The following is a 57,671-nucleotide window of genomic DNA, read 5'->3' on the forward strand; positions in this document are numbered from 1 at the left end:
CATCCGCAGACGACAGGGTGATATCACCCTCCTTGTCCACGAGACCGGCATGCAGTTCAGCATCATTGTCAGCATTGACTTCACTGGCGTTCAGACGAACATCGCGTCCTGCCAGGACCACGGCATCATGCCCGGCGTTCAACTGGCTACCGACTTGAGTAACAGCAGTCTGTAAATGGCTGCTGCCACTTTTCGACAAGCCGAATGTACCGGTCTTGGTTTTCTTGGTGTAAGAGCCGGATTCTTCTGTAGCGGAAAGCACAGCCACATCGTTGGTCGCACCGACGACGAGATCTTTGCCGGCGTTCAATTGACTACCGATGATGGTGACATTGCGCCCGCCATCCAGACTCACGGCGCCGTCTTCGTCCTTGGACGAGTTGACGGTCAAGTCACGTCCAGCCTCGATCACGGAAGCGACGTTCTCGCTCTCATAACTTTCTGTCGTGGTGGTTTTGCTGCGCCCGAAAGAGCCCTTTTTCTTCTTGTAGTAATAAGAAGAACTTTCATCTTTGGCCGAGGCAACGGTGATGTCCTGAACCGCATCGAGGCTGACATCTTCCGTAGCCTTGATCCGACTGGCGATGATGCCCAGATCGTTACCCGCGTTCAGCGCGATATCGCGACCGGCGTTCAATATCGACGACTGTTGCGTGATGCTGTGGGTTTCGTTCGCGCGCTTCTTGCTGCGCGAGACGTAGTCACTCTCGTCGGCGGCCGAAGTAATGACAATGTCATGGCCTGAATCGACGCTGAGATCGCGCTTGGCATCCAGCCGACTGGCGACCACTGCCACGTCACGATCAGCGCTGATCGCCAGGTCCCGCCCGGACGTCACTTCAGCGCCGTGCTGGGTAATGGTCTGATTGAGGTAACTGCCGCCCCGTGCATCGGTGCTGCGGTTTTGCACCGAAGTGATGTTCACATCGCGATCTGCATCGAGCGTCATGTCCCGGCCGCTTTGCAGAACCCCGCCGATGTTGTTGATGTCTTTGCCGGACTTGACCGTAAGATCATTGGCCGCTTCGATTCGCGCAGCGTTATCCAGATAGTCACGGTGGTACACACTGCCACCGCGGCTGACATCGACACTGGTCACATCACGCTGGTTGATCACGCTGCCGTTGGTGGCTGTGAGGCTGACGTCCTTGCCGGAAATGATGCCGCCGGATTTGTTGATGATGTCGTTGCCGGCCTTGAGGGTCAGGCGTTCGCCGGCTTCGATCAGGCCGGTGTTGGTGAGGTTGTTACCGGCTTCGGCCGACAGGTTGTTGGAGGCTCGCAGCGTACCGGCGTTATCGAGGTTGCCGCCGGCGATAAGAGTGACGTCGCTGCCCTGAATCAACGCCCCGTTAGGCGCCAAGCGGTTGTTGGCCTGCGCCAGATACAGCACCGGCACCAGCACTTTCTCACCGTTGACTTCGTGCTCTTCGAGCCAGACGATGTCGTGAGTCAATGCCGCCACTTGCTGCGCGGTCAAGGTAACGCCCATCGACAGGTTGAGTTGGTCCTTGCTGGCGATGGCGTTGTTCATCAGGTACTTGAACATCCCTTCGTCAGAGGTCTGGCCGTCGATGAAGCGCTGGCCGGTGCGGGCCACCACGGCCTGCTGCACCATGCGTTGTTCAAACAGTCCGTCGCCCAGGCGCTTGGCGCTGTTGTCCGGGTCGTAACCGAGTTTGCCCAGCAGATAGTCCGAACTCATGAACTGCTTGAGGTCGGTCAGCGCCGGGTTGGTTTCGATCAGATATTTGTGCGGGTTGGAGCGCACGCTGGTGTCGGGTAGGGCCTGCACGCGTGGAACGTCGAAGGAAACGTTGCCACGAGCGGGCATCAGCACACCTACCGGCCCGTCACCGGCAGCGGCATTGACGTTGATGACAGCCGTCTTGTCATTGAGATTCAGCGAAGGACGGCTGGCCAATGCCAGCTCACGGTTCTTCACCGAGACTGGATCGTTTTTATCGAACTGGAGGTCTGTTGCATGCCTGACCGGCATGCCGCCCGCATGTGTCGAGGGTGCGGCCGTGATGGAGCCAATCGTCCAGTCCTTGCCGGCTACGATCGCTTGCTCGCTGCCGTCCTTGCGGCTGAGGCGGAATAGACCGTTGTCGCCGGTCGGCAGGGTGAAGCCCGGCAAGGCCAGTGGGTTGACCTGTTGTTGGGCGAGGTCTGGAGGAAGCTGGGCGTTGATGCGGATGACCGTCGGGGTGACTTGACCCGCCAGTTGCGTGGAGCCTAGGCGAGACGCTCCGCCGGCAGCGGCGTTACCGTTGCGAACGACGCCGTTGTCCAGTTTGTTTGTCGCGTTGATATAGACCGTGCCGCCAGCCTGAACGACTGCGTTGGCATTGGCCGTCGGGCTGCTTTCGGTAATCTTCGTGTCGAAGGGGACCGCGTTTTTGATAATGTCCGGGGCTTCAGCACGCACGCCCGAGTCATAGCTTGGCGCAGCGTAACTGTATTTCCCGTCGTGTTCGATAGCGATCGAGCCGAACAGAAGGTATCTGATCGCCTCACCACCACTTTGACGCCCTCCTATTCGGGTGAGCGATTCGACGTTATTCATGTCCCAGGTGTGAATATTGGGAACCATCCTGATCTTCCCGTTCACAACACCTGTTTGCCCCGAATCATAATCCGGATCGTTCGCGGCGTTGTAATTCAGGACGTCCTGCCAGAAGCTCCAGCTCCTGCTGGCCTTGGGTGCATCAATCCAACGCGTGACGGTGTAATCCCCGACAGTGGCCCCTTGGTTGGTGAAGTTCTGGACGTTGAATGTCAGATCGTGGCCAGCGCTGACGACCGACGCGTCATTGATGAATTCGCGACCGTTCCCTGTCAGGTTGCGCCCGGCGGTCAATGTGCCCGATGCCGAATCCTTGACGATGGTGGAATGGTATTTTTCTTCCCAGACCAGGTGGCTGGGCAGGCGACTCTCGAAATTGATGCCACTGAACGAGGTACACGTCGTGCATCGGACACCAATTGTTCCCGAGACGAGTCCGCCACCTGCGGCGACCTCGAACACATCCTTGCGATTCTCGATGTGATCCGCCGCCAGACTCAGATCACCCACGCTTTCAATGGTCGCTGAAACGTTGTTGATCGACGAACTCCAGCCGTTGCTGTCATCTCGGGCAATGCTGATGTTGCCGATGCCATAGATGTCGGCGTAGCGGTTGGTCAGCGTGCCGACGCGCAAGGCCATGTCGCCGCCGCTGAAAATCAGCCCGTTCTGGTTAAGCAGTGAATCGGTGTTGACGCGCAGATAGCCGGCGCTGCCCAGCGTCCCGTTGTTGGTCAGCGATGCGGCATTGACGGTCAGGCTGTCTGCCGACGTCAGTCGGCCCAGGTTGGTCAGGTTGCCGCGACTGGTGATCGTGGCGGTCGTCGCACCGGTGATGCTGGCCGCGCTGCTCAGTTCGATTCCGGACGCGGTGAGGCCAAGATTGCCTACACTGCTGAGCCGACCGTTGCCGCCATAAGTGCCGCTCAACTGGATATCGAAATTGCCACTACTGGCAATCAATCCGTCATTGTTCCAATTGCCGCCACGTCCAATCAACTGATTGGAAGCAAGCAACTGGCCGCTCGCAGTCTGCACAAAATTGCCGACATTGACCGTCAACCGCCCAGCCTGAATCACGCTGCTGTTGGTCCAGCTGTCCGCGTTCAGCGTCAGGCCGCCGAGGGTCACCAGCGAGCCGCCGGCGTTCATGACGTTGGCGGTCGAGATGCCGAATTCGCCGACGCCGACATGGGTGATCGAGCCGCCGGCATTGAGCAGGCTCGGCGTGGCGAGATTGAAGTCGTTGTTGGCGGTTTCCACCAGACCGTTGCGGTTATCGAACTGGCTGCCGATCTGGAAATCGGTTTTTCCGCCAGCGCCCAGCGCGCGCAGTTTGCCGCCCTGGTTGTCGAGGTTGGCGGCGCGAATCGTCAGTGTGCCGGCACTTTCAATCAGGCCGTTGCGGTTAGTCAGACTGCCGTCGACACCCAGCTCGATGCTGCTGCCGCTGATCTGGCCGTTATTGTTGCTCATCAGGCCGGCGATGGTTTTCACCACGCCTTTGGCATAGATTCCGCCGCCGCTGTTGTCGAGGGTGTTGCCGCCGGCATTGAGCAGGATGTTGCCGGTGTTGGCGGCGATCCGTCCGCCGTCGCTGTAAATGCCGCCGAGTGCTTGCAGGTCGAGGCGACTGCCTTCGATCTTGCCGCCCTGGCCGTTGCGCAACACGCCGTTCAGGCGGGTTTGCAGTAGACCGTTGAGGCTTGAGAGCACACCGCCACGGCTGTCGAGGCTGGCGGCGGTGAGGTTGAGATTGCCGTTCTGGGCAATGATTTTGCCGCCCTGGTTGTCGATCGCACCGTTACCGGTGTTCACGGTCAGCGCGGTCATGCTTTGCACCGCGCCCTTGGCGTTGTTCAGCGCGGCGGCAGTGAGGGTCACGCCGGCGTCGCGGCTCGACAGCAGGCCGTCGGCGTCGTTGCGCAACGTGCCGCCAACGGTGAGGTCCAGTTGGTTGTTGGCCGAGACGGTGCCGCGTTGGCTGTTGTTCAGATCGCCGCTGGTGAGCAGGCTCAGCAGGGTCTGACTGATCAACTGGCCGCCCTGGTTATCGATGCTGGTGGCGCGTTTGATCAACAGCGCTCCCGTGCTGCCGAGTGCGCCGTTGACGTTGGTCAGGGCGCCGAGCAAATCGAGGGTGACACTGTCGTCACCGACCAGACTGCCGCTGGTGTTGTTCAGTGGCCCGCCGGTGAAGGTCAGGGCTTTTTTCGCCATGACGTTGCCGGAGGTGTTGTTCAGGCTGGCTGCGCGGATATCAAGGGCGTCGCCACTTTTGATCAGACCACCCGAAGCGTTGCTGATCGCGCCGCCGGTCATGGTCAGGGTTTGTTTGCCGTCACTGCTGACCGTGCCGGCGCTGTTGTCCAGACTGGCGGCCGTGATGGTCACTTCGCCGAGGCCACCGATCCCACCCTTGCTGTGGTTGAGCAGCGCGCCGCTGAGGTCGATGTTGACGTTGCCGAGCTGGCTGGAGATCGCGCCTTCCAGGCTGTTGTCGAGGGTGCCGCCGGTGAGGCTCACCTTTTTCCAGCCGGAGAGCAGACCGTTCTGGTTGTTCAGGTCGGCCGCTTTTACGGTCAGTTGATCGTTGCTGATCAGGTTGCCGCCACGGTTATCGAGGCGGTTGCCGGTGAGGCTGAAGCTGTTGACGCTGGAGAATTCGCCCTGCTGGTTATTCAGGTCATGCAGGGTGGCGATGCTCAGCACGCCTTTGCTGTTGATCACGCCGTTCTGGTTATTCAGGTCGCGCAGATGGGCAATGCTCAACCCGCCTTTGCTGCTGATCACACCGTCCTGGTTGTTCAGATCCTGCGCGGTGGTGCCCAGATCCATCGTCAGGCCTGAGACGCCGACCAGCGTGCCGCCCTGATTGTTCAGGCCGGTGCTGTTGAGGGTCAGTTGTTGCGCGGCCTTGATGCTGCCCTTGTTCTGGTTGGTCAGCAGGCCAGCGACCTTGACCTCGATATCGCTGTCGCTGAGCAAAACACCTTCGCCGCTGTTATCCAGACTCGCCGCGCGAACCTGCAGCGCCGCCGCCGCGATCTTGCCTTTGATCGAGGTCAGCGCGTTGTCGATCTGCAGGGTGAGTTTCTGATTGCTCAGCAGTTGGCCGCCGCTGTTATCCAATGACTTGGCGATCAGTTCAAAAGCCTGCTCGCTGGAAATCTCGCCGCCACGGTTGTTCACGTCAGCCAGATTCTTCAACGACAACTGACCCGGCGCACTGATGACGCCGCCCTGGTTGTTCAACGCGCCGCCGTTCAGATCGACACTGACATCAGCATTGCTGCTGAACAGCTTGCCGCCCTGCTGATCAAGACCTTTAACAGTGGCGATCACGGTGTTGCCCGCGCCAAGGCTGCCGGCGGTGTTGGTCACCTGGCCGGCCGTGATGTGCAATTGATCGGCAGAGTAAATGCTGGCCTGGCTGTTGTTGAGGTCGCCGGTGCTGATGTTCAGTTTGGTCTTGCTGCTGATCGCACCGTTTTGCTGGTTGTCGAGTGTGCTGCTGTTGAGCGTGAGATCGCTGTTGGTCAGCAGTTTGCCGCCCTGGTTGCTGACGGCGCCGCGCGTGTCGATGGTCAGCGCGTTGGCGCTGGAGACCGTGCCGCCATTGTTATTGAGACTTTGCGCGGTGATCGCCAAAGCGCCTTCGTTGACGAGGCTGCCCTGTGCGTTGTTCAGATCCGCAGAGAGGTTGATTGCGATATCTTTCTGGCTGGTCAGACGTCCGCTGTTTTCCAGGGTCTTGCCCGTCAGGGTCAAGCCGCTGTCACCGGACAGCAGCCCCTTGTTGCGGTTGATGACGTCATTAACCGTCAGCGCCAGATTGCCGCCGGCGAGCATGTAACCGCTGTCGCTGTTGTCGAGCCAGGCGCCGATCAGGCTCACATCAGCCTTGCTCGACAGTTCGCCGCTGCGGTTGTCGATACGGTCGACGCTGAGCTTCAGCGCTTTTGTTGAACCGATCAGGCCTTCCTGACGGTTATCCAGACTGGCGGCCGTGATCGTCATGCCCTCGTCGGCGATGACCACACCGTTCTGGTTATCGAACATGCCAGTCACGCTGAAATCAACATCGCCGCGCACACGAATGTCGCCGCTGTTGTTGTTCAGACTGTCGCTGCGACTGTCGAGGCTGGCAGAGGCAATCACACCTTTAACGTTGCTCAGCGCGCGCTCGACGACCAGGGTGAGCTTTTCATTGCTCAGCAACTTGCCGCCGTCGTTATTCAGGCTTTGCGCGTTAACACTCCAGGCCTTGGCGGCCGAGATTTCACCGGCACTGTTGTCGACGTCCTTGAGGTTTTTCAGCAGCAACTGGCCCGGCGTATGAATATTGCCGCGCTGGTTGTTGAGCAGGCCGTTGTTCATGTCCAGGGTCAGGTCGCTGTTGCTGAACAGCTCGCCGCCGTCCTGTTCCAGCAAGGTCAGCGAAGCCTGAAGTTTCTGCTGGCTACCGATGCTGCCCCCGGAGTTGTCCAGGTGCCCGGCGGTCAACAACAGCGAGCCATCGGTGGCGATGCTGCCGCTCTGACGGTTTTTCAACTCGCCGGTGGTCAGCGTCGAATCGGCCTTGGCGCTGATGATGCCACTGGCGCTGTTATCCAGGCTGCCACTTTTGAAGGTCAGACCCTTCTGCGAGACGATCAGGCCGCCCTGGCTCAGTACCGCGCCGGTAGCGGTCAGCGCCATTGCTTCAAGGCTCGACAGTTTGCCCAGGCGATTGTCGAGGCTGCCGGCGGTGAGGATCATTTGCCCTTCACTGCTGATCAGGCCTTGCTGGTTATCCATCGCGCCGTCGAAGGTCAGCCCCAGACTGTTCTGACTGACGATCCGCCCAGCGACGTTATTCAACCCGGTGCCGCTCAGGGTGCTCGCGCCCTTGCTGAATATCAGGCCGTTGCTGGCGTTGATGATCTGCGCGACTTTCGCCTCCAGCGTGGTGTCGGACAACACTTTGCCGCCCTCGCTGTTGTCCAGGCGCGACCCGTTGATGTGCAGGTCCTGCTGGCTGGAGAGCGAGCCGCCGCGGTTGTCGATCTGGTCGACGTTGACCGTCAGGGTCTTGAGCGATCCGACGAGACCGTCCTGATGGTTCTGCAGTGCCTTGCCAGTCAGCAACAGATTGCCTTCGGCGACCAATTCACCGCCTTGCTGGTTCAGGCTTTCGATGTTGGCGTCGACATCGCCCTTGCCGGAAATCCGTCCGCCATCGTTGGTGACATTGTTGGCCTTGAGGCTCAGCAAGCCGGTCGAGGTGAGCAGACCGCCATTGCGGTTGTCCAGCGTGTTGCCTTCGAACGTCAGTGTGGCCTTGCTTTCAACGCGGCCCTTGTCGCCGTTATCCAGTTCACTGATCAGCAGTTTCGCCGCCTGATCAGCGCGAATCGTGCCGCCGCGGTTGTCCGTATTGGCGCTGGTAACCGTCAGGGTGTTGAGGCTGGAAATCTTGCCGGCGCGGTTATCCAGGCGCGTGGCCTGCACGTCCATCGCTGCGTTGGCCTGGATCAGGCCTTTATTCTGGTTGTCCAGGCGATCGCTGATGCGCGTGGTCAGCGTGCCTTCACTGGTCAACTGGCCTTGCTGGCTATTGTCGAATTGCTGTGCGCGCAGGGTCAGCGCTTGTCTGGCGCCGATCCGGCCGCCGTTGCTGTTGTTGATCGCGCCGAGGGCGGTGATGTCGAGCAACTGCCCGGCGCTCATCACGCCGGCGACGTTATCCAGCGAAGTAACCGTCAGCACTGCATCGGTCTGGCCGCTGAGTTCGCCATTGCGGTTAATCAATTGACCGATGTTGCCAGTCAGTCTGGTCTGGCTGTTGATCACGCCTTTGTTGTTCAGCACTTGAGCGGCGTTCAGGTTCATCGTGCCGCCGCTCAGTACGCGTCCGCTATTGCGGTTGTCCAGGGTGCCCGCCGTGATCGCCGTGGTTTGTCCGCTGAGGGTGCCGCCCTGGTTGCTCAGGGTTTGCGCAGTGCTGACTGTCAGATTGCGGCTGGCGATCAGGCTTTTGCCGCTGTTGTCGAGGCTTTGCGCACTCAGGCTCAGATCACCGTTGGCGTTGCGGCTGCCGTCGGCATTGACCCCGGCCTCGATGACGCCGGCGTTGGTCAGCTGACCGCCGGCACTGAGGTTGATACTGTCGCCGGCAGCCAAGGTCTGGCGGTTGGTCAGATTGCCCTGGGTCTGCACGTTCAGCGCAGTGCGCGCGTACACCGGGCCTTGTGCATCGAGACTGGCCGCCTTGACGTTGACCGCGCCGGTCGCCGAGGTATCGGCCAGGCTCAATTGACCATTGGCATCAAGCTGAATATCGCCACCGCTGGCGATCAGTTTGCCGTCGAGCTTCACGCCGACCCCGGCCTCGGTGCCAACCAGTTTGATCGCCCCGGCGTACATCCCGCCGAGTGCCGAGGAGTCAATCGCCAGTTGCGGTTTGGTGCTACCATCATCGGCGCGGGCCGTGGCGCTGAGATGTTCAGCGTTGACGTCGTTACGCCCGGCGACGATGGTCAGGTTTTTCGCCTGGATCTCGGCGTTGATCTTCGCGGTGCGGGTGATGATTTCGAAGCGGTCGATATTGGTTGCGTTAAGCCCGGCGCCTTCGATGGCGACCGAGCCTTGATCGACCTGAAAGCGATCGAGGCGACCGTTGTCCAGCACCGGTTTGCCGGTGGTCAACGTGACCCGTGGCGCATTGATGAAACCGCAGCCGTTGCAGGTGATGCCGTAGGGGTTGGCCACGATCACTCGCGCCGACTGCCCCGCCACTTCGGTGTAACCGCGCAACTGGCTCGGGTTGCCGCTGATGACTTCGTTGAGAATCGCCTGCGCCGAACCGCTGTTTTTCAGGTTCGGGTTGCCGATGATGTGCCCGGCCAACTGGGTGTTCGAAGTTTGCGTCGAGCCGTTGTTGAGGATGACGCCCTGCGCGCCGACGTTGTAATCGTGGAACTGGTTGTGCGACAGCCCGCTGCCGTTAGGCGTGGCGATATTGATGATCGGCACGCCATTGCCGGCCCGATCCAGCGTGGTGTTCGGGTTGGCCACCACAATGCCGTCGGCCTGCGCCCACATCGGTTGCCAGAACATGACGTTGGCCAGCAAAAACGCCAGACCACGCTTGGGCATACCGCAGAATTGATCACGGCTTTTTACGGCGGCAGATGGCAAGCGAGCGAGAAAGGCGAACTGACGAACGTCCATGTGAAAATCTCAATGCAACAAGCAGGATGGGCGATTTGAAGGCAGGCGCGATGGTCCCGACGGGCGCGCGAATGGCGCCCGGCAGAGCAAAATCGGGTAGGGAGAAAGTTGCGCAAGGCGATCAAGCGTTGCCCGGTCGATCACGGCAAAAGCCATGAAAGCCTGTTCGTTCCCTCGTAGCGGCACACTGATATCAAAATAGTGGCGAGATATTAGATGGCCACTATTTTGGCGTCAATTATTCGATGCGATAAATTGAGTTGCCGATAAACGATCATGGCCAAATTGCGCGTCAATCCCAACGTCGTCCTGAGCCACGACCAGCCCTCCTGACGCAATAATCTGTAAACTCTCCCTCTTTTTGCCGCCTTCTCATACACGCGGCCATCACCTGTTTATGTAGCGGAGTCCACCTTGCGTCTGTTTCACACCTCCGACTGGCACCTTGGGCAAAACCTGCACGGCCAGGAGCGCGATTTCGAGCATGCGTGCTTTCTCGAATGGCTGCTGCGCCAACTGCAACTGGCGCAGCCGGATGTGCTGCTGATTGCCGGTGACATCTTTGACACGGTCAATCCGCCGGTCAAAGCTCAGGAACGCCTCTATGACTTCATCGTCAGCGCCCACGAGCAGCAGCCGTTGCTGACCATCGTGATGATTGCCGGCAACCACGATTCCGGCTCGCGCATCGAACTGCCCGCGCCGTTGATGCGCCGCTTGCGCACCCATGCGCTGGGGCGGGTGTTGTGGCTGGATGACGGCCAGCTCGACGCCGAACGGCTGTTGCTGCCGCTGCCGAATGCCCAAGGCGAGATCGCCGCGTGGTGCCTGACGCTGCCGTTCCTGCGTCCAGCCGAAGTGACCGGTGCGCATCTGGGCGACAACTATCTGCGCGGTATCGGTCAGGTGCATGAATGGCTGATCGAAGCGGCGAATGCCAAGCGCCAGCCGGGTCAGGCGCTGGTCGCCATCAGTCACGCGCACATGGCTGGCGGTTCGGTCTCGGAAGACTCCGAGCGCAGCCTGATCATCGGTAACGCCGAAGCGCTGCCCGCCAGCCTGTTCGGGCCGAGCATCAGCTACGTCGCCCTCGGCCATTTGCACAAGCCGCAGAAGGTCAACGGTGAAGAACGCATTCGCTACAGCGGCTCGCCGATTCCGCTGTCGTTTTCGGAAATCGGTTATCAGCACCAGATTCTCGACATCACCCTCAATGGCGAAACCCTGGTCAGCGTCGAGCCGAAACTGATCCCGCGCTCGGTCAACCTGCAACGCATCGGCCCGGCGCCGCTGGCGGAGATCCTGCTGCAACTGGCCGATCTGCCGAACATCGATCTGCTCGCCGAAACCCAGCGCCAGCCATGGCTGGAAGTGCGCGTAACCCTCGATGAGCCGCAGCCGGATCTGCGCCATCAGGTGGAAAACGCCCTGCAAGGCAAAGCCGTGCGTCTGGTGCGGATCGCCGCCGAGTACGCCGGCAACCGTGGCTCCGAGGGTAGCGACGACGGCAGCGCGCTGGTCGAACTGGATCAACTCACCCCGCAGGAACTGTTCAGTCGCGCCTGGCTCGACAACTATGGCAACGAGGTCGATGAGCAGACGCTGAAGGACTTCGCCGAACTGCTGCAGGACGTACAACTGGAGGGCGAGCAGCCATGAAGATTCTCGCCATTCGCTTGAAGAACCTCGCCTCGCTGGCCGGGCCGTTCGAAATCGACTTCACCGCCGAACCACTGGCCAGTGCTGGCCTGTTCGCGATCACCGGGCCGACCGGCGCCGGTAAAAGTACCTTGCTCGATGCCCTGTGCCTGGCGCTGTTCGGCGCCGTGCCGCGGCTGAACAACACTGGCCGTGACGCCAAGGTTCCGGATGCGGACGGCGAAATCGCCACTGGCGACCCGCGCACCTTGCTGCGTCGTGGTACCGGTGAATGTTACGCGGAGGTGGATTTCGTCGGCGTCGATGGCCGCCGTTACCGTGCACGCTGGGAAGCCAACCGTGCCCGCGAGAAGGCCGGCGGCAAGTTGCAGGCCAGCCGGCAGAGCCTGCGCGACATCGATCAGGATCAACTGCTCGCCAGCCAGAAAGGCGAATACAAGACCCAACTCGAAGCCGCGCTGGGCCTGAACTTCGAACAGTTCACCCGCGCCGTGCTGCTGGCCCAGAGTGAGTTCAGCGCGTTCCTCAAGGCCGACGACAACGACCGCAGCGAACTGCTGGAAAAACTCACCGACACCGCGCTCTACACCCGCCTCGGCCGCCGCGCGTTCGACAAGACCAAAGAGGCCCGCGAAGCGCACAAGCTGCTGCAGGATCAGGCCACTGGCGTCACTCCACTGGCCCCCGAAGCCCGCGCCGAACTGGATGAGCGTTTCAACGCTGCCCAGCAACAGCTGAAGTTGCAGCAAGCGCAGCTCAAGCAACTGGAACAACAGCACAGCTGGCTCAAGGATTTGCGCCAGTTGCAGGACGCGCAGCAAGCGGCTGCCGAACAACTGTCCAGTGCGCAGCAACAGTGGGAAAGCCTGGCCGGCGAGCGCCTGAGGCTGACGCGCCTGGAACAACTCGCCCCGCAACGGCACCAATTCGCGCGCAAGACTGAACTCGATGCGCAGCTGACGCCGCTGGCCGCACAAATTGCCGCGCACACCGAGCAACACGGCAAACTCAATGAGCGTCAGACGCAACTGGAGCAGGCACTCGATGCCGCAAAAATCGCCCTGACCGAAGCGCAGCAACAGCACAGCGAAAGCGCCCCGCTGCTGCGTCAGGCATTCGAGGAGCAAAGCACCCTCGCCCGTCTCGCCAAGGACACCGCACTCAGCGCCGAGGCCCGCCAGTCCGCCGAGCAAGCCTGCACCGAAGGCCAGAGCGCGATTCAGGCCTTGCAGGCGAAACAGGCCGAAGTCGCTGAACGCCTGCAGAAAATCGCCGCCGAGCTGGAGCAGAGTGCGGATCTGGCGCCGCTCAGCGACGCATGGAATGCCTATCGCGATCGCCTGCAACAGCTGATGCTGATCGGCAATCGCCTGAACCAGGGCCAGGCCGAACTGGCGACCCTCGAACAGAACGCCGCGCACAGCGCCGACGCGTTGGCTACGCAGAAACAGCAACTGGAAGTGCTGTTCAAAGAGGCCGGCGCCGAGCCGGATGCCGTCGCCGAGCAGATCGGCATCCTCGGCACTCTGTTGCAAGACAACCGCAAACAGCTGCGCGCCATCGAAGACCTGACACGGCTCTGGGCCAGTCAGCAGGAGCTGGAAAAACGCGGCGCCGAGCTGCAACAGCGCCTGCTCGATGCACAGCAGGAACGCGAGCGCCTGACCCAGGACGGAGTGAAAACCAAGGCCGAGCTGACCGTCGCCGAACAAACCCTTAACGTCACCCGAGAACTGCTCGAGCGCCAGCGTCTGGCCCGCAGCGCCAGTGTCGAAGAACTGCGCGCGCAGTTGCAGGACGATCAGCCGTGCCCGGTCTGTGGCAGCAACGAGCATCCGTATCATCAGCCGGAAGCGCTGCTGCAAAGCCTCGGCCGGCACGATGAATCCGAGCAGGCCAACGCGCAGCAAGCGGTGGATCAGCTCAAGGAAAAACTCACCGAGCTGCGCGCCGACGTCGGGGGCGTGATCGCCCGGCAGAAAGAGCTGTTGCAACAGCAGGAGCAATTGACCGCCCAGCTCCAGGCACTGGCGCCGAGTCTGCAGGCGCATCCGCTGGCGCCTCAGTTGCTGAACCAGGACGCCGACAAGCGTGACGCCTGGCTGACCCGGCAGAACGATCAACTGAATCAGAGCATCACTCAGGACGAACAACGCCAGAGCGCCCTGCTCACCCTGCAACAGGACGCGGCGCGCCTGACCCAGCAACTGCGTAATGCCGAAACCGCGCATCAGCAAGCGGCGCAACACTTGAGCAACCAACAACGCGAACTGAGCAGCGACCGTCAGCGTCTCGACGAGGAACTGACCGCGTTCGCCAGCTTGTTGCCGGCCGACACCCTCGAGGCCTTGCGCATCGAGCCGGCGGCAACCTTCATGCAGCTGGATCGGCAGATTGCCGAACGTCTGGCGCAGGTTGATCAGCAGAAGGAAGAGTTGGCCGAACAGCAACAACGCCAGCAGACGCTGGACAAGGAACAGGATCGCCAGCTCAGCCGCGTCCAGCAGCTGCAAAGCGCCGAGCAGCAATTCAGCGCACTGGCCGAGCAGCAGCAGGCCAGTCAGGCGAAACTGGCGCAACTGTTGGGCGACCACAGCAGCGCCGAGCACTGGCAGCAGCAACTGGAACAGGCTGTGGATCAGGCGCGCAACGCCGAAACCAGCACCGCTGCGGAACTGCAGAGCGTACGTACGCAGTTGGTGCAGATCAGTGCCGAACTCAAGGCTCAGCAGGAACGCTTACAGGCGCTGCAAAGCGAAGACAGCGAACTGACGCAGAAGATTGCCGACTGGCGCGCACGCCATCCTGAACTGGATGACGGCGGTCTCGAAGACCTGCTGCGCGTCGATGACACGCAGCTCAGCGAACTGCGCCAACGCTTGCAGCACAACGAAAAAGCCATCGAACAGGCCAAGGTGCTGCTGCAGGAACGGGATCAGCGCTTGGCCGATCATCAGGCGCAGCACAACGGCAATCTCGATGCCGAGCAACTCGCCAGCGCCCTCGCCGAGCTGCAGAACCAGTTCAACCTCAGCGAGCAACAGTGCGCCGAACTGCGCGCCGAGCAAGCTGAAGATCAGCGCCGGCAAAACGCCAACCAAGCGCTGGCGCAGCAGATCGCCGTCGCCTATGCCGAATACCAGCGCTGGGCGCGCCTGAATGCGTTGATCGGCTCGGCCACCGGCGACACGTTCCGCAAGATCGCCCAGGCCTACAACCTCGACCTGCTGGTGCATCACGCCAACGTGCAGTTGCGCCAACTGGTCAAACGCTATCGTTTGAAACGCGGTGGCAGCATGCTCGGCCTGCTGGTGATGGATACCGAGATGGGCGACGAATTGCGCTCGGTGCATTCGCTGTCCGGCGGCGAGACTTTCCTGGTGTCGCTGGCCCTTGCACTGGGGCTGGCATCGATGGCCTCGAGCACGCTGAAAATCGAATCGTTGTTTATCGACGAAGGCTTCGGCAGCCTCGACCCGGAATCGCTGCAACTGGCGATGGACGCCCTCGACGGTTTGCAGGCGCAGGGGCGCAAGGTCGCAGTGATTTCCCACGTGCAGGAAATGCACGAACGGATTCCGGTGCAGATTCAGGTGCAACGCCAGGGCAACGGCTTGAGTACGCTGGAGGTGAAATGAACACGCTGTATTCATTCCGCCGCTGCCCGTACGCAATGCGCGCGCGGATGGCCCTGCGATATTCCGAGGTGCCGGTGGAGATCGTCGAAGTCAGCCTCAAGGCCAAACCGGCCGCGATGCTGGCGATCTCGCCCAAGGGCACGGTGCCGGTGCTGGATGCCAATGGGCAGGTGATTGATGAGAGCCTGGAGATCATGCGCTGGGCGTTGGCACAGCATGATCCGGATGACTGGCTGCTCGGCGGTGATTCACGGATTGCCGAGTTGATCGAGGCTAACGATCAGGGGTTCAAGGTGCATTTGAACCGCTATAAATACGCCGAGCGTTATCCCGAGCAGCCGATGGAAGTTTATCGGGCTGAGGGGGCGTTGTTTCTGCAGAGGCTGGATGAGTTGCTTGAAGGTCGGGATTACTTGCTGAGCGATCACTTGAGTCTGGCGGACGTGGCGTTGCTGCCGTTCGTTCGGCAGTTTGCGCATGTGGATCGCGAGTGGTTTGCGCAGACGCCTTATGTGCGGTTGCAAGCGTGGTTGCAGCGCTTGCTCGACTCCGACCTCTTCACCTCGATCATGAAGAAATAACCACCCTCTTCCTGCTTGCCGAAAACCTGTGGCGAGGGGATTCATCCCCGATGGGCGGCGAAGCTGCCCTGAAATCAGACACCTCGGTGTATGAGAATAATCCGGTTTGCCGGGTTTGGGGCCGCTTCGCGCCCCATCGGGGATGAATCCCCTCGCCACAATGGTTCGATCAGTCTAAGCAAGAGCGTTGCACATGCCGAGTGCCATGCAATCCACTTCAAACGGTCCGAGAAAGTCGACCTCAGCCTTGATCGGCGGATTGCCGGCCATCAACCCCAGTGAACTGGCCCGTTCGATGTTGTGCGCAATGCTGTGGTTGGCCTCTATGGCCCGCGCCAGCGCACCCACCGAACCCTGACCGAAGCCGAGTAATGCCGCGCCATTGGTCATCAGTGCCAGGCTGGCAATGACCCAGAGTCTGTAGCCTTTCATGCGCCGCCCACTCCTGCGAGTTCAGCGCGATCAACCAGCACGTCTGCGCGGTGTTCGAACTGGATGCCGGGGTGTGCGACTTCGATCGGTGCGTCGAAGCTGTGTTGGGTTTGCGCGGCGATGCTGACAAACAGCACCAGGGCCAGGTAAAGACCGATGGCCAGGTAGGCGCCGCGCTTGGCTGAGGTGATGATTGAACTGGCCATGATGTGCTCCGTGGGCATGTTTCAGTGCCGTCAGGATCAATCAAAAAAGCCGCGGTAACCACTCAGGGTTTGCCATAGTAAACATCAGCTTGGTTGATTATTTAGCCTTTCTATTTACGTGCTTGAAGGGGTCTATCAAGCCGCCCAACGCATAAACGTGTAGGAGCTGCCGAAGGCTGCGATCTTTTGACGTTGAAGATCAAAAGATCGCAGCCTTCGGCAGCTCCTACAGGGAGTTGTTCGAAGCGGGCATTTCAGTGTTGGGCTTTGTGATCCAGTGCGGCGTAGAAGTTGGCGCTCTGTTGCAGGTATTTCTGGGTGTAGCTCTGGGTGTGGGATTTTTTGCCGGCGATTTCGGCGTTGGCACTGGCTGGCAATGCAACGGTGGCAGAGATGGCGGAAGCGGCGATGACAGAGAAAAGATTGAAGTTCATGGCGGTAACCCTCGTGTTCGGTTGGCTTGCTTTGCCCGATTGGGCCGTGAAGCAAACTTAACGCTCGAGGGTTGATCGCTTGAAATGCTTTGTAGCATTACCGGATATCAGCGCGATTAATACAACGAGACAGGCCCCGAATACCGGGGCCTGTGGCTTATTGTCGCACTAGAAACTTCAGATCGCTGGGGGCGTCCATCGGCAGTTTTTGCACGGTTTTGCCGAGCAGACCGGTCTTGGCATCGCGCTCGACGACAACAATTTCGTTGCTCTTCTGGTTGGCGATCAGCAGGAATTTGCCACTCGGATCGAGGCTGAACTCACGCGGGTGATCTCCTTCCACCGAACGTTTTTGCAGTTCCTTGAGCTGGCCGGTCGCCGGATCGATGCCGAACACCAGCAACTGATTGGCGGTGCCACGGTTGCTGACGTAGAGGAACTTGCCATCGGCCGACGCATGCAGCGCGGCGGCGGCTTTGTCCGAGGTCGGCTGACCGGCGGCCAGATCGACCATTTGCGTCTGCGTCAGCACGCCGTTGTGGTAGTCGAACACCGCGACCTGTGCGCTCATTTCCATGGTCAGCCAGGCATGCTTGCCGTCAGCACTGAACAGCAAATGACGCGGGCCACTGCCGGCCGGCAGGCTCACCGAAGCGGTTTTTGCCGGGGTCAACGGCAGGTCTGGATTGGCTTTCGGGTCGAATTTGTAAATGAAGACCTTGTCCGCTCCGAGGTCATTGGAGAACACGTAGCGGCCATCCGGCGAGGACACCGTCGAGTGCACGTGGTTCGAGGCCTGACGCTCGGGATTGACCCGGCTCGCCGGGTGCGCGCTCATCTGCACCACCGGTTTGAGTTTGCCATCGGCGCCGACCGGCAACACCGCGAGGGTGCCACCCGGATTTTCGACCACCGAATAGTTGCTGACGAACAGATGGCTGGCATCGCCGCTGAGGCTCGAATGGGTCGGCTCGTTGCCCAGGCTCTGCACTTGATTGATCAGGGTCAGGGCGTGGGTCTTCTGATCGATCGAGTAGCTGCTGACGCGGCCGACCGGATCTTTCTGGCCGGGGCCGTTTTCGTTGACCACGAACAGCTGCTTCTGGTCTTTGGACAGGGTCAGCCACGACGGGTTTTCGCTCTCCACCACTTGCAGCGGCTTGGCGGCAATCTGGCCGGTAGCACTATCGAAACTCATTCGATAGATGCCTTGGCTGGTGCCCGCGGTGTAGGAGCCGACCAGCAATTGATAGGTCTCGGCACTGGCACTGGACAGGCCCATGGCACCGACGCTGCCGGCCATCAGCAGCGGCCAGAATTTACGCATGTTCATTGATTGTCTTCCTCGTCGTCGCTGCTGCTGACTACATCACCGAGGCAGACCAGACGGTGCTCGCCGGTGGTTTTGGTATCGCTGGCGTAGCCAATGATGAGCCAGCTCTGCAGGTCTTCATCAAACGTCGCCGCCGTAACCTGCGCCGGGGTGAACTCCCAATGCAGGGATTTTTTGCCATCCATGCATTCGATGTGCAGGTTGTCGTCATCGTCGAGGGCGAATTCGAAGGCGTGCAGGCCGTCGATCTCGACCATGCCGCAGTGTTCGAGGGCGTTGAGAAGGGTTTGGGCAGTCATGGCAAACAGTCTTTCTAGGGGGGAAAGGGCCAATGATAGCTCATTGTCGTGCCCGGCCCTTGTAGGAGTGAGCCTGCTCGCGATGGCGGTGTGTCATCCAACCAAGATGTCGAATGTGAAACCGCTATCGCGAGCAGGCTCACTCCTACAGGGGATTTGCGGTGTGGGTTAGAGGGCGTCGCGTGACGGCTTGCCGTCGACCAGGCGCTGAATGCGCAACGGATTGCCATTCTTCAGCGGTTCCGGCAGCAAGCTGTCGGGGTAGTTCTGGAAGCACACCGGGCGCAGGAACCGGTCGATCGCCAGCGTCCCCACCGAGGTTCCGCGCGCATCCGACGTCGCCGGATACGGTCCGCCATGCACCATCGAATCGCACACCTCGACCCCGGTCGGATAACCATTGAGCAGGATCCGCCCGACTTTCTGTTCGAGCAGCGGCGTCAGTTCCGGGAAGCCTTCGAAGTCGGCCTGTTCGCCGATCATCGTCGCTGTCAGTTGCCCGTGCAGGCCCTGCAACGCCGCGTTCAACTCGGCCTTGTCCGCTACTTCGACGATCACCGTGATCGGGCCGAACACTTCTTCCTGCAGCACTTCATCACCGTTGATCAACAGGCTGACATCGGCCTTGAACAGTTGTGGCTGCGCCTGATTGCCCTGCTGCGGATTATCCGCCAGATGCTCGATGCCGGAATGCGCCAGCAACTTTTGCAGACCTTTGCCGTAACTGCCGAGGGTGCCGGCGTTGAGCATGGTTTGCGCCGGTTGGTCGCCAATCAGCCCGGCGACTTGCTGGACGAAGGCGCTGAACTGCGGCGAACGGATACCGATGACCAGTCCCGGATTGGTGCAGAACTGGCCGCAGCCCTGCACCACCGAAGCGGTCAGGTCGCGGGCAATGGTTTCCGAGCGCTCAGCCAAGGCTTGAGGCAGAACGATCACCGGGTTGATGCTCGACATCTCGGCAAACACCGGGATCGGTTGCGGCCGCGCCGCTGCCATGTCGCACAGTGCCCGACCGCCCTTGAGCGAACCGGTGAAGCCGACCGCCTGAATCGCCGGATGCTTGACCAGCCACTCGCCGACGCCACCGCCGTAGATCATGTTGAACACACCGGCCGGCATCGCGGTTTTTTCGGCGGCGCGAATCAGTGCATCGGCGACAAGTTCAGCGGTAGCCATATGACCCGAGTGTGCCTTGAACACCACCGGGCAACCGGCGGCCAGCGCGGCAGCGGTATCGCCGCCCGCAGTGGAAAACGCCAACGGAAAGTTGCTCGCACCGAACACTGCCACCGGGCCGAGGCCGATGCGGTACTGGCGCAGATCAGGGCGTGGCAACGGCTGCCGATCCGGCAACGGCAGGTCGATCCGCGCGCCGTAGAAATCACCGCGCCGCAGGACTTTGGCGAACAGGCGCATCTGCCCGCTGGTGCGCCCGCGCTCGCCCTGAATCCGCCCCGCAGGCAGCGCAGTTTCACGGCAGACCAGCGCGACGAAAGCATCACCCAACGCATCCAGTTCATCGGCAATCGCGTCGAGAAACTGTGCGCGGCGCTCGGCGCTGAGGCTGCGATAGGCTGGGTAAGCTGCTGCGGCGGCTTTGGCGGCGGCATCGACTTCGGCTTCAGTCGCTTGAATGAAAGCGTACGGCAGCTGTTCGCCGGTGGTCGCGTCGACGCTTTGCAGTTTGACGTTGCCTGCTGCGCTGCGCTGTCCGCCGATGTAGTTGTGGCCGAGAATCTGAGTCATGGGAGCTCCTTAAAGGGTACCGATGCTGTCCGGTTGAAAAGCCGCTGCTGCCGGGGCGATACCGTTGACCAGCGGGGCGCCGAATTCGGCCTGGCTGATTTCAAACTGGTCGCCCGGTTGGGTGCGAATGCCATCGGCGAACGACAGGGTCGCGGTGCCGAAGAAGTGAATGTGCACGTCGCCCGGACGCAGGAACTGGCGATATTTGAAGTGGTGGTATTCAAGGTTGGCGAGGCTGTGGCACATGTTGGCCTCGCCGCTGAGGAATTCGTTTTGCCACAGCACTTCGCCGTCACGCAGGATGCGACTGCTGCCGGCCAGATGTTGAGGCAATTCACCGGTGCGAAGTTCCGGACCGTAACTGCAACTGCGCAGTTTCGAGTGGGCGAGGTACAGGTAGTTCTTGCGCTCCATGACGTGGTCGGAGAACTCGTTGCCCACCGCGAAACCGAGGCGATACGGTTTGCCGTCGTGACCAATGACGTAGAGCCCGGCCATTTCCGGTTCCTCGCCGGCGTCTTCGGCGAACGGCGGCAACGGGAAGGCTTCGCCCGGACGCACGACGATGCTGCCGTCGCCCTTGTAGAACCACTCCGGCTGCACGCCCGCCTGCCCCGCCGCCGGTTTACCGCCCTCCACGCCCCATTTGAAGATGCGCATGGTGTCGGTCATTTGCGCTTCGTCGCCGGCCTGCTGGTGCATCTTGTCCCGCGCCGAGGCGCTGCCCAGGTGCGTGAGGCCGGTGCCGCTGACCAGCAAGTGCGCGGGATCGGGATGGTCCAGCGGCGGCAAGATGCGCAAGTCTTTGAGCAATTGCGCATAGTCATGACTGATGCCCAGGCCATGGGTTTGTACTTGCTGCTCCAGGGTGCTGCCGGCCTCAATCGCGGCCAGCGCGAGATCGCGTACGCTGCGGGCGTCCTGCACTTCGCGGATCAGCCCGTTGTCGACCACGCCGACGCGGCGCTCGCCGTTAATCAATTCGAATTGAACCAGATGCATATGTCCTCTCCTGTAAACCAGTCTTGAATTCGGCGCCGATCCATTGTGGGAGCGGGCTTGCTCGCGAAAGCGGTGTGTCATTCAACGATAATGGTGGCTGACCCACCGCATTCGCGAGCAAGCCCGCTCCCACATGGGATGCTGTGTTGTCCTGCAAATTCAGGTGCGGGTGGCACCGCGTGCACTGGCGGCGAACTGCTCGACCGGCAGCACATGTTTACGCTCAAGCACCCGGTAAACGATTGCTGTAAGAATCAAACCAAACACCATCACCCCACTGAGGAAATACAGCCCCGAAGCCAGGTTCCCGGTGTATTCCTTCAACGCGCCGATCACGAACGGCCCGATGTAGCCGCCGAGGTTGCCCACCGAGTTGACCAAGGCGATCCCCGCCGCCGCGCTCGCCCCAGCGAAGAACCGTCCCGGCAAGGTCCAGAACACCGCCGTGCAGGAAAACAGCGCAAACGCCACCAGGCACAGCGCCGCCAGTTGCGCCACCGGCAGGGTCAGCCACGCGCTGAAGAACAAGCCAAGCGCACCCAATACATAGAGCACCGCCAGGTGGCCGTAGCGATCGTTCATGCGGTCGGAGCTGCGCGGCACGATCAGCAGGCCGACGATGCCGAAGATGTACGGTACCGACGAGACGAAACCGGTCACCAGATCGCTGCCGCCGAACTGTTTGATCAATGTCGGCAGCCACAGGCCGAGGCCATAAATGCTCAGGGTCACCGGCAGATAGAACAGCGCCAGCAGCAACACGCGTTTGTCCTTGAGTGCATGCAGCGGATTGCCGTGACGGGTCTGGCCGTATTCCTGCAAATCCTTTTTCAGCTCGCCGGTCAGCCAGTCTTTCTCGGCCTGATCCATCCATTGCACTTGCTGCGGGCCGTCCGGCAGCCAGCGCAGTACCGGCCAGGTGAGGAGGATCGCCGGCGTGCCGATGACGATGAACAGCCACTGCCAGCCGTGCAGACCGAGAATGCCGTCCATGCCGAGCAAGCCGCCGGACACCGGGCCGGTGATCATCATCGCGATCGGCTGGGAGAGGATGAACAGGCCGAGGATTTTGCCGCGATGGCGCACCGGGAACCATTGGGTGATGTAGTACAGAACGCCGGGGAAGAACCCCGCTTCCGCCGCGCCGAGCAGAAAGCGCATGACGTAGAAACTGTGCGGGCCCTGGACGAACGCCATGCCGATGGTGATCGCGCCCCAGGTGATCATGATGCGCGCGAACCAGCGCCGCGCGCCGAAGCGTTCGAGCATCAGGTTGCTGGGGATTTCGAGAAGAAAGTAGCCAATGAAAAACAGCCCGGCACCGAGGCCATAGGCCGCATCACCGATGCCGATGTCGGCGCCCATGTGCAGCTTGGCGAAGCCGACGGCGGAGCGATCCACATAGGCGATCAGGTACAGCAGGATCAGGAAGGGAATCAGTTTCAGCGTGATGCGGCGGATCAGCCGCAGTTCCTGGCTCATGGGGTCGGTCTCCGATTGTTGTTTTTATAGAACCTCGGGGGACGCCTCTCGCGGAACACCGCCAGGGCCAATCCCTCCGTCGAAAACGACTATATAGTAATACTAATTACCCAACAACACTTCCAAACCGTCGATTTTGCGCTTATGTTTAGCCGTGACTCGCAAACAATAGTCTTACAATAAGAGAATCGATCATGTCTGAGAAGAAACCCACCCTGCGCTCGGCCCAATGGTTTGGCACTGCCGACAAGAACGGCTTCATGTACCGCAGCTGGATGAAGAATCAGGGCATCGCCGACCACCAGTTTCATGGCAAGCCGATCATCGGCATCTGCAACACCTGGTCGGAACTGACCCCGTGCAACGCGCATTTCCGCCAGATCGCGGAGCACGTCAAACGCGGAGTGATCGAGGCCGGTGGCTTTCCGGTGGAATTCCCGGTGTTCTCCAACGGCGAGTCGAACCTGCGCCCCACCGCCATGCTCACCCGCAACCTGGCGAGCATGGACGTTGAAGAGGCGATTCGCGGCAATCCGATTGACGGCGTGGTGCTGCTGACTGGCTGCGACAAGACCACCCCGGCGCTGCTGATGGGCGCGGCCAGTTGCGACGTGCCGGCGATCGTCGTCACCGGCGGGCCGATGCTCAACGGCAAGCACAAGGGCAAGGACATCGGCTCGGGCACGGTGGTCTGGCAGCTCAGCGAGCAGGTCAAGGCCGGCACCATCACCATCGACGATTTCCTTGCAGCCGAGGGCGGCATGTCGCGCTCGGCGGGTACCTGCAACACCATGGGCACCGCGTCGACCATGGCTTGCATGGCCGAAGCACTGGGCACGTCGTTGCCGCACAACGCGGCGATTCCGGCGGTGGATGCGCGACGTTACGTGTTGGCGCACATGTCCGGCATGCGCGCGGTGGAGATGGTTCGCGAAGACTTGCGCCTGTCGAAGATCCTGACCAAGGAAGCCTTTGAAAACGCTATTCGGGTCAACGCGGCTATTGGCGGTTCGACCAACGCGGTGATTCACCTGAAAGCCATCGCCGGGCGCATCGGTGTCGAGCTGGATCTGGACGACTGGACCCGTATCGGGCGCGGCATGCCGACCATCGTCGACCTGCAACCGTCCGGGCGCTTTCTGATGGAAGAGTTTTACTACGCCGGTGGTTTGCCGGCGGTGCTGCGCCGTCTCGGCGAGGCCAATCTGATCCCCAATCCGAACGCGCTGACCGTTAATGGTAAATCGCTAGGCGAGAACACCAAGGACGCGCCGATTTATGGCGAGGACGAAGTGATCCGTACCCTTGACAATCCGATCCGCGCTGACGGCGGTATCTGCGTGCTGCGCGGCAACCTGGCGCCGCTCGGTGCGGTGCTCAAGCCGTCCGCCGCTACGCCTGAGCTGATGCAGCATCGTGGCCGTGCGGTGGTGTTTGAAAACTTCGACATGTACAAGGCGCGGATCAATGATCCGGAACTGGATGTCGATAAAGATTCGATCCTGGTGATGAAGAACTGCGGGCCGAAGGGTTATCCGGGCATGGCCGAGGTCGGCAATATGGGCCTGCCAGCCAAGCTGCTGGCTCAAGGCGTGACCGATATGGTGCGCATCTCCGACGCGCGGATGAGCGGCACCGCGTACGGCACGGTGGTTTTGCACGTCGCCCCGGAAGCGGCGGCCGGCGGGCCGTTGGCGGTGGTGCAGGAAGGCGACTGGATCGAGCTGGATTGCGCCAGCGGGCGTTTGCATCTGGACATTCCGGATGCCGAACTGGCAGCGCGCATGGCGGATCTGCAGCCACCGCAGCAATTGTTGGTGGGTGGCTATCGTCAGCTGTACATCGATCATGTGCTGCAGGCGGATCAGGGCTGTGACTTTGACTTTCTGGTGGGTTGCCGAGGTGCGGAAGTGCCCCGCCATTCTCACTGACACCGCAGATCTACTGTAGGAGTGAGCCTGCTCGCGATAGCGGTCCGCCAGTTGGTACACATGCTGACTGACACACCGCCATCGCGAGCAGGCTCACTCCTACATTTGCTATGCATCAGCCTCAAGATCGCCGCACGCCTGCTATGATGCGCGGCATCTCCATCGCTCAGGATCGCGCCGTTCCCCATGGATTACCGCAAACCTTCCGATCGCAAAAGCATGCACTCGCGCATTGTCCAGGAACTGGGCATGCAGATCGTCTCCGGACGCTTTTTGCCCGACGACAAACTGCCCGCCGAAGCGCTGTTGTGCGAGGAATACGCGGTCAGCCGCCCGGTGTTGCGCGAAGCCACGCGAGTGCTGGTGGCCAAGGGGCTGGTGTATTCCAAACCGCGTGTCGGCACGGTGGTCAAGGCGCGCCGCGAGTGGCACATGCTCGACCCGGACGTGCTGCACTGGCTGATGCAAAGCAGCCCGCAGAATGAATTCTTCAATGTGCTGACCAGCGTGCGCAGCATCATCGAACCGGCCGCCGCCGCCCTCGCCGCCCAGCACGCGACCGAGGCCGACATCGCGGCCATCGGCGAAGCCTATCAACGCATGGAAGCCGCACCGACCCCGGAAGCATTGCTGCAGCCGGATCTGGACTTCCACAGCCGCATCGCTGACGCGACCCACAATGATCTGCTGGCGAACCTGTGCAACATGCTTTCGGTGGCGATCGCCGAGGCGTTGAAGCACTCCAACCAGCGCCCGAATCTGCATGAACTGGCGCTGCCGAGGCACAAGGCGATTCTTACGGCGATCGAGAACCGTGATGCGCTGGGTGCAAGGCATGCGACGCTGGTGCAGCTGGATGATGCGCGCAGTGCGCTGAGTGTTGTGCTCGGTACCGAGCTCTCCTGACACACCACAATTCCCCTTGTAGGAGTGAGCCTGCTCGCGATAGCGGTGTGTCATTCCGTGATTCTCTACCTGATATACCGCTATCGCGAGCAGGCTCACTCCTACAAGGGATTGTGTGAAATTCGCAGGATAAAAAAAGCCGCAACCCTGAGGTTGCGGCTTTGTCGTTTCAGGCATCCGGATCAGTGAGCAAACAGCGAGTTGCCCTTCTGCCCCGCCAGTTTCTCCGGCTTGATCAGGAACTTCGCCAGCGCTGGCAACAGCCACAGCGCACCGAACATGTTCCATAGCAGCATGAAGGTCAGCATCAGGCCCATGTCGGCCTGGAACTTGATCGCCGAGAAGATCCAGGTGCACACGCCGATGGCCAGGCACAGACCGGTGAACAGCACCGCTTTACCGGTGGATTTCAGGGTCTGGTAATAAGCTTCCTGCAACGGCAACCCGGCGCGCAGGAAACTTTCCAGACGGCTGTAGATGTAGATCCCGTAGTCCACGCCGATCCCCACGCCCAGCGCCACCACCGGCAGGGTCGCGACTTTGACGCCGATGCCCATGAACGCCATCAGCGCGTTGCCCAGCACCGAGGTCAGCACCAGCGGCAAGACGATGCACAGGGTCGCCGCCCACGAGCGGAAGGTGATCATGCACATCACCGCGACGCAGATGTACACCAGGATCAGGATCGTCAGCTCGGCCTGTTTGATGACTTCGTTGGTGGCCGCCTCGATCCCGGCGTTACCGGCGGCGAGGATGAATTCCAGACCGTCCTTGTTGTTGGCCGTGGCGAACTCCTGCACCGCGTGCACCGCGCGGTCGAGGGTTTCGGCCTTGTGGTCATTGAGGAAGATCAGCACCGGGGCCAGCGAACAGCTGTTGTTGTACAGGCCGTCGGCGCGGGCGATCGAGTTGTTCAGCACGTCCGGGTTGCGCGACAGGGTTTCCCATTTCAGGTTGCCCTCGTTCATGCCCTTGATCATCTGCTTGGACACGGTCACCAGCGAGATCGCCGACTGCACGCCCTCGGTGTTCTGCATCTTCCACATCAGCTCGTCGATCGGCGCCATGGCCTCAAAGCGCGAGCAGCCTTCGGCTTTGGTCTTGACCATCACCACCAGCACATCGGAGCTGGTCGAGTAATTGCTGATGATGAAGTTGTTGTCCTTGTTGTAGCGCGAGTCCGGACGCAGCTCCGGCGCACCCTGATCGAGGTCGCCGATTTTCAGGTTCTGGCTGTACCAGAGGCCGCCGCCGAAGGCGATCAGCGCCAGCAGCACCGAGATGCGTGCGACTTTCGGGCTGGCGAAGTTCGACAACAGGCGCCAGAACGGGTGTTCGCGATTCGCGTCTTTCTTGCTCTTGGCAATCGCACGCTTGCTGATGCCGACATAGGAAATCGCCACCGGCAACAGGATCAGGTTGGTGAACACGATCACCGCCACGCCGATGGACGCGCCGATCGCCAGTTCGCGGATCACCCCGATGTCGATGATCAGCAGGGTGATGAAGCCCACGGCGTCGGCGAGAATCGCGATCATCCCCGGCAGAAACAGTTGCCGGAAGGTGCGCCGCGCAGCGGTCAGGGCGTTGTCCGCCTCACTCGATTGCAGGGCGATACCGTTGATCTTCTGCACGCCGTGGGAAATGCCGATGGCGAAGATCAGGAACGGCACCAGCATCGAATACGGATCCAGCCCGAAGCCGAAGAAGTGCATCAGCCCCAGTTGCCAGACCACCGCCACCAGCGTGGTGCTCAACACCGCAATGGTGCTGCGCAGGCAGTTGGTGAACCACAACAGCAGGATCAGGGTGATGACGAAAGCGATGCCGAAGAACATCACCACCATCACCAGCCCGTCGATCAGGTCACCGACCTTCTTGGCGAAACCGACGATGTGGATCTTGACGTTGGGGTTCTGCGCTTCGAACTTGTTGCGGATCTTGTCTTCAAGCTCATGGGAGAACTGGCGGTAGTCCAGTGCCAGCAACTTCCCCTGATCCTGCGGATCCGGGTAGGACTCCAGCAACGGAATGTCGACGATGCTCGACTTGAAGTCGTTGGCCACCAGGCGTCCGACCTGCCCTGACTTGAGCACGTTGTTGCGCAGCAGATCGAGACTGTCCTGAGAGCCGTTGTAGCTCTGCGGGATCACTTCCCCGCCGGCGAAGCCCTCTTCGGTCACTTCGGTCCAGCGTACGCTCGGGCTCCACAGCGACTTGAGGCCGGAGCGGTCGACGCCGGAGATGTAGAACACCTCGTCGTTGATCTGCCGCAGGGTCTCCATGTACTCCCTGGAAAAAATGTCGCCGTCCTTGGCTTCCACCGAAATGCGCACGGTGTTGCCCAGGTTCGCCAGATCGTTGCGGTGCTCCATCATCTTCTCGATGAACGGATGCTTGAGCGGGATCATTTTTTCGAAACTGGTGGACGGCCGGATCAGCGTGGCCTGCCAGAACAGAAAGACGCTGACCACTAGACAGATCAGGATCACTGCCGGGCGGTTGTTGAAAATCAGACGTTCGAGGAACGTCGCCTTGTCCTGCTGAGGAGTGATCAAGGAAGTCATAGCCCCGCCTTCTTATTATTGATTTCGGCGCCGTTTGGCTGCGTGGTGTGCACGCCACCCTGCCCGGTCAGAATCAGATTGCCGTCGCCGGCTGCCGTCACCGAGGACAGCGAAATGCGATCCGGGCGGTTGAAGACGCTGAAGGTTTCGCCGTTGTCGCTGCTGCTGATCACCGAACCGCCGTTGCCGACGATCACGATCGAGCCGTCGGCGAGCAGCGTGGCGCCGGACAGGCCGAATTCCAGCGCGCCGCGTGCGGCTTTCAGTTCAACCTGTTCCCAGGTGCTGCCGAAATCGGTGGAACGGTAGAGGTTGCCGCGCAAGCCGTAGGCCAGCAGTGTCTGCGGTTGCGCCGTACCGATCACGCCGAACAGCGAGCCTTCGTACGGGCCTTCGAGTTTTTCCCAGGTCTGGCCCCAGTCGGCGGAGCGGAACATGCTGCCCGACTCGCCGACGATGAACAGTCCGGCGTCCTTCACCGCCGTGATGGCGTTGAGGTGGAACTGGTCTTCGTTGTCGAGGCGGTCGCTGACGTCTTCCCAGTTTTTGCCGCCATCGGTGGTTTCCAGCAACGCGCCGTACGCGCCCACGGCAAGGCCGCTGTTGACGTCCTTGAACCAGACGTCGAGCAGCGGCGATTCACGCTTGAGGTCTTCGAATTGCTTGGTCCAGGTCAGACCGCCGTCTGCGCTGGCGAGAATTTGTGCGTCGTGGCCGACCGCCCAGCCGTGCTGGTCATCGACGAAGTACACCGCCGTCAGCAGTTGCCGGGACGGCACTTTGGCCTGGGTCCAGGTCTTGCCCTGGTCGTCGGAATAGAGAATGTGTCCGCGATCCCCGACCGACACCAGGCGGTTGCCAGCGTGGACGACATCGAGCATCAGGCTTTTCGCGGCTTTGGCGGATTCGGTTGCATAGACCACGTCGGCTGGCGCCTCGGCGGCCATCACAGGTGCCGATAACGTGGCAAAGCCCAGCAAAGTGAGTGCTGTGGCCAGCAACGCGGTGTTGCGTAACGCCGGCGGGCGGCAACGACTCATAGACCTTCCCCTATTTATTATTGTTAGGCCATTCGGCCTTAGGGCGCCGCAAGGGTGCTCGTGGTGACTGATGGGTCACAAGCATAGCCGTGAAACCCGCAGTCCAGAGCGCCTTGGGAAGCTGGCTCATCCTATCGGGCTTTGGAAACGTCTGACAATCGGCGCCACGTTATCTTTTGTTAACCGGATGACCTCCTGTCAGCGGTGATTTCCATTGTGGGAGGGGGCTTGCTCCCGAAGGCGATGTGTCAGGCACCAAAGATGTCGACTGATCCACCGCTTTCGGGAGCAAGCCCCCTCCCACAGGGTGTAATGGTGTTTGTGAGATTGGGGCTGGCAGTGAGTACGGCGCCATTCGCCGGATGGATGCAGCAAATCTTGCGTGGGGGACTTGCACGATAGGTATTATGGTATACCATCAGACGCACAGACACTCTCAATCCCCCTACGGAGCAGCTCATGAGTTTCGAAATTCGCAAGATCGTCAGCTATGTCGAAGAAACCTTCATCGAAGGCGGCAAGGTCACTGACAAGCCAGTGACCATGGTCGGGCTGGCCGTGGTGATGAAGAACCCGTGGGTCGGCAACGGCTTCGTCGAGGATCTGAAACCGCAAATTCGCGCCAACTGCTCCGACCTCGGCGCAATGATGGTCGAGCGTCTGGTGGGCATCATCGGCGGCGCCGAGAAGATCGAGGCGTACGGCAAAGCGGCAGTGGTCGGTGCCGACGGCGAGATCGAGCACGCCTCGGCGGTGATCCACACCCTGCGCTTCGGCAACCACTACCGCGAAGCGGTCAAGGCCAAGAGCTACCTGAGCTTCACCAACAAGCGCGGCGGCCCGGGCACTTCGATTCAGATCCCGATGATGCACAAGGATGACGAAGGCCTGCGTTCGCACTACATCACCCTGGAAATGCAGATCGAAGACGCGCCGCGTGCCGACGAAATCGTCGTGGTACTCGGTTGCGCCGACGGTGGCCGCCTGCACCCGCGCATCGGCAACCGCTACATCGATCTGGAAGAACTGGCCGCCGAAAAAGCCCAGTAATCACAATAAAAGGCACTGCAGGAGCGCTCCATGATTCGGCTCACCGCTGAACTCACCCCGGCTGGCACCAGTTACCTGGCGACCGGCCAAGGCCAGCCCGTGGTCTTGATCCACGGCGTGGGCCTGAACAAAGAAATGTGGGGCGGCCAGATCGTTGGCCTGTCTGCCCAATACCAGGTGATCGCCTACGACATGCTCGGCCACGGCGCCAGCCCGCGCCCGGCCAGCGGCACCGGCCTGCTCGGTTATGCCGATCAGTTGCTGGAGCTGCTCGATCACCTGAATCTGCCTCAGGCAGCGGTGATCGGTTTCTCCATGGGCGGTCTGGTCGCGAGGGCGTTTGCCCTGCACTACCCCGAGCGCCTGCAAAGCCTGGTGGTCCTGAACAGCGTGTTCAACCGCAGCGAAGAGCAGCGCGCCGGGGTTATCGCCCGTACCGCGCAGGCCGCTGAACACGGCCCGGATGCCAACGCCGAAGCGGCGCTGTCGCGCTGGTTCAGCCGCGAATATCAGGCGGCTAACCCGGCACAGATCGCGGCCATTCGTCAGACCCTGGCCGGCAATGACCCGCAGGGCTATCTGACCACCTACGAATTGTTCGCCACCCAGGACATGTACCGCGCCGACGACCTTGGCAGCATTCAGGCGCCGACGCTGATCGCCACTGGCGAACTCGACCCCGGTTCGACCCCGGAAATGGCCGAGCAACTGGCCCGGCGCATCCCCGGGGCGAGGGTTGCGGTGCTGCCCGAGCAACGGCATATGATGCCGGTAGAGTCGCCGCGCCTGGTCAACCAGACGCTGCTGGAATTTCTCGACTACGCACACTCCCGACAAAACCATATAAAGGGGATCGTTGCATGACACTCGCACGCTTCCAGATGTGCATCGGCGGAGAATGGGTCGACGCCCTCTCCGGCAAGACCTTCGAAAGCCTCAACCCGGCTTGCGCACAGGCCTGGGCCGAACTGCCTGACGCCGATGAAGCCGACGTCGAACGCGCGGTGCAAGCGGCGCAGACGGCTTTCGACAGCCCGGCCTGGCGCGGCCTGACCGCCACCGCACGCGGCAAACTGCTGCGCCGTCTCGGTGACCTGATCGCGGAAAACAAGGAACAACTGGCGCAGCTGGAAAGCCGCGACAACGGCAAGCTGATCCGCGAAACCCGGGGTCAGGTCGGCTATCTGCCGGAGTTCTTCCACTACACCGCAGGTCTGGCCGACAAGCTCGAAGGCGGCACCCTGCCGCTGGATAAGCCCGATCTGTTCGCCTACACCGTGCACGAAGCGATGGGTGTGGTCGCCGCGATCATTCCGTGGAACAGCCCGCTGTACCTGACCGCGATCAAACTGGCGCCGGCCCTCGCCGCCGGCAACACCATCGTGATCAAACCGTCCGAGCACGCCTCGGCGACCATCCTTGAGCTGGCACGCCTGGCCCTCGAAGCCGGGATCCCGCCGGGTGTGGTCAACGTCGTCACCGGTTACGGCCCGAGCACCGGCGCAGCCCTCACCCGCCATCCGCTGATCCGCAAGATCGCCTTCACCGGCGGCGCGGCCACGGCCCGGCATGTGGTGCGCAGCAGCGCCGAGAACTTCGCCAAGCTGTCGCTGGAACTCGGCGGCAAGTCGCCGAACATCATCTTCGCCGACGCCGATCTGGACAGCGCGATCAACGGCGCCATCGCCGGGATCTACGCCGCTTCGGGTCAAAGCTGCGTGTCTGGCTCGCGGCTGCTGGTGCAGGACGAAATCTACGACGAGTTCGTCAATCGCCTGGTCGAACGCGCCCAGCGCATTCGCATCGGCAACCCGCAGGAAGACCACAGCGAAATGGGCCCGATGGCCACCGCGCAGCAACTGGCAGTAGTCGAAGGGTTGGTGGCGGATGCCATCGCTGAAGGCGCGCGTTTGCGCACCGGCGGCAAGCGTCCGGCTAATCTCGGTGACGGCTGGTTCTACGAGCCGACGCTGTTCGAGTGCGACCGCAACTCGATGAAGATCATGCAGGAAGAAGTCTTTGGCCCGGTGGCATCGGTGATTCGCTTCAAAGATGAAGCCGAGGCGCTGGCGATTGCCAACGACTCGCAGTTCGGCCTCGCCGCCGGCATCTGGACTCGCGACCTGGGCCGCGCCCATCGTCTGGCGCGGGATGTGCGCTCGGGAATCATCTGGGTCAACACCTACCGCGCAGTGTCGGCCATGGCGCCGATCGGCGGCTTCAAGAACAGTGGCTATGGACGCGAAAGCGGCATCGATTCGGTGCTGGCCTACACCGAACTGAAAACGGTGTGGATCAATCTCTCTCAGGCTCCGATGCCTGATCCATTTGTGATGCGCTAGGAGTCCTGCGACATGATCGAACCCGGCATTTACAAAGACGTCATGAGCTCATTCCCATCCGGCGTCACGGTGGTCACCACCCTAGACCCGGACGGCGCCATCGTCGGCATCACCGCCAGCGCCTTCAGTGCGCTGTCGATTGATCCGGCACTGGTGCTGTTCTGTCCCAACTACGCCTCCGACACCTACCCGGTGCTGCGCGACAGCAAGAAATTCGCGATCCATTTGCTGTCCGCCGACCAGACCGCCGAGGCCTACGCCTTTGCCGGTAAAGGCAAGGACAAGGCCAGGCACATCGAGTGGCATTTGAGCGAACTCGGTAACCCGATCCTCGCCAAGGCCACGGCGATCATCGAGTGCGAGTTGTGGCGTGAATACGACGGTGGTGATCACGCGATCATTGTCGGCGCGGTGAAGCACCTGATCCTGCCCGAGCAACCGGTAACACCGATGATTTATCACAAGGGCAAGCTTGGCCCGTTGCCAACCCTGGCCTGATGGATTCACACAATCCCTGTAGGAGTGAGCCTGCTCGCGATAGCGGACTGACATTCAACATTGATGTCGACTGATCCACCGCTATCGCGAGCAGGCTCACTCCTACAAGGGATTTATGGTGATGGGAGGAATGATGAGCAACGAAAAGTACGAAAAAGGCCTGAAGATCCGCACTCAGGTGCTCGGCGAAGCCTATGTGCAGCGCTCGATCGAGAACGCCGACGACTTCACCCGCCCGCTGCAGGAAATGGTCACCGAGTACTGCTGGGGCCATGTCTGGGGGCGCGAGGGTTTGTCGCTCAAGGAGCGCAGCATGATCAACCTGGCGATGATCTCGGCGCTCAACCGCCCGCACGAACTCAAGCTGCATGTGCGCGGCGCCTTGCGTAACGGCCTGAGTCGTGAGCAAATACGCGAAATTCTGCTTCAGGTCGGTATTTATTGCGGCGTCCCGGCAGCCGTGGACAGTTTCCGGCTCGCCCGTGAAGCCTTCGCCGAAGCCGACGCCGAGGCCTCCAGTTAACCCCTCGGCTGTTTAGATGCCCGTCTGGCATGGACAGCCAAATTCAAGAGCGGACCCCATGAAACGCCAGCCACTCGACGACAGCTTCAAGGTCAATCGCAACCCCGTTACCCTGCGCGAAATCGTGCTGGACAAACTGCGTAGCGCGATCATGAATTTCCAGCTCATGCCCGGCGATCGTCTGGTGGAGCGCGATCTGTGCGATCGCCTCGGTGTCAGCCGCACATCGGTGCGCGAAGCCTTGCGTCACCTGGAGTCCGAAGGTCTGGTCGAGTTCGCCGATGCCAAAGGCCCACGGGTGGCGATCATCACCCTCGCCGATGCAGTCGACATCTATGAGCTGCGCTGCGTGCTCGAAGGCCTGATCGTCCAGCTGTTCACCCTGCGCGCCAAGGCCAAGGACATCAAGGCCCTGGAAAAAGCCCTCGACGAGAACCGCAAGGCGCTCAAGGACGGCGAACTGCAACAGGTGATCGACTCGGTACAGGGCTTCTACGACGTGCTGCTCGAGGGTTCGGGCAACCATGTTGCGGCCACCCAGCTGCGCCAGTTGCAGGCACGTATCAGCTACCTGCGGGCGACTTCGGTGTCCCAGGAAAACCGTCGCGGCGCGAGTAACCACGAAATGGAGAAAATGGTCGAAGCGATCAAGAGCGGCGATCCGCTGGCGGCGCATCAGGCCTGTGTCGATCACGTGCGCGCCGCTGCGGCCGTGGCCCTCGACTACCTCAAGCGCAAACAGGAAGAGACCGGCGCCACGCCGAACATCACCCTGCCGATCGCGCTGAAAGAACCGCGCATAGGTCACTGACATGTTCAGCCCGAGCTTTTGCCCGAAATGCGGTGGCCCTGACCTCGGTCAGCAGGTACCGCCGGGCGATACGCACGAGCGCCTGATGTGCCGCGGCTGCGGCTACATCCACTACGTCAATCCGAAGATCATCGCCGGCTGCATCATCGAGCAGGACGGCAAATACCTCTTGTGCCAACGGGCGATCCCACCGCGTCCGGGCACCTGGACGCTGCCGGCCGGCTTCATGGAAAGCGGCGAAACCACCGAGCAGGCGGCGCTGCGTGAAGTCTGGGAAGAAAGTGGCGTACGTGCGGAAATCGTCTCGCCGTATTCGATTTTCAGCGTGCCGAAGATCAGCGAGGTGTACATCATCTTCCGCGCGATCGCGCTGGAGATCACCGGGCAGTTCGGCCCTGAGACCATGGACTACAAGTTCTTCGCCCCTGAAGACATTCCGTGGGAGCAGATCTATTACCCGGCGATCCGGCAGATTCTCGAGCGTTACATCGAGGAGCGTCAGGCCGGGGTGTATGGGATCTACATGGGCAATGATGACAGCGGCAAGATTCACTTCATCCGCTGAGGATCACCTTCGCCCCTGTGGGAGCGGGCTTGCTCGCGAATGCGGTGTGTCAGTCGATAGAAATGTTGAATGATTGACCGCCTTCGCGAGCAAGCCCGCTCCCACAGGGGATTTGTGGTGTTGCTTAAAGTGGGGCGATGCCTTCGACGATGATAATTTCTGCCCGCGCCCATTCCTCGCGATAACTTTTCGCTTCCTGATACGCCGCCGAGTGGTAGCACGCCACGGCCTTCTCATAGCTCTCGAACTCGATCACCACGCTACGCTGAGGAGTAGCCCTGCCCTCCAGCGCTTCGCTGCGCCCGCCCCGGGCCAGAAACTTCGCGCCGAACTCGGCGAACGCTGCCGGCGCGCGTTGGGTGTATTGGCTGTAGTGCTCGGCATCGTCGACATCCACGTGGGCAATCCAGTACGCCTTCATAGTGACCTCTTTGTTGATTTTGTATTATGGTATACCAATATTATTTGCAACCAACCCTGAGAGTCCAGCATGGCCTTCAACAGCATCGAAGAAATCCTCGAAGATTATCGTCTCGGCAAAATGGTCCTGCTGGTCGATGACGAAGATCGGGAAAACGAAGGCGACCTGCTGCTGGCCGCCGACTGCTGCACGCCCGAGGCGATCAGCTTCATGGCCCGTGAGGCGCGCGGGTTGATCTGCCTGACGTTGACCGACGAACACTGCCAACGCCTGGGCCTTGAGCAGATGGTGCCGAGCAATGGCAGCGTGTTCAGCACCGCGTTTACGGTTTCCATCGAAGCGGCGGTCGGCGTCACTACGGGCATTTCTGCTGCCGACCGCGCTTGCACCGTTGCCGCCGCCGTGGCGCCGAACGCTCGCGCAGAAGACCTGGTGCAACCTGGGCACATTTTCCCGCTGCGCGCCAAGGAAGGTGGCGTGCTGACCCGCGCCGGTCACACCGAGGCTGGTTGTGATCTGGCGCGTCTGGCCGGGTTCACGCCCGCCTCGGTGATCGTCGAAGTGATGAACGACGACGGCACCATGGCTCGCCGCCCGGATCTGGAAGTGTTCGCGCGCAAGCACGGGATCAAGATCGGCACCATCGCCGACCTGATCCACTATCGCCTCAGCACCGAGCACACCATCGAACGCATCGGCGAACGTGAGCTGCCGACGGTGCACGGCATGTTCCGTCTGATCACCTTTGAAGACCGCATCGAGGGTGGCGTGCACATGGCGATGGTCATGGGCGATCTGCGCCGCGAAGAGCCGACGCTGGTGCGCGTGCATGTGATTGATCCGCTGCGAGATCTGGTCGGCGCCGAGTACAGCGGACCGAGCAACTGGACGCTGTGGGCGGCGCTGCAGCGGGTCGCGGCTGAAGGTCATGGCGTGGTCGTAGTGTTGGCCAACCATGAATCGTCGCAGGCGCTGCTGGAGCGCGTGCCGCAATTGACCCAGCCGCCACGGCAGTTCAGTCGCTCGCAATCGCGGATCTATTCGGAGGTGGGTACCGGGGCGCAGATTCTGCAGAACCTGGGGGTGGGCAAGCTGCGGCATCTTGGGCCGCCATTGAAATACGCGGGATTGACCGGGTATGACCTGGAGGTGGTCGAGAGCATCCCCTTCAGCGAATAACCCCGGGTAAAACCACGTTCCACTGTGGGAGGGGGCTTGCTCCCGAAGGCGGCGTATCAGTCGACATCAATGTTGAACGACCCAACGCATTCGCGAGCAAGCCCGCTCCCACAATGGGGTTTGCGTTTCAGACCGATTTCCTCGAACTACAAAAAAGCAGCTCCGCCAGATAACCGGTAAGGCAAAGTGCTTGCACAAAGTTTGGAATACCATAATATGATATTCCATAGACCGGGCGACCTGAAAAACCGTCCGGCTACTGCTCCCGACAGGCGGGCAACAACGCAAGCCCGCTCAAAAACACAACAATGAGGGCGTAAAAATGGTGTTGAACAAAGCTGCAACCGCAATCCTTTTTGCGGGACTGCTGAGCGTGACCGGCCAGGCTGCAATGGCCGCCGAAAGCGTGAACTTCGTCAGCTGGGGCGGTAGCACCCAGGATGCGCAGAAACAGGCCTGGGCCGATCCGTTCAGCAAGGCCAGCGGCATCACCGTGGTGCAGGACGGCCCGACCGACTACGGCAAACTCAAGGCCATGGTCGAAAGCGGCAACGTGCAATGGGACGTGGTCGATGTCGAAGCCGACTTCGCCCTGCGCGCCGCCGCTGAAGGCCTGCTCGAACCCCTCGATTTCAACGTCATCCAGCGCGACAAGATCGACCCGCGTTTCGTCAGCGATTACGGGGTCGGCTCGTTCTTCTTCTCCTTCGTCCTGGGCTACAACGAGGGCAAACTCGGCGCCAACAAGCCGCAGGACTGGAGCGCCCTGTTCGACACCAAGACCTACCCTGGCAAACGCGCCCTGTACAAATGGCCAAGCCCCGGCGTGCTCGAACTGGCGCTGCTGGCCGACGGCGTAGCGGCTGACAAGCTCTACCCGCTGGATCTGGATCGCGCCTTCAAAAAACTCGACACCATCAAGAAAGACATCGTCTGGTGGAGCGGCGGCGCGCAGTCGCAGCAACTGCTGGCCTCCGGTGAAGCGAGCATGGGCCAGTTCTGGAACGGCCGGATTCACGCCCTGCAAGAAGACGGCGCCCCCGTCGGTGTGAGCTGGAAACAGAACCTGGTCATGGCCGACATTCTGGTGATTCCAAAGGGCTCGAAAAACAAGGACGCGGCGATGAAGTTCCTGGCCAACGCCAGCAGTGCCAAAGGCCAGGCCGACTTCTCCAACCTGACCGCCTACGCCCCGGTCAACGTCGACAGCGTGGCGCGCCTGGACTCGGTGCTGGCCCCGAACCTGCCGACGGCCTACGCCAAGGATCAGATCACTCTTGATTTCGCGTACTGGGCCAAGAACGGCCCGGCCATCGCGACACGGTGGAACGAATGGCTGGTCAAATGAAAATGGCGGCTGCTGCGCCCCGTCCTGCAACGGTTACCGGGAGCGCCGCGAGCGCTGCCGGCTCGACCCACACCTTCAGACAACGCTGGAAAGGTGCCGGCAACCTGGTCCCGGCACTGCTGTTCCTCGGCCTGTTCTTTCTAGCGCCGTTGATTGGCCTGCTGTTGCGCGGCGTGCTGGAACCGACCCCGGGCCTTGGCAACTATGAACAACTGTTCGCCAACTCGGCGTATGCGCGGGTACTGCTCAACACCTTCTCGGTGGCCGGGCTGGTGACGATTTTCAGCCTCTTGCTGGGCTTTCCGCTGGCCTGGGCGATCACGCTGGTGCCGCGCGGCTGGGGCCGCTGGATCCTCAACATCGTGCTGCTGTCGATGTGGACCAGCCTGCTCGCCCGCACCTATTCGTGGCTGGTATTGCTGCAGGCCTCGGGGGTGATCAACAAGGCGCTGATGGCGCTGGGCATCATCGATCAGCCGCTGGAAATGGTGCACAACCTGACCGGCGTGGTGATCGGCATGAGCTACATCATGATCCCGTTCATCGTCCTGCCGTTGCAGGCGACCATGCAGGCCATCGACCCGATGATCCTGCAGGCCGGCTCGATCTGCGGCGCCAGCCCGTGGACCAACTTCTTCCGGGTGTTCCTGCCGCTGTGCCGGCCAGGTCTGGCGTCCGGCGGCTTGATGGTGTTCGTGATGTCGCTCGGTTACTACGTCACCCCGGCACTGCTCGGCGGGGCGCAGAACATGATGCTGCCGGAGTTCATCATTCAGCAGGTGCAATCGTTCCTCAACTGGGGCCTGGCCAGTGCCGGAGCCGCGTTGCTGATCGCGATCACCCTGGTGCTGTTCTACTTCTACCTGAAGCTTCAGCCGGAATCCCCGGTTGGCGCCAGTAACGCGAGGTAAGTCGAGATGCTCCTGACTCCCAATGCCATGAGCCGGCGGATGCGTTTCGGCCTCTACGCCACCACCGGTCTGATCGGCCTGTTCCTGCTGTTGCCGATCGTGTTCATCGTGCTGCTGTCGTTCGGCTCGTCGCAGTGGCTGGTATTCCCGCCGCCGGGATGGACGCTGAAATGGTACGGCCAGTTCTTCTCCAACGCCGACTGGATGAACGCTGCGGCGGCCAGCCTCAAGGTCGCCGTGTTGACCACAATCTGCGCCGTGGCCCTCGGTCTACCAACCGCATTTGCTCTGGTGCGCGGGCGTTTTCCCGGACGGGAAATGCTCTACGGCCTGTTCACCCTGCCGATGATCGTGCCGCTGGTGATCATCGCCGTGGCGGTGTACGCGCTGTTTCTCAAGCTCGGTTACACCGGGACCATGTTTGCGTTCGTGGTCAGCCATGTGATCGTCGCGCTGCCGTTCACCATCATCTCGATCATCAACTCGCTGAAGCTGTTCGATCAGTCGATTGAAGACGCGGCGGTGATCTGCGGCGCCTCACGCCTGCAAGCGGTGTTCAAGGTGACGTTCCCGGCGATCCGTCCGGGCATGGTCGCCGGCGCCCTCTTCGCCTTTCTGGTTTCGTGGGACGAAGTGGTGCTCAGCGTGATGATGGCCAGCCCGACCCTGCAAACCCTTCCCGTGAAAATGTGGACCACCCTGCGCCAGGACCTGACCCCGGTGATCGCCGTCGCTTCGACGCTGCTGATCGGCCTGTCGGTATTGGTCATGGTGATCGCCGCCGCGCTGCGCCGGCGCAACGAAATCAGCGCCTGAGCGCCCAGGAGTACGACATGAGTGCCGTGATCAAAGACGCATCCCAGCAGAACGACAAACCCCTGGTCAGCCTGCGCAATCTGAACAAGCACTACGGCGACTTTGCCGCCGTCGACAACATCTCGCTGGACATCAAGGACGGCGAGTTCCTGACCTTCCTCGGCTCCAGCGGCTCGGGCAAAAGCACCACGCTGTCGATGCTCGCCGGGTTCGAAACCCCAAGTAGCGGCGAGATCCTGGTCAACGGTCAGTCGTTGGTCAACGTGCCACCGCACAAGCGCGACATTGGCATGGTGTTCCAGCGTTATTCGCTGTTCCCGCATCTGTCGGTGCGCGACAACATCGCCTTCCCGCTGGCGATCCGCAAACTCGCCGCCGCCGAACGCGACAAGCGTGTCGATGCGATGCTGAAACTGGTACAGCTCGAACAATTCGCCCATCGCCGCCCTTCGCAACTCTCTGGCGGGCAACAGCAACGCGTAGCCATCGCCCGGGCGCTGGTCTACGAGCCACGCATTCTGTTGATGGACGAACCGCTCGGTGCGCTGGACAAAAAACTGCGTGAAGACCTGCAGGATGAACTGCGCCAGCTGCATCGGCGCCTGGGCATCACCATCGTCTACGTGACCCACGATCAGGAAGAAGCCATGCGCCTGTCGCAGCGCATCGCGATTTTCAGTCACGGCAAGATTGTTGGTTTGGGCAGCGGTTATGACCTGTATCAGAATCCGCCGAACGCGTTTGTCGCGTCGTTCCTCGGCAATTCGAACTTCCTCAAGCTCAAGGCGCAGGGCAATGCGGCGGCTTCGTTTGAAGGACAGTCATTGTCGATTCGCCTGACCGCCGGGTTGCACACCGATCAGGACGTGTTGTTGATGGTGCGTCCGGAAAAAGCTGTGGCACTGAGCGTGCAGCAGGCGAGCGCTGAGCCGCTGGCAGCGGGTTGGAATGAGGTGTCGGCGCAGGTGGTGGAAGTGTTGTTTCTCGGCGAAAGCCAGACCTGCAGCGTGGTGACTTCGGGCGGTACTTCGATGACGGTGAAAGCGCTGTCGGCGGCGGGCATGCCGCTCAAGGCTGGCGACCCGGTGCGGGTGCGCTGGGCTACTGCCGATGCTTGCGTCTACACCGAATGGACTGAGAGCGACCTCAACAAAGCGGCCGGTTCTCACTGAGGTTCCGTGTAGGAGCTGCCGCAGGCTGCGATCTTTTGATTGTGCTTTTCAAGATCAAAAGATCGCAGCCTGCGGCAGCTCCTACATGAGATTGCATTTCAACTGTGGGAGCGGGCTTGCTCGCGAAGGCGGCGTGTCAGTCACTGTTTATGTTGAATGACACACCGCATTCGCGAGCAAGCCCGCTCCCACAGGGGTCTGGTGGTGTTCAGGCGATCGGAGTGAAACCTTCAATTTCGTCCGGCCACGCGGTGAGGATTTCGAAACCGGTGTCGGTCACCGCGACCATATGCTCCCACTGCGCCGACAGCGAGCCATCCTTGGTCAGCACGGTCCAGCCATCCGGCATGTTCTTCACATGACGCTTGCCGGCATTGAGCATCGGCTCGACAGTGAAGATCATCCCCGCCTTGAGCTTCATGCCCTGATTGGGAAACCCGTAATGCAGGATCTGCGGTTCATCGTGATAAACCTTGCCGATGCCATGCCCGCAATACTCGCGCACCACGCTGAAACCTTCTTTCTCCGCCAGGCTCTGGATCGCATGGCCGATGTCACCCAGCGTCGCGCCCGGACGCACCATGCGAATGCCCGCACACATGGCGTCGTAGGTAGTCTTGATCAGGTGCTGCGCCTCAGGCGTCGCCTCGCCGACCACGTACATGCGGCTGGTGTCGCCGAACCAGCCGTCCTTGATCACCGCGATGTCGAGGTTGACGATGTCGCCGTCTTTCAGCGGTGTGCCCGAAGGAATGCCGTGGCACACCACGTCGTTGACCGAAGCGCACACGGTTTTCGGAAAACCGTGATAACCGACGTTGGCCGGAATCGCTTTCTGCACGTTGACGATGTAGTCGTTGCACAACCGATCCAGCTCATCGGTCGTCACCCCGGCCTTCACATGCGGCACCAGCATCGCCAGCACTTCAGCGGCGAGTTTGCCCGCCGCGCGCGACTTCGCGATTTCCGCAGGGTTATTGATCTTGATCTGATTTCTCATGCGCTGACGGCTTCCTGAGTCAGTTGATGCAGATCCAGCCCGCCGTTCTGTTCGGCGCGGATCAGCAAGCGGCAAATGGCGCTGTGGTCGAGGTTGGGGTGCAGTTCGGCGAGCATGCCGATGCGCATCCAGTGCTCGGCCTGCGCGTTGATCGAGCGGCTGAGCGCGTTGCTGGAGATACGCAGGTTCTCGTGCATGTCTTCTGAAATCTTTACGATGCCCATATATGAATCCGATACGATGTGTATATGTATCGTATATTAGCCAAGCCTAACGCTGAATTGCAAATTGACTCCGCAAATCTACAAACACCATCGTGTAGGAGCTGCCGCAGGCTGCGATCTTTTGATCTTCAAAAACAAAGTCAAAAGATCGCAGCCTGCGGCAGCTCCTACAGAACGCAAGGCATCAAATCGCAGGCAAAAAAAAGCTGCCAAATTCGGCAGCAAAAACTTTAAGAACACGCGATGTATTGGCCGCAGGATAGTCGCCGGATAATGACAGTGTCATGACAGCCGCAAATTCATTCAACCGCCCCTGCCCCGTCATCAGGATGTCATCAAGATCACCGCAGGATCCTCGCAAACCGTCTTGAGCCTTCGACGGATGTTTTGCAGGGATTCCCATGAAAGAAGACGCCTCGCTGTTTGCCGCCATCGACCTGGGTTCGAATGCCTTTCGCCTGATGATCGGCCAGTCGGTGCGCAGTCGAAAAGGCTTCATGATTCAGGAAGTCAAAACCCTGCGAGAGCCGGTGCGGCTGGCCGAGGGCTTCGACGGCGGTGCACTGGATGAAATGGCGCTGGATCGGGGCTGGCAGGCATTGGCGCGGTTCGGCAAGAAGCTGCGCGGATTCGAGGCCGGCAAAGTGCGGGCAGTGGCGACCAGCGCGGTGCGCGAGGCCGACAATGCGCAGTTGTTTCTGCACAGTGCCGAACGCCATCTGGGTTTTCGCATCGACGTCATTTCCGGCCATGAAGAGGCGCAACTGGTGTATGCCGGCGTCGCTCATACCCTGCCGGATGCGCAAGACATGCGTCTGGTGGTGGACATTGGCGGTGGTTCCACCGAACTGATTCTCGGCCAGGGCTCGCAACCGCTGCTCACCGAAAGCATCGCCATCGGCAGCGGCACCCTGGGCGCACGCTATTTCCCCGACGGACGCATCGCGCCCGGTGCACTACAGGAAGCCGAGCGCGTGGCGATCCTGCAATTCGAAAAAGTCGCCCGCCGCTATCGCGCGCAGGGCTGGCAGCAGACCATTGGCTCGTCGGGCACGGCGCGGATGCTGGCGAAAGTGCTCAAGGCCAATCGCTTGAACGACTTCGGTCAGGATGGCATCACCTATGGCGGACTGTTGCGGCTGTCGCTCCTGCTGCTGAAGGTGAAGAACGTTCAACAGTTGAAGCTGGCAGGCTTGCAGCCGCATCGCCAGAGCATTTTGCCCGGTGGACTGGTGCTGATGCTGGCGGCGTTCAAGGTATTCGGGATTTCGCAGATGGTGCCGTCGGAACCGGGGCTGCGCCTCGGTGTACTGCATGGATTGATGAGCCGGCACTGACAGATCACTTAACCCGCTCCCACAAGGACGGCGGTCTTTGCGCAACTCGGGATTTCGCAGATGGCGCCGTCGGAACCGGGGCTGCGCCTCGGTGTGCTGCACGGCTTGATGAGCCGGCACTGACACCCTACACACTCCAGTGTGGGAGCGGGCTTGCTCGCGAAGGCGGAGTGTCAGTCGAAAATTATTTAGCTGACACTCCGCTTTCGCGAGCAAGCCCGCTCCCACAGGGACGGCGTTCTTTGCACAACTCGGGATTTCGCAGATGGCGCCGTCGGAACCGGGTTTGCGCCTCGGTGTGCTGCATGGTTTGATGAGCCGTCACTGACGCCCTACACACTCCAGTGTGGGAGCGGGCTTGCTCGCGAAGGCGGAGTGTCAGTCGAAAATTATTTAGCTGACACTCCGCTTTCGCGAGCAAGCCCGCTCCCACAAGGACGGCGTTAGCGCTTTACGCCAGTTCTTTGCGCAGTTGCCGGGCAGCGTTGACCATGTGCACCAGCGCCGCCTCAGTCTCCGGCCAGCCACGGGTTTTCAAGCCGCAATCCGGGTTGACCCACAACCGCTCTGGCGGAATCCGCTGCGCTGCCTTGCGCAGCAAATTGGCCATCTCCGAAGCATCCGGCACCCGCGGCGAGTGGATGTCGTAGACGCCCGGGCCGATCTCGTTCGGGTAAGCGAACGCTTCGAAGGCCTCCAGTAACTCCATGTCCGAACGCGAGGTTTCGATGGTGATCACGTCGGCGTCCATGGCGGCGATGGACTCGATCACATCGTTGAATTCGCTGTAGCACATGTGCGTATGGATCTGCGTTTCGTCGCGTACACCGGAGGCACACAGGCGGAACGCTTCGGTGGCCCAATCCAGATAGTGCTGCCACTGCGCACGGCGCAGCGGCAGACCTTCGCGGAATGCAGCTTCGTCGATCTGCACAATCCTGATCCCGGCGGCTTCCAGATCCACCACTTCGTCACGGATCGCCAGCGCCAACTGCCGTGCCTGCACTTCACGGGACACATCTTCGCGAGGGAACGACCACATCAGCATGGTCACCGGGCCGGTCAGCATGCCCTTCATGACCTTGTCGGTCAGGCCTTGCGCGTAGCGGATCCAGTCCACGGTCATGGCTTGCGGACGACTCAGATCACCGAAGATCACCGCCGGTTTCACACAACGCGAACCGTAGCTCTGCACCCAGCCGAAACGGGTGAACACGTAGCCATCGAGTTGCTCGGCGAAGTACTCGACCATGTCGTTGCGTTCGGCTTCACCGTGCACCAGCACGTCGAGGCCCAGTTGCTCCTGGATCTCCACCGCATGGCGGATCTCGCTGTACATGGCTTCGGTGTATTCGGCTTCGCTGAGCTTGCCCTGTTTGAATGACTGACGCGCCAAACGGATCGCCGCGGTCTGCGGGAACGAGCCGATAGTGGTGGTCGGGAACAGCGGCAGATCGAGGCCGGCGCGCTGCTTGGCGATGCGCTGGGTAAACGGCGATTGGCGCTGGCTGTCCTGCGCGGTAATGGCCGCCACACGGGCCTGCACTGCCGGTTTGTGAATACGCGGCGAGGCGGCGCGGCTGGTCTGTACCGAGCGGCTTTGGGTCAACGCGCGGAGCACTTTCGGCGCTTCCGGCTCGTTGACCGCCTGCGCCAGCACCGCGACTTCCTCGCACTTCTGCACGGCAAACGCCAACCAGCTTTTCAGCTCGGCATCGAGCTGGTCTTCGCGGTTCAGATCCACCGGGCTGTGCAGCAGCGAGCACGATGGCGCGACCCACAGCCGATCCCCCAGACGTTCATGCGCATGCTGCAACGTCGCCAGCGCATCTTCCAAATCGCAGCGCCAGACGTTGCGGCCGTTGACCACACCCAGCGACAGCACTTTGTAGGCCGGCAGGCGATCAAGGATGGTCGGGTACTGTTCCGCTGCGCGCACCAGATCGATGTGCAAACCGTCGACCGGCAGATTAGCGGCCAGACCGAGGTTCTCTTCCAGACCACCGAAGTAAGTGGCGAGCAGTTTTTTCAGCGGATCACGCTGGATCTGGTTGTACGCACGCTCGAAAGCATTCTTCCACTCCTGCGGCAAGTCGAGCACCAGAATCGGCTCGTCGATCTGTACCCACTCCACACCGAGTGCGGCCAGCCGCGCGAAGATCTGCCCGTACAGCGGCAGCAGGCGATCAAGCAGTTCCAGCTTGTCGAACTCGGCACCTTTGGCCTTGCCCAGCCACAGATAAGTCAGGGGGCCGATGATCACCGGTTTGACGTTATGCCCCAGTGCACGGGCTTCTTCGACTTCTTCGAACAACTGTTCCCAACCGAGCTGGAACTGTTGATCAACGCTGAATTCCGGGACCAGATAGTGGTAGTTGGTGTCAAACCACTTGGTCATTTCCTGGGCGTGCGCACCGCCACAGCAGCTGTCGCTGACGCCACGGGCCATGCTGAACAGGGTCTGCAGGCTGGCTTTACCGTCGTGCGGACGGAAACGCTCGGGAATCACCCCGAACATCAGCGAATGGGTCAGCACCTGGTCGTACCAGGCGAAATCGCCCACTGGCAGCAGCTCGATGCCGGCGTTCTTCTGCAGGTCCCAGTGGGCCTTGCGTAATTCACGACCCACTTCACGCAGGCCAGCCTCGTTCAGTTCTCCTTTCCAGAACGCCTCTTGCGCTTTTTTCAATTCGCGGTCGCGACCGATGCGCGGAAATCCGAGGGAATGGGCCAGTGCCATGACAAACAACTCCAATGTCTTGTTGATGGCGGCCATTGTCGGGATCGAATGCTAGTGAGACAAACTCATTTTAATCTTGATGATCACAAGTTTCCCTCATGATCGGATATCAGCTGCATGCCCGCTGAAAACATCTTTGCCCTGCAGGATATTCATCCGCAGATCAAGCTTTGAGAGGCGCTTGCGACGCCCTTTCAATACTCAATGGCGCCTTGATGTAAACCCTCTGAAACCGGGTCCTTGCAGGCTGCGATTCTGTTCTATGGTTAGATCGAAATGGCTGTATCTGCGGCGGGTTAAAGGTTGCGACAGATCAGGTCTGCGCCTATGTTGCACGCGAGCTTTTCCCCGCGAATGGAACGCGATCAACACCACTACAAGAGGTGAAGAAATGTCAAAGGATTCACGCCCTGCCGTACTTGGGCTGATCGGCAATACGCCGCTGGTACAAGTTACCCGCTTCGATACCGGCCTCTGCACACTGTTTCTCAAACTGGAATCACAAAACCCCGGCGGTTCGATCAAGGACCGCGTCGGTCTGGCGATGATCGATGCCGCTGAACGCGACGGACGCCTGCAACCGGGTGGCACCATTGTCGAGGCCACCGCCGGCAACACCGGTCTGGGTCTGGCGCTGGTCGGCCGGGCCAAAGGCTACCGCGTGGTGCTGGTAGTCCCGGACAAGATGTCCACCGAGAAAGTCCTGCACTTGAAAGCCATGGGCGCCGAAGTGCACATCACCCGCTCGGATGTCGGCAAAGGCCACCCCGAGTATTACCAGGACGTGGCCGCACGACTGGCGAAAGACATTCCCGGCGCGTTCTTCGCCGACCAGTTCAACAACCCCGCCAACCCGCTGGCACACGAGTGCAGCACCGCGCCGGAGATCTGGGCGCAGACCGAGCATGATCTGGACGCGATCGTGGTCGGCGTCGGTTCCGCCGGCACCCTGACCGGGCTGAGCCGCTTCTTCAAACGCGTACAGCCGGATCTGCAAATGGTCCTCGCCGACCCGGTGGGTTCGGTGATGGCTCAGTACAGCCGCGACGGCACCATGCCGACGCCCGGTTCGTGGGCGGTGGAAGGCATCGGCGAAGACTTCATTCCGTCGATCACCGACCTCAGCAGCGTGCGCCACGCGTACTCGATCAGCGACGAAGAAAGCTTCGACCACGCCCGCCAGTTGCTGCGCGCCGAAGGCATTCTCGGTGGCTCGTCGACCGGCACCTTGCTCGCCGCCGCGCTGCGTTATTGCCGCGAACAGACCGAGCCCAAGCGCGTGGTCAGCTTCGTCTGCGACACCGGCACGCGCTATCTGTCGAAGGTCTACAACGACCAGTGGATGACCGATCAGGGCCTGTTGCAGCGCAAACGCTATGGCGACCTGCGCGATCTGATCGCCCGGCGTTTCGAGGACGGCCGGGTGATCAGCGTCGGCCCCGACGACACCCTGCTGACGGCGTTCCAGCGCATGCGTCTGGCGGATGTCTCGCAATTGCCGGTGCTGGTGGAAGGCAAACAACTGGTCGGCGTGATCGACGAATCGGACATCCTGCTGGCGGTGCACGAAGACGCCGCACGCTTCAGTCAATCGGTCTCCAGCGTGATGACCGACAAACTGCAAACCCTCGCCCCCGGTGCCAACCTCGCCGAGCTGGAAACAGTGCTCAGTCGCGGCCTCGTCGCGATCATCGCCGACGCCTCGGGCTTCCACGGCCTGATTACCCGCACCGACATGCTCAACCAATTACGGAGATCCCTCGCATGAGTCAGCACGACGATAAATCCCAAGGCTTCGCGACCCGGGTGATCCACGCCGGGCAAGAACCTGACCCGACCACTGGCGCGCTGATGCCGCCGATCTACGCCAACTCGACTTACCTGCAAGACAGCCCCGGCGTGCACAAGGGCTTCGACTACGGGCGCTCGCACAACCCGACGCGTTTTGCCCTGGAGCGTTGCGTGGCGGATCTGGAAGGAGGCACCCGGGCGTTTGCTTTCGCTTCCGGGCTGGCGACGATTTCCACCGTGCTCGAACTGATCGATGCCGGTTCGCACGTGATCTCCGGCAATGACTTGTACGGCGGCACGTTCCGCCTGTTCGACAAGGTCCGTCAGCGCAGTGCCGGGCATCGCTTCAGCTACGTCGATCTGACTGATCTGGCGGCGTTCGAAGCGGCGCTGCAGGACGACACGCGCCTGGTGATTGTCGAATCACCGACCAACCCGCTGCTGAGCCTGTCGGATCTGGCCGCGATTGCGCGCATCTGTCGTGCACGCGGGATCATCAGCGTCGCCGACAACACCTTCGCCAGCCCGTATATCCAGCGCCCGCTGGAGCTGGGTTTCGACATCGTGCTGCACTCGACCACCAAGTACCTGAACGGTCACTCCGACGTGATCGGTGGTATCGCGGTGGTTGGGCAGAATGCCGAACTCGCGGACAAACTCGGCTTCCTGCAAAACGCGGTCGGCGCGATTTCCGGCCCGTTCGATGCATTCCTGACGTTGCGCGGGGTGAAGACTCTGGCGCTGCGCATGGAACGTCATTGCAGCAACGCGCTGGAACTGGCCAAGTGGCTGGAGCAGCAACCGCAGGTCAAACGCGTCTACTACCCGGGCCTGCCGTCGCACCCGCAGCATGAGTTGGCCAAACGGCAGATGCATGGTTTCGGTGGGATGATCTCGGTGGATCTGAACAGTGATCTGGAGGGCGCACGGCGCTTTCTGGAGAACGTGAACATCTTTGCCCTGGCCGAGAGCCTGGGCGGCGTTGAAAGCCTGATCGAGCATCCGGCGATCATGACCCACGCGACCATTCCACCTGAAACCCGCGCGAAACTGGGCATCGGCGATGGCCTGGTGCGCCTGTCGGTGGGGGTCGAAGACCTCGAAGACCTGCGCGCCGATCTGGCGTACGCGCTGACGAAAATCTGACCCTGCAACAACGACAAAGCCCGCAGCAATGCGGGCTTTGGTGTTCGAGTAGGCGGCCAGTGCTGGTCTCTGGCTTACAAGGTTTATCGGGCCTCTCACAGTACAAAAGCAACCATGGAAAAAGAGCGGTGCTTTGCTGCCTCACACGGCATAAGGGCTGGATCTCAGCGCGGAGATCTTTCTAACCGTGTACCCTTCGGAACGCGCCCCACGTCCCCTTGCTATCCGCTTGCGCATCAGTCTGCGTGTTCGCCTACACCTTTGAGGCTAGCAAAAGCCGTCGAGTCGCGGGCAGTGTTTTTAGACTGATTTCCTTTCTGCGCCCACCTGCAAGGAAGCGAAAAGACTATCGCCTGCGCAGTTCACTAGCACATTTGTGCTAATCGACCGCCCTGCCACGCGGCGCTATATTCCCTCGCAACCCCCGATGCTCCCCAACATTGCCGCTGTGCAGTGCGCGGGATCGTCGTGCCTGGAAATCAGAACAACACCAAGGAAGAAACACCATGAAACTGCATTCCAATCTGTGCAAAGTGACGATCGTCAGCGCATTGTTGCTTGGCGCCAGCGGCTGCCAGACCGCCAAACCTACCGAAGCCAGCATGAAAGAGCGCGCGCAGACGGTCATCGGTAAACCGGTGTCGAAAATCGACAACATCCGCAGCGACAGCACCCTCACCTACTACACCGCGTACACCCCGGCCGGCGAGTACAACTGCGAGTTGCCCAGCGGCGCGATTATCGCCGTGGCGAGCATGGGCATCATGACCCCGCCGCTGTCGTGCCTGCCCAAAGGCGCCTCGCCGATTCCGTTCCAGTAATCCCTCTTCCCCGGTAAAGGACTACGTTCCATCATGAAAACCCTGCTCGCAACTCTCACCCTCACCGCCCTCGCCCTGACGGGCTGCGCCACGCCCAAACAATGGGAAGCCACCGGTGGCAGCAAGAACGACGGTGTCGTCCAGGTCTCCTATGAATTGGGCCAGTTTGAAAGCGGCCAGACCAACGCCGCGCAAGGCCTGACTGTCGCGATGGAGCGCTGCAAGACCTGGGGCTACAAGAACGCCGAGGTGACCGGTTCCGAGAAAAACATCTGCCGCACCATGGGCCAGTTCAACTGCCTGCAAACCACCATCACTCAAGACTACCTCTGCAAGCGCTGAGTCAAACCTGCTCGGCCGGCTCGGTTTGCCGGTCGCGCAGGGCCCGCAAGGTCGCGCGCAGCTCGGCCGGGCGTACCGGTTTGGACAGGATGGCAATTTGGCGGTCGTGCAAGGCCGCCTGTATTTTCTCGATGTCATGCCCGGTAATGATCATCGCCGGCACCGCAAAACCACGCTGGCGCCGCACCTCGTCAATGCACTCGATGCCCGTGGCATGCGTACCCAGATCGTAATCGGCGACGATGATGTCGCAATCGGTGACCAGCCCCTGCCCGCTCAACTCGCCCTGCACCACGCAGCCCCAGCGCTCGAGCAGCGCCGACGTTGCCAGCAAGACGTTGCGATCATCCTCCACCAGACACACCTTCAGCCCGGTCAGCAGGCCGGCCTGCCGCACATCGTCACGCATGGCCGGCATCTGCGGCGCCACGGCCACCGGCAAGCCATACAGGGTGACCGCCGTGCCACGTCCGAGCTGCGAGCGCAACGCCACATCGACGCCGATCAACTGCCCCAGACGCTTGACGATCGACAACCCGAGGCCGACGCCTTCCACGTCCTTGTCACGCACTTGGCGCACCCGATAAAACTCCTCGAAGACCTTCGGCAGATGCTCCTCGGCAATACCGTTGCCGCGGTCATAAATCACGATGGCCAGCCCGGTGCCGCGTTTGCGCACGCCGATCAGCACCGGGCGTTGCGCGCCGTACTTGAAGCAATTGGAAAGCACGTTCTGCACCATGGTTGCGAGCAACGCCGGATCGCTCTGTACCCAGTGCTCACAGGGGCGCAGACGCAACTCCACGCCGGCCCAGCGCGCCGCCTCGGCGTTCTGGCGGATCAGGTCGGCCAGCCACTCGCCGAGATTGAACACCTGCAACCTCGGCAGAATACGCCCGTTGTCGAGGGTGTAGAGGTCAAGAATCGAACGGAACAACTGCGAGACGTTGAGCAGCGAACGGTCGATGTTGTCGACCAGTTGCCGCTCCTGCTCGCCCAGCCGCGATTCACGCAGGCACGCGGTGAACAGCCCGATGGAGTGAATCGGCTGGCGCAGATCATGGCTGGCCTGGGCGAGAAACCGCGACTTTTCCAGATTGGCCGCGACCGCCTCTTCGGAGGCCTTGCGCGTGCGCTCCAGCAGCAAGTGTGCGTAGAACGGGATCACCGTGCTGGTGAGCATCAACATCAGCACCATGTACGGTTGCGCCTGCCACACCGGCGTCAACCGATAGACCGCCAGCAACGCCAGCAGCGCCAACCCCGTGGCAATCGCCAGATAGCGCGAGCCATAGCGCATGCCGTTGCCCAGGTTGACCCAGATGATCACCGCGTACAGCGGCAACGCCGCTTCACCGCCCAGCACCAGGCCGAAACAGGTACCGGTGTAATCGTGGACCATCGCGAAAATCCGCCGCGCCGGGTAATGCCCCGGCCAGCTTGCAATGGCCTGGCGCAAGACAATCGACGCCAGCAGAAACAGCGAGATGTAGATCACCACCGGCAGATAGGTATCGAAGCGCTGCCCCGGCAATACGCCCAGCACGCAGATGTAAACCATGGCAATGCCGGCGATGATGATCCGCAGATTGGCCTGATCCAGCTCGGTGTTTTTCTCGAACTTCATGGGCAACGTCCTTGTGCGACAGTCGTCAGATTCAGCAACGGTCGGCAGGCAATCTGCGTTTGCGGTGCTAAGGTGCATGCCGTAAACCACGCTGATCCAGGGAGGGTCACGTCATGACATGCCGCATCATCATAGCCGACGATCACCCGTTGTTTCGCGAGGCCATGTTGCGCACCGTGCAGCGCCTGCTGCCCGAGGCGACTATCGAGGAGGCCGGAGACCTCGACGCCGTGCTGGCCTTGCTGCCCGACGGCAGCGAGCCGGACACGTTGATTCTCGACCTGCGCTTCCCCGGCCTGACCTGCATCAGCCAACTCGCCGAACTGCGCCGAAAACTGCCGCGCACCACGCTGATTGTGGTGTCGATGGTCGACGACGAGATGTTGATCGGTGAGGTGATGGCAGCCGGCGTCGACGGTTTCATCGGCAAGAACATCGCCCCGGATGAGATCGGCGAGGCGATTCTGGCGATCCGCGAAGGCGAAGTGCTGGTCAGGTTCGCCCCTTCCGGGCTGCTGCCGCTGGAGACCGGCACCGCCCTCACCCCGCGTCAGCAGGATGTGCTGCGGCTGATCGCCCAAGGCAAGACCAACAAAGAGATTGCCCGGGAACTGGATATCTCGCCGTTCACCGTGCGCATCCATGTGTCGTCGTTGCTGCGCACGCTCAACGTGCCGTCGCGGGCGGCCGCTGCGGTGAAATATTCGGGGGGTGGGTAGCCCTCACGCACATGCACGCCTCCCCCCCAAAAAAACACGGCCCTGCCGTAAATCCGACCTTTTCACGCTGAGCCCTTCATTCGATCATGTCTCGCCTATCCGATTACACCGACGAAGCAATCCTCGAGATCATCCATGCCGCCGGCTACAAACGGCTCAGCGGCACACACAAAAATGGCCAATCCGTTCATGAGGTTCTTCACTCGTGCGGGATGGTGAACTTGAAGAACTCCAAAACGTTAGTCAGCGATAAACGCGGCTGCGTTTTCATTCCCTGCCATGAGCGCGGCAAGTTGAGCCTCTTGTATCTGAAGTCCATCGCCCGGGAACAGGGACTCGATGACGTGACTCACGCCCTTGAAGGGAGCGTGCCACTGAGTCATCTGAAAATCTCTGCCGGTGACACATTGCATTGGCGCAAGGGCAATCTGACGATGACCCAGAGCTGGAGCGTCGTTCGTTCGCGTGCATTGTCTTCAAAGAAAGGGACATTCTTCCAACCGGACGAGACCCGAAGAAAGATGCCGTCCCCGGTGCTCACGCGTTCAACGCTTGAGGAGATCTGCGCGCCCAAAGGCCTTGTTCCTCCGCACCAGACTCCTGCTCGGCGAATGCAAAAGGTCGATTACGTTCATAGCGTCTGCGGCAAAAAAGTTACGCTCAGGTTCAGCGAACTCGACAGTTGGGATGCCACCCGCTGCCCACACTGCAATCCGTTCAAACGCGCCGCGCTTCTGGCCTTCAACACATTCCTTGCGGATGTGGAAATGACTTTCGACGGCACTCTGCAACTGCTCGAAGGAAAATCCCAGGTCAATCGCAGCCAGTCCCTATCGATCACTTGCACCGTTTGTCATCAACACAATGCGCGCAAAAGTTACGACCTGATCCGGTACCGCGGTTTCACCTTTTGCGACAATCCGCACTGTCGCAACACGTATTTGCCTGAAGACCGGATTGGCGAAAACGACCAGTACTACATTGATCTGTTGCGCGACAGAGGCATCAGGAACTTCGCCGATGGACAAAAGCTGTTTCCCAGGGCGATGCGCTATCTGCGCTACCCCTCGAACACCTCCGGCAATGACGCAGACAAACTGACACGCAAGTACGAGATCGTGCAGCAAGCGTTGGACCTGCCCTCGAATGCCCGTCCCACCGAGTACACCGAGCAGCAATTGCGCGGGTTTTTCCAGACCGAAATCGATCACGGCGCGACGACCATCGGCCACATCCGGGCGAAGTTGCCCAACAGCGTCAACAACTTCATCACTCGCCGCAGAAATGCCGGAGACTTTATCCACCATCGCGTCCTCGCCGACATGGACATTCGCTTCAAGCGCAGCTACGAAATTGCCACGCTGCAAGACGCGCTTGAATGCGTACGCGATACCAAGTGCCTGAGTTGGGGGGAGTTCGTTTCGCGCTATCCAGGTGCGAGTGAAAGCATTATCGCGCAAGGCTTCAAAGAGGGAGTCATGGCCTCTTATGGCTGGATCCCGCTGGTCAACTATTCGCGCCTGACAGATCAGGCAATTCTGGACAAGGCCAACGAACTTTGTCAGGACGAAAAGCTCGACAGCCTGAGTCAACTGGAGCGCAGTTACAGCAGTCTGATCCTTAATATTCGCGAGCGCGGCCTGATGGGCGATCTCTGCGCAAAAATGGGCTTTCAGCTGCCTGCCGTATGGCAAGGCAAAAGCCTCGACGATATTGCGCAGCATATTCGTGACTCTGGGTTTACATCATCTTCGGACTGGCACGCGTCTTCATCCGGGTCCTACAAGTACGCCGCGAGCCAGAATTGGGTCAGAGAAATCTCGAAGCTGTTCAACTGGGGTCAATTCAAAGGGCTGAACGGCTTTCGCTATGACTCTCTGCCAGAAACGATCGTGGCCAACATGCTGCACTTGGCGGACTACGACTTTGTCGATCATCCGCCGATCACCCGTTTCCCCGGCTATGGCGGAGGTCGGGCGATGGCCGATTTCCTCATCGACGCGGCGCCGCTCTGGATCGAGGTTTGGGCCTATCGCACCGAAGATGTGGTGAGGTATGCAAAATTCGAAGATTACCCGGCAAAACGCAAATACAAGGAACAGGGCTATCAGGCCCATGCAATGCCGCTATGCAGTCTGGAAGGTGGCTTGTTTTACCGGCCTCACACCCTCGACGGTATCGCTTACCGCCGCGGAATGAGCAGTTTTGTCCGGCATGCCTGCCAGCGCCTGACAGAGCACGGGTTTCCCATCACCTACACCCAGGATCTGCTGACCGAACTCAGGCAATCGGTGCAGGGCCAGAGTGACTCTCCGGTCATCGGGATGTGATATCAAACAGGTGTTCTGTCTGCCGGGGGCCGCACAAGGGGTGAAAGAAAATGAACCCTGTGGCCATCAGCTCACCTAACTGAAAGACCATCAGGAGGTAGCCCATGCAAATTGAACCCGTCTGGATCGTACTCGCCGTCGTTCTTGTGATCGTTGAATTGTGGGCGATCAACCGCGTGCGCAAGAGCGCAGGCAAAGGCAGCAACAAAGGCGTGTGGATTATCGCCATCGTGTTTGTGCCGTTGTTTGGCCTGATTGCCTGGGCACTGGCCGGGCCGAAACACGTGACTCAGGATTGACACATCCTCTGTAGGAGCTGCCGCAGGCTGCGATCTTTTGATCTTGAAAGTCAAAAGATCGCAGCCTGCGGCAGCTCCTACAAAGAATGCAGTGTTTTATGGATCTACCTGCGCCATCAACTCCGGCACCGATTCCGGCCGTTTCGCGTAACGCTGCGCCAACACCGCGCAGACCATCAGTTGAATCTGATGGAACAGCATCAGCGGCAGAATCAACACGCCAATCGTGCTGCCGGCAAACAGTACCTGCGCCATCGGCACGCCGGTGGCCAGGCTCTTCTTCGAGCCGCAGAACAGAATGGTGATGCGGTCTTCCTGGCTGAAGCCAAACGCCTTGCCCAGCAGGGTCGACGCCAACAGCACCAGCGTCAGCAGGATGCAGCAGACCACCACCAGCCCCAGCAGATCGACCAGCGGAATCTGGTGCCAGATACCTTCGTTGACCGCCTCGCTGAATGCGCCGTACACCACCAGCAGAATTGAACCCTGATCGACAAACTTCAGCCAGTTCTTGTTGCGCCCCACCCATGCGCCGATCCAGCGCCGAGCGATCTGCCCGGCAATGAACGGCAGCAGCAATTGCACGCTGATCTTCAGAATTGCATCGAGGGTCGAACCGCCGTCACCGTGCACATCCAACAACAGCGTCACCAGCAACGGCGTAAGGAAGATCCCGAACAGGCTCGACGCCGCCGCACTGCAGATCGCCGCCGGAATATTGCCTCGGGCCAGCGAAGTGAAGGCAATCGCCGACTGCACGGTGGCCGGCAACGCGCAGAGATACAGCATGCCCATGTACAGCTTGTCGCCGATCAGCGGTGAGAGCAGCGGTTTCAGCGCCAGGCCGAGGAGCGGGAACAGCACAAACGTCAGGCCGAACACCAACAGATGCAAGCGCCAGTGGCCGGCCCCGGCGATGATCGATTCACGCGACAGCTTGGCGCCGTGGAGGAAGAACAGCAGCGCGATGGCGATGTTGGTCAGCCAGCCGAACCCGACCGCGACCTGACCGCTGGCCGGCAGAAAACTGGCCAGCAGCACGACGCCGATCAGGGTCAGGGTGAAGTTGTCGGGCAGGAATCTTGGGCGGGTCATGGTTTGCTCATCCGGGGGTTGCCAGTACGTGATTGCGACTCTAACGTGAGCAGAAATTACCGACTAACGCCGAAGAGCCAACAGATGCCGCCTAAAGGACATGAGAAAAGCTTCCGGCGCAGCATTCCCGGGCTGCCCAGCCTGCCACGTCCGCTGTACGGGCGCACCGAATCGCTGCCCAATCGCGCACTGACCCGGCGTCACAGTCACCCGTGGGTGCAGTTGTCGTATGCGATTCAGGGCGTGCTCGAAGTGCAGACCAGCGCCGGGCGTTTCGTCGCGCCACCGGAGCGTGCGGTGTGGATTCCGGCGGGCGTGCCGCACCGTGTGTTCAGCTCGCCGCACACCGAAATGCGCAGTTTGTATATCGATTGCAGCGTGGCCGGCTGGGCGCTTGAGCGCTGTCATGTGCTGGGTGTCAGCGACCTGTTGCGCGAGCTGATTCGCGCGTTCAGTCTGGTTCCGGTGGAATACGACGAGACCGGCGCGCACGGCCGCCTGGCCCAGGTGATCCTCGATCAACTGGCCGAGGCACCGCAGATCGACCTGATGCTGCCGCTGCCGCAGGACAGCCGTCTGCGGCAGATCTATCAGAGCCTGGAACAACATCCGGAACAGCAAACCACCCTGAACCATTGGAGCGAAAAATTCGGTGTCACCGAGAAAACCCTCAGCCGGCTGTTTTTACGCGACACCGGCCTGACCTTCCGTGCCTGGCGCCAGCGCTTGCGTTTGCTAGGTGCGCTGACTCCGCTGGAACGCGGCGAACGCGTCACCGACGTGGCTCTGGCCTGCGGTTATGACTCGACCTCGGCCTTCATCGCGGCCTTTCGGCAGCAGTTTGGCGAGACACCGGGGGAATTTTTTCGCTGAGTTTTGTCGATATTTATCGAATTAGCACATGCCATTCGGCAAAGTTCAGGGTAGAGTTTCGTCCATACGCAATTTTCTACACGTTTCGACCATAACCATAATGACCCACCCCTTTAGCGAACCTGTCGGCGGTAACAGCATGATCGAAGTCACTGAAGTCTCCATTGCTCAATTACGCGCGGCGCTCGAAGCCGGCCAGACCACCGCGGTTGAACTGGTGCAGGCCTATCTGGCCCGGATCGACGCCTACGACGGCCCGAACACCGCCACCGCACTGAATGCCGTGGTGGTGCGCAATCCCGAAGCACTGGCCGAAGCCCGGGCGTCCGACGCGCGCCGGGCCAAGGGCGAAATCCTCGGCCCGCTGGATGGTATCCCTTACACCGCCAAGGACAGCTATCTGGTCAAGGGTCTGACCGCTGCTTCCGGCAGCCCGGCCTTCGCCGATCTGGTGGCGCATCGCGACGCCTTCACAATCGAACGCCTGCGCGGCGCCGGGGCGATCTGCCTGGGCAAGACCAACATGCCGCCGATGGCCAATGGCGGCATGCAGCGTGGCGTCTATGGTCGTGCGGAGAGCCCGTATAACGCTGCTTATCTGACTGCACCGTTTGCTTCCGGCTCGTCCAACGGTGCCGGCACCGCGAC

The 57,671-nt window shown here is 60.9% G+C and carries 45 protein-coding genes and 1 pseudogene (2 of these 46 cut by a window edge); 28 read left to right on the top strand and 18 right to left on the bottom strand.

Annotated features, from left to right (window positions below; all coding sequences use genetic code 11):
* Window positions 1–9,784: the 5' portion of a hemagglutinin repeat-containing protein gene (locus tag CKW11_RS03280; protein ID WP_095136374.1), read on the bottom strand. Its footprint begins 3,188 nt before the window's first position; 9,784 of the gene's 12,972 nt are visible here — the first part of the coding sequence; its start codon is at window positions 9,782–9,784; its stop codon lies beyond the left edge, outside the window.
* A gap of 414 nt (window positions 9,785–10,198) precedes the next feature.
* Here CKW11_RS03280 and CKW11_RS03285 point away from each other — a divergent pair, with 414 nt between their 5' ends.
* The 3 genes from CKW11_RS03285 to CKW11_RS03295 are packed head-to-tail and all read left to right on the top strand — an operon-like array spanning window position 10,199 to window position 15,662.
* On the top strand, window positions 10,199–11,443 hold the full coding sequence (locus CKW11_RS03285) for an exonuclease SbcCD subunit D C-terminal domain-containing protein (RefSeq protein ID WP_095136375.1): 1,245 nt from the start codon (window positions 10,199–10,201) through the stop codon (window positions 11,441–11,443).
* Window positions 11,440–15,081 (top strand): AAA family ATPase, encoded by a 3,642-nt coding sequence (locus CKW11_RS03290; protein WP_095136376.1) that lies wholly within the window; start codon window positions 11,440–11,442, stop codon window positions 15,079–15,081. The genes CKW11_RS03285 and CKW11_RS03290 overlap by 4 nt, the downstream gene beginning before the upstream one ends.
* Window positions 15,078–15,662, top strand: coding sequence for a glutathione S-transferase (locus CKW11_RS03295; protein ID WP_095136377.1), 585 nt, complete (start codon window positions 15,078–15,080; stop codon window positions 15,660–15,662). The genes CKW11_RS03290 and CKW11_RS03295 overlap by 4 nt, the downstream gene beginning before the upstream one ends.
* 174 nt (window positions 15,663–15,836) lie before the next feature.
* On the opposite strand, the gene CKW11_RS03300 is transcribed toward CKW11_RS03295, so the two are convergent.
* The 8 genes from CKW11_RS03300 to CKW11_RS03340 all read right to left on the bottom strand — a co-directional run bounded on the left by CKW11_RS03300 (window position 15,837) and on the right by CKW11_RS03340 (window position 22,599).
* On the bottom strand, window positions 15,837–16,094 hold the full coding sequence (locus CKW11_RS03300; protein ID WP_095136378.1) for a hypothetical protein: 258 nt from the start codon (window positions 16,092–16,094) through the stop codon (window positions 15,837–15,839).
* Window positions 16,091–16,300, bottom strand: a complete 210-nt coding sequence (locus tag CKW11_RS03305) for a hypothetical protein (RefSeq protein ID WP_095136379.1) — start codon at window positions 16,298–16,300, stop codon at window positions 16,091–16,093. The genes CKW11_RS03300 and CKW11_RS03305 overlap by 4 nt, the downstream gene beginning before the upstream one ends.
* A 254-nt stretch (window positions 16,301–16,554) precedes the next feature.
* A complete protein-coding gene (locus CKW11_RS03310) occupies window positions 16,555–16,734 on the bottom strand; it encodes a hypothetical protein (RefSeq protein WP_095136380.1) in 180 nt (59 codons plus the stop codon).
* Between the two features lie 157 nt (window positions 16,735–16,891).
* The gene (locus tag CKW11_RS03315; protein WP_095136381.1) at window positions 16,892–18,067 is read right to left on the bottom strand and encodes a lactonase family protein; all 1,176 of its coding nucleotides are present in this window, start codon (window positions 18,065–18,067) and stop codon (window positions 16,892–16,894) included.
* Window positions 18,064–18,366, bottom strand: a complete 303-nt coding sequence (locus CKW11_RS03320) for a DUF5629 family protein (RefSeq protein ID WP_095136382.1) — start codon at window positions 18,364–18,366, stop codon at window positions 18,064–18,066. Before CKW11_RS03320 ends, CKW11_RS03315 begins: the two co-directional genes overlap by 4 nt.
* A gap of 168 nt (window positions 18,367–18,534) precedes the next feature.
* Window positions 18,535–20,115 (bottom strand): aldehyde dehydrogenase (NADP(+)), encoded by a 1,581-nt coding sequence (locus CKW11_RS03330; RefSeq protein ID WP_095136384.1) that lies wholly within the window; start codon window positions 20,113–20,115, stop codon window positions 18,535–18,537.
* Window positions 20,116–20,124: 9 nt separating this feature from the next.
* Window positions 20,125–21,117: an AraD1 family protein gene (araD1, locus tag CKW11_RS03335; protein ID WP_095136385.1), complete on the bottom strand. Its 993-nt coding sequence runs from the start codon at window positions 21,115–21,117 to the stop codon at window positions 20,125–20,127.
* A gap of 159 nt (window positions 21,118–21,276) precedes the next feature.
* Window positions 21,277–22,599, bottom strand: coding sequence for an MFS transporter (locus tag CKW11_RS03340; protein WP_095136386.1), 1,323 nt, complete (start codon window positions 22,597–22,599; stop codon window positions 21,277–21,279).
* A 194-nt stretch (window positions 22,600–22,793) separates the two neighbouring features.
* On the opposite strand from CKW11_RS03340, the gene CKW11_RS03345 reads away from it, so the two are divergent.
* Together CKW11_RS03345 and CKW11_RS03350 are read left to right on the top strand one after the other, a co-directional pair.
* Complete coding sequence (locus CKW11_RS03345; protein WP_027613081.1) at window positions 22,794–24,530, top strand: IlvD/Edd family dehydratase; 1,737 nt, start codon at window positions 22,794–22,796, stop codon at window positions 24,528–24,530.
* A gap of 186 nt (window positions 24,531–24,716) precedes the next feature.
* Window positions 24,717–25,436 carry a FadR/GntR family transcriptional regulator gene (locus CKW11_RS03350; RefSeq protein WP_007917986.1) on the top strand — a complete coding sequence of 240 codons (720 nt, stop codon included), beginning with the start codon at window positions 24,717–24,719 and terminating at the stop codon, window positions 25,434–25,436.
* Between the two features lie 182 nt (window positions 25,437–25,618).
* On the opposite strand, the gene CKW11_RS03355 is transcribed toward CKW11_RS03350, so the two are convergent.
* Complete coding sequence (locus tag CKW11_RS03355) at window positions 25,619–28,003, bottom strand: RND family transporter (protein ID WP_095136387.1); 2,385 nt, start codon at window positions 28,001–28,003, stop codon at window positions 25,619–25,621.
* Window positions 28,000–29,043 carry a YCF48-related protein gene (locus CKW11_RS03360; RefSeq protein WP_095136388.1) on the bottom strand — a complete coding sequence of 348 codons (1,044 nt, stop codon included), beginning with the start codon at window positions 29,041–29,043 and terminating at the stop codon, window positions 28,000–28,002. Before CKW11_RS03360 ends, CKW11_RS03355 begins: the two co-directional genes overlap by 4 nt.
* A 459-nt stretch (window positions 29,044–29,502) precedes the next feature.
* On the opposite strand from CKW11_RS03360, the gene CKW11_RS03365 reads away from it, so the two are divergent.
* The 7 genes from CKW11_RS03365 to CKW11_RS03395 all read left to right on the top strand — a co-directional run bounded on the left by CKW11_RS03365 (window position 29,503) and on the right by CKW11_RS03395 (window position 34,832).
* Window positions 29,503–30,093 (top strand): amino acid synthesis family protein, encoded by a 591-nt coding sequence (locus tag CKW11_RS03365; RefSeq protein WP_095136389.1) that lies wholly within the window; start codon window positions 29,503–29,505, stop codon window positions 30,091–30,093.
* A gap of 30 nt (window positions 30,094–30,123) precedes the next feature.
* Window positions 30,124–30,957: an alpha/beta fold hydrolase gene (locus tag CKW11_RS03370; protein WP_095136390.1), complete on the top strand. Its 834-nt coding sequence runs from the start codon at window positions 30,124–30,126 to the stop codon at window positions 30,955–30,957.
* The gene (locus tag CKW11_RS03375; protein ID WP_095136391.1) at window positions 30,954–32,435 is read left to right on the top strand and encodes an aldehyde dehydrogenase; all 1,482 of its coding nucleotides are present in this window, start codon (window positions 30,954–30,956) and stop codon (window positions 32,433–32,435) included. The genes CKW11_RS03370 and CKW11_RS03375 overlap by 4 nt, the downstream gene beginning before the upstream one ends.
* 12 nt (window positions 32,436–32,447) lie before the next feature.
* Complete coding sequence (locus CKW11_RS03380) at window positions 32,448–32,933, top strand: flavin reductase family protein (protein ID WP_095136392.1); 486 nt, start codon at window positions 32,448–32,450, stop codon at window positions 32,931–32,933.
* Between the two features lie 133 nt (window positions 32,934–33,066).
* Entirely contained in the window at window positions 33,067–33,456 is a 390-nt protein-coding gene (locus tag CKW11_RS03385; RefSeq protein ID WP_007968634.1) for a carboxymuconolactone decarboxylase family protein, read from the top strand.
* A gap of 58 nt (window positions 33,457–33,514) precedes the next feature.
* Window positions 33,515–34,267 carry a GntR family transcriptional regulator gene (locus tag CKW11_RS03390; protein WP_007968636.1) on the top strand — a complete coding sequence of 251 codons (753 nt, stop codon included), beginning with the start codon at window positions 33,515–33,517 and terminating at the stop codon, window positions 34,265–34,267.
* 1 nt (window position 34,268) lies between these two features.
* Complete coding sequence (locus tag CKW11_RS03395; protein ID WP_095136393.1) at window positions 34,269–34,832, top strand: NUDIX hydrolase; 564 nt, start codon at window positions 34,269–34,271, stop codon at window positions 34,830–34,832.
* A 124-nt stretch (window positions 34,833–34,956) separates the two neighbouring features.
* Here CKW11_RS03395 and CKW11_RS03405 read toward each other — a convergent pair whose 3' ends face one another.
* Entirely contained in the window at window positions 34,957–35,253 is a 297-nt protein-coding gene (locus CKW11_RS03405) for a DUF1330 domain-containing protein (RefSeq protein ID WP_095136395.1), read from the bottom strand.
* A 69-nt stretch (window positions 35,254–35,322) separates the two neighbouring features.
* On the opposite strand from CKW11_RS03405, the gene ribBA reads away from it, so the two are divergent.
* The 6 genes and pseudogenes from ribBA to CKW11_RS28755 all read left to right on the top strand — a co-directional run.
* Window positions 35,323–36,432, top strand: a complete 1,110-nt coding sequence (ribBA, locus tag CKW11_RS03410) for a bifunctional 3,4-dihydroxy-2-butanone-4-phosphate synthase/GTP cyclohydrolase II (RefSeq protein ID WP_095136396.1) — start codon at window positions 35,323–35,325, stop codon at window positions 36,430–36,432.
* Window positions 36,433–36,754: 322 nt separating this feature from the next.
* Entirely contained in the window at window positions 36,755–37,780 is a 1,026-nt protein-coding gene (locus CKW11_RS03415) for an ABC transporter substrate-binding protein (RefSeq protein ID WP_095136397.1), read from the top strand.
* Window positions 37,777–38,691, top strand: a complete 915-nt coding sequence (locus CKW11_RS03420; protein ID WP_095136398.1) for an ABC transporter permease — start codon at window positions 37,777–37,779, stop codon at window positions 38,689–38,691. The genes CKW11_RS03415 and CKW11_RS03420 overlap by 4 nt, the downstream gene beginning before the upstream one ends.
* A gap of 6 nt (window positions 38,692–38,697) precedes the next feature.
* Window positions 38,698–39,507, top strand: coding sequence for an ABC transporter permease (locus CKW11_RS03425; protein WP_025111627.1), 810 nt, complete (start codon window positions 38,698–38,700; stop codon window positions 39,505–39,507).
* A gap of 17 nt (window positions 39,508–39,524) precedes the next feature.
* Window positions 39,525–40,679, top strand: coding sequence for an ABC transporter ATP-binding protein (locus tag CKW11_RS03430; protein ID WP_095136399.1), 1,155 nt, complete (start codon window positions 39,525–39,527; stop codon window positions 40,677–40,679).
* A 95-nt stretch (window positions 40,680–40,774) separates the two neighbouring features.
* Window positions 40,775–40,882 (top strand): annotated as a pseudogene (locus CKW11_RS28755) (metal ABC transporter ATP-binding protein); the annotation flags it as partial.
* Between the two features lie 5 nt (window positions 40,883–40,887).
* Here the strand turns inward: CKW11_RS28755 and map are convergent.
* The 3 genes from map to CKW11_RS27560 all read right to left on the bottom strand — a co-directional run bounded on the left by map (window position 40,888) and on the right by CKW11_RS27560 (window position 42,306).
* The gene (gene map / locus CKW11_RS03435) at window positions 40,888–41,679 is read right to left on the bottom strand and encodes a type I methionyl aminopeptidase (RefSeq protein ID WP_095136400.1); all 792 of its coding nucleotides are present in this window, start codon (window positions 41,677–41,679) and stop codon (window positions 40,888–40,890) included.
* Window positions 41,676–41,903, bottom strand: coding sequence for a ParD-like family protein (locus CKW11_RS03440; RefSeq protein WP_003225727.1), 228 nt, complete (start codon window positions 41,901–41,903; stop codon window positions 41,676–41,678). Before CKW11_RS03440 ends, map begins: the two co-directional genes overlap by 4 nt.
* 184 nt (window positions 41,904–42,087) lie before the next feature.
* Window positions 42,088–42,306: a hypothetical protein gene (locus CKW11_RS27560; RefSeq protein ID WP_143499907.1), complete on the bottom strand. Its 219-nt coding sequence runs from the start codon at window positions 42,304–42,306 to the stop codon at window positions 42,088–42,090.
* Between CKW11_RS27560 and CKW11_RS03445 the strand changes: the two genes are divergently transcribed.
* Complete coding sequence (locus tag CKW11_RS03445; protein WP_095136401.1) at window positions 42,305–43,240, top strand: Ppx/GppA family phosphatase; 936 nt, start codon at window positions 42,305–42,307, stop codon at window positions 43,238–43,240. The two genes, CKW11_RS27560 and CKW11_RS03445, sit on opposite strands and share 2 nt — an antisense overlap.
* Before the next feature lie 451 nt (window positions 43,241–43,691).
* On the opposite strand, the gene metE is transcribed toward CKW11_RS03445, so the two are convergent.
* On the bottom strand, window positions 43,692–45,980 hold the full coding sequence (gene metE / locus CKW11_RS03450; protein WP_095136766.1) for a 5-methyltetrahydropteroyltriglutamate--homocysteine S-methyltransferase: 2,289 nt from the start codon (window positions 45,978–45,980) through the stop codon (window positions 43,692–43,694).
* Window positions 45,981–46,371: 391 nt separating this feature from the next.
* Between metE and CKW11_RS03455 the strand changes: the two genes are divergently transcribed.
* From CKW11_RS03455 to yecR, 4 genes are all read left to right on the top strand, one after another.
* On the top strand, window positions 46,372–47,748 hold the full coding sequence (locus tag CKW11_RS03455) for a cystathionine beta-synthase (protein WP_095136402.1): 1,377 nt from the start codon (window positions 46,372–46,374) through the stop codon (window positions 47,746–47,748).
* The gene (locus tag CKW11_RS03460; protein ID WP_095136403.1) at window positions 47,745–48,917 is read left to right on the top strand and encodes a cystathionine gamma-synthase; all 1,173 of its coding nucleotides are present in this window, start codon (window positions 47,745–47,747) and stop codon (window positions 48,915–48,917) included. Before CKW11_RS03455 ends, CKW11_RS03460 begins: the two co-directional genes overlap by 4 nt.
* A 506-nt stretch (window positions 48,918–49,423) precedes the next feature.
* Entirely contained in the window at window positions 49,424–49,738 is a 315-nt protein-coding gene (locus tag CKW11_RS03465; RefSeq protein ID WP_095136404.1) for a hypothetical protein, read from the top strand.
* 33 nt (window positions 49,739–49,771) lie between these two features.
* The gene (gene yecR / locus CKW11_RS03470) at window positions 49,772–50,080 is read left to right on the top strand and encodes a YecR family lipoprotein (RefSeq protein ID WP_095136405.1); all 309 of its coding nucleotides are present in this window, start codon (window positions 49,772–49,774) and stop codon (window positions 50,078–50,080) included.
* Between the two features lies 1 nt (window position 50,081).
* Here the strand turns inward: yecR and CKW11_RS03475 are convergent, their stop codons facing one another.
* A complete protein-coding gene (locus CKW11_RS03475; RefSeq protein ID WP_095136406.1) occupies window positions 50,082–51,707 on the bottom strand; it encodes a hybrid sensor histidine kinase/response regulator in 1,626 nt (541 codons plus the stop codon).
* 113 nt (window positions 51,708–51,820) lie between these two features.
* Here CKW11_RS03475 and CKW11_RS03480 point away from each other — a divergent pair, with 113 nt between their 5' ends.
* The 3 genes from CKW11_RS03480 to CKW11_RS03490 all read left to right on the top strand — a co-directional run bounded on the left by CKW11_RS03480 (window position 51,821) and on the right by CKW11_RS03490 (window position 55,055).
* A complete protein-coding gene (locus CKW11_RS03480) occupies window positions 51,821–52,426 on the top strand; it encodes a response regulator transcription factor (protein WP_095136407.1) in 606 nt (201 codons plus the stop codon).
* 86 nt (window positions 52,427–52,512) lie between these two features.
* Window positions 52,513–54,756 carry a hypothetical protein gene (locus tag CKW11_RS03485; protein WP_143499909.1) on the top strand — a complete coding sequence of 748 codons (2,244 nt, stop codon included), beginning with the start codon at window positions 52,513–52,515 and terminating at the stop codon, window positions 54,754–54,756.
* A gap of 104 nt (window positions 54,757–54,860) precedes the next feature.
* Window positions 54,861–55,055 carry a PLD nuclease N-terminal domain-containing protein gene (locus tag CKW11_RS03490; RefSeq protein WP_027613057.1) on the top strand — a complete coding sequence of 65 codons (195 nt, stop codon included), beginning with the start codon at window positions 54,861–54,863 and terminating at the stop codon, window positions 55,053–55,055.
* Between the two features lie 96 nt (window positions 55,056–55,151).
* On the opposite strand, the gene CKW11_RS03495 is transcribed toward CKW11_RS03490, so the two are convergent.
* Entirely contained in the window at window positions 55,152–56,150 is a 999-nt protein-coding gene (locus tag CKW11_RS03495) for a bile acid:sodium symporter family protein (RefSeq protein WP_095136409.1), read from the bottom strand.
* Between the two features lie 84 nt (window positions 56,151–56,234).
* On the opposite strand from CKW11_RS03495, the gene CKW11_RS03500 reads away from it, so the two are divergent.
* The gene (locus tag CKW11_RS03500; RefSeq protein ID WP_095136410.1) at window positions 56,235–57,023 is read left to right on the top strand and encodes a helix-turn-helix domain-containing protein; all 789 of its coding nucleotides are present in this window, start codon (window positions 56,235–56,237) and stop codon (window positions 57,021–57,023) included.
* A gap of 139 nt (window positions 57,024–57,162) precedes the next feature.
* Window positions 57,163–57,671 carry the 5' end (the start) of an amidase gene (locus CKW11_RS03505; protein WP_177439968.1) on the top strand. The gene runs 1,204 nt beyond the window's last position, so 509 of the gene's 1,713 nt are visible here — the first part of the coding sequence; the start codon lies at window positions 57,163–57,165; its stop codon lies beyond the right edge, outside the window.

It is taken from the genome of Pseudomonas sp. Irchel s3a10, from assembly GCF_900187525.1.
GTDB classification, from domain to species: domain Bacteria; phylum Pseudomonadota; class Gammaproteobacteria; order Pseudomonadales; family Pseudomonadaceae; genus Aquipseudomonas; species Aquipseudomonas koreensis_G.

Bases quoted from the DNA above. Each gene is read 5' to 3' on its own strand.
- CKW11_RS03320 (WP_095136382.1), bottom strand. From the start codon at position 18,366: ATGACTGCCCAAACCCTTCTCAACGCCCTCGAACACTGCGGCATGGTC.
- CKW11_RS03405 (WP_095136395.1), bottom strand. From the start codon at position 35,253: ATGAAGGCGTACTGGATTGCCCACGTGGATGTCGACGATGCCGAGCAC.
- CKW11_RS03500 (WP_095136410.1), top strand. From the start codon at position 56,235: ATGCCGCCTAAAGGACATGAGAAAAGCTTCCGGCGCAGCATTCCCGGG.
- CKW11_RS03315 (WP_095136381.1), bottom strand. From the start codon at position 18,067: ATGAACATGCGTAAATTCTGGCCGCTGCTGATGGCCGGCAGCGTCGGT.
- CKW11_RS03430 (WP_095136399.1), top strand. From the start codon at position 39,525: ATGAGTGCCGTGATCAAAGACGCATCCCAGCAGAACGACAAACCCCTG.
- CKW11_RS03380 (WP_095136392.1), top strand. From the start codon at position 32,448: ATGATCGAACCCGGCATTTACAAAGACGTCATGAGCTCATTCCCATCC.
- CKW11_RS03465 (WP_095136404.1), top strand. From the start codon at position 49,424: ATGAAACTGCATTCCAATCTGTGCAAAGTGACGATCGTCAGCGCATTG.
- CKW11_RS03370 (WP_095136390.1), top strand. From the start codon at position 30,124: ATGATTCGGCTCACCGCTGAACTCACCCCGGCTGGCACCAGTTACCTG.
- CKW11_RS03355 (WP_095136387.1), bottom strand. From the start codon at position 28,003: ATGACTTCCTTGATCACTCCTCAGCAGGACAAGGCGACGTTCCTCGAA.
- CKW11_RS03440 (WP_003225727.1), bottom strand. From the start codon at position 41,903: ATGGGCATCGTAAAGATTTCAGAAGACATGCACGAGAACCTGCGTATC.
- araD1 (WP_095136385.1), bottom strand. From the start codon at position 21,117: ATGCATCTGGTTCAATTCGAATTGATTAACGGCGAGCGCCGCGTCGGC.
- CKW11_RS03480 (WP_095136407.1), top strand. From the start codon at position 51,821: ATGACATGCCGCATCATCATAGCCGACGATCACCCGTTGTTTCGCGAG.
- CKW11_RS03475 (WP_095136406.1), bottom strand. From the start codon at position 51,707: ATGAAGTTCGAGAAAAACACCGAGCTGGATCAGGCCAATCTGCGGATC.
- CKW11_RS03385 (WP_007968634.1), top strand. From the start codon at position 33,067: ATGAGCAACGAAAAGTACGAAAAAGGCCTGAAGATCCGCACTCAGGTG.
- CKW11_RS03340 (WP_095136386.1), bottom strand. From the start codon at position 22,599: ATGAGCCAGGAACTGCGGCTGATCCGCCGCATCACGCTGAAACTGATT.
- CKW11_RS03390 (WP_007968636.1), top strand. From the start codon at position 33,515: ATGAAACGCCAGCCACTCGACGACAGCTTCAAGGTCAATCGCAACCCC.
- CKW11_RS03455 (WP_095136402.1), top strand. From the start codon at position 46,372: ATGTCAAAGGATTCACGCCCTGCCGTACTTGGGCTGATCGGCAATACG.
- map (WP_095136400.1), bottom strand. From the start codon at position 41,679: ATGAGAAATCAGATCAAGATCAATAACCCTGCGGAAATCGCGAAGTCG.
- CKW11_RS03295 (WP_095136377.1), top strand. From the start codon at position 15,078: ATGAACACGCTGTATTCATTCCGCCGCTGCCCGTACGCAATGCGCGCG.
- CKW11_RS03310 (WP_095136380.1), bottom strand. From the start codon at position 16,734: ATGAACTTCAATCTTTTCTCTGTCATCGCCGCTTCCGCCATCTCTGCC.
- CKW11_RS03485 (WP_143499909.1), top strand. From the start codon at position 52,513: ATGTCTCGCCTATCCGATTACACCGACGAAGCAATCCTCGAGATCATC.
- CKW11_RS03395 (WP_095136393.1), top strand. From the start codon at position 34,269: ATGTTCAGCCCGAGCTTTTGCCCGAAATGCGGTGGCCCTGACCTCGGT.
- CKW11_RS03305 (WP_095136379.1), bottom strand. From the start codon at position 16,300: ATGGCCAGTTCAATCATCACCTCAGCCAAGCGCGGCGCCTACCTGGCC.
- CKW11_RS03425 (WP_025111627.1), top strand. From the start codon at position 38,698: ATGCTCCTGACTCCCAATGCCATGAGCCGGCGGATGCGTTTCGGCCTC.
- CKW11_RS03415 (WP_095136397.1), top strand. From the start codon at position 36,755: ATGGTGTTGAACAAAGCTGCAACCGCAATCCTTTTTGCGGGACTGCTG.
- yecR (WP_095136405.1), top strand. From the start codon at position 49,772: ATGAAAACCCTGCTCGCAACTCTCACCCTCACCGCCCTCGCCCTGACG.
- CKW11_RS03445 (WP_095136401.1), top strand. From the start codon at position 42,305: ATGAAAGAAGACGCCTCGCTGTTTGCCGCCATCGACCTGGGTTCGAAT.
- metE (WP_095136766.1), bottom strand. From the start codon at position 45,980: ATGGCACTGGCCCATTCCCTCGGATTTCCGCGCATCGGTCGCGACCGC.
- CKW11_RS03350 (WP_007917986.1), top strand. From the start codon at position 24,717: ATGGATTACCGCAAACCTTCCGATCGCAAAAGCATGCACTCGCGCATT.
- CKW11_RS03330 (WP_095136384.1), bottom strand. From the start codon at position 20,115: ATGACTCAGATTCTCGGCCACAACTACATCGGCGGACAGCGCAGCGCA.
- CKW11_RS03345 (WP_027613081.1), top strand. From the start codon at position 22,794: ATGTCTGAGAAGAAACCCACCCTGCGCTCGGCCCAATGGTTTGGCACT.
- CKW11_RS03365 (WP_095136389.1), top strand. From the start codon at position 29,503: ATGAGTTTCGAAATTCGCAAGATCGTCAGCTATGTCGAAGAAACCTTC.
- CKW11_RS03495 (WP_095136409.1), bottom strand. From the start codon at position 56,150: ATGACCCGCCCAAGATTCCTGCCCGACAACTTCACCCTGACCCTGATC.
- CKW11_RS03375 (WP_095136391.1), top strand. From the start codon at position 30,954: ATGACACTCGCACGCTTCCAGATGTGCATCGGCGGAGAATGGGTCGAC.
- CKW11_RS03290 (WP_095136376.1), top strand. From the start codon at position 11,440: ATGAAGATTCTCGCCATTCGCTTGAAGAACCTCGCCTCGCTGGCCGGG.
- ribBA (WP_095136396.1), top strand. From the start codon at position 35,323: ATGGCCTTCAACAGCATCGAAGAAATCCTCGAAGATTATCGTCTCGGC.
- CKW11_RS03300 (WP_095136378.1), bottom strand. From the start codon at position 16,094: ATGAAAGGCTACAGACTCTGGGTCATTGCCAGCCTGGCACTGATGACC.
- CKW11_RS03460 (WP_095136403.1), top strand. From the start codon at position 47,745: ATGAGTCAGCACGACGATAAATCCCAAGGCTTCGCGACCCGGGTGATC.
- CKW11_RS27560 (WP_143499907.1), bottom strand. From the start codon at position 42,306: ATGGGAATCCCTGCAAAACATCCGTCGAAGGCTCAAGACGGTTTGCGA.
- CKW11_RS03360 (WP_095136388.1), bottom strand. From the start codon at position 29,043: ATGAGTCGTTGCCGCCCGCCGGCGTTACGCAACACCGCGTTGCTGGCC.
- CKW11_RS03420 (WP_095136398.1), top strand. From the start codon at position 37,777: ATGAAAATGGCGGCTGCTGCGCCCCGTCCTGCAACGGTTACCGGGAGC.
- CKW11_RS03490 (WP_027613057.1), top strand. From the start codon at position 54,861: ATGCAAATTGAACCCGTCTGGATCGTACTCGCCGTCGTTCTTGTGATC.